This window comes from Streptococcus minor DSM 17118, assembly GCF_000377005.1.
In the GTDB taxonomy this organism is placed as follows: domain Bacteria; phylum Bacillota; class Bacilli; order Lactobacillales; family Streptococcaceae; genus Streptococcus; species Streptococcus minor.
Genome location: NZ_AQYB01000023.1, coordinates 1 through 45,255 on the forward strand (window position 1 = coordinate 1; position 45,255 = coordinate 45,255).

At 42.1% G+C, this 45,255-nt stretch carries 58 protein-coding genes, 5 tRNA genes and 1 pseudogene; 63 read left to right on the forward strand and 1 reads right to left on the reverse strand.

Features of this window, described 5'->3' with window-relative positions:
- The 21 genes from F602_RS0101335 (at position 1) to purH (ending at position 18,189) form a co-directional block, all read left to right on the forward strand.
- A tRNA-Ser gene (locus F602_RS0101335) sits at positions 1-90 on the forward strand.
- 14 nt (positions 91-104) lie between these two features.
- Positions 105-178 (forward strand) — tRNA-Met (locus F602_RS0101340).
- A 13-nt stretch (positions 179-191) separates the two neighbouring features.
- Positions 192-264: transfer RNA gene (locus F602_RS0101345), tRNA-Phe, on the forward strand.
- Positions 265-295: 31 nt separating this feature from the next.
- Positions 296-369, forward strand: a tRNA-Ile gene (locus F602_RS0101350).
- A gap of 14 nt (positions 370-383) precedes the next feature.
- A tRNA-Ser gene (locus F602_RS0101355) sits at positions 384-471 on the forward strand.
- A 62-nt stretch (positions 472-533) separates the two neighbouring features.
- On the forward strand, positions 534-1,364 hold the full coding sequence (gene mreC, locus F602_RS0101360) for a rod shape-determining protein MreC (protein WP_018166166.1): 831 nt from the start codon (positions 534-536) through the stop codon (positions 1,362-1,364).
- Positions 1,365-1,366: 2 nt separating this feature from the next.
- Positions 1,367-1,882 (forward strand): rod shape-determining protein MreD, encoded by a 516-nt coding sequence (gene mreD / locus F602_RS0101365; protein ID WP_018166167.1) that lies wholly within the window; start codon positions 1,367-1,369, stop codon positions 1,880-1,882.
- 83 nt (positions 1,883-1,965) lie between these two features.
- The gene (gene pcsB / locus F602_RS0101370; RefSeq protein WP_018166168.1) at positions 1,966-3,147 is read left to right on the forward strand and encodes a peptidoglycan hydrolase PcsB; all 1,182 of its coding nucleotides are present in this window, start codon (positions 1,966-1,968) and stop codon (positions 3,145-3,147) included.
- Positions 3,148-3,244: 97 nt separating this feature from the next.
- Positions 3,245-4,201 carry a ribose-phosphate diphosphokinase gene (locus tag F602_RS0101375; protein WP_018166169.1) on the forward strand — a complete coding sequence of 319 codons (957 nt, stop codon included), beginning with the start codon at positions 3,245-3,247 and terminating at the stop codon, positions 4,199-4,201.
- A 111-nt stretch (positions 4,202-4,312) separates the two neighbouring features.
- On the forward strand, positions 4,313-5,488 hold the full coding sequence (locus F602_RS0101380) for a pyridoxal phosphate-dependent aminotransferase (RefSeq protein WP_018166170.1): 1,176 nt from the start codon (positions 4,313-4,315) through the stop codon (positions 5,486-5,488).
- Positions 5,476-6,255 (forward strand): DNA repair protein RecO, encoded by a 780-nt coding sequence (gene recO / locus F602_RS0101385; RefSeq protein ID WP_018166171.1) that lies wholly within the window; start codon positions 5,476-5,478, stop codon positions 6,253-6,255. The genes F602_RS0101380 and recO overlap by 13 nt, the downstream gene beginning before the upstream one ends.
- Positions 6,256-6,330: 75 nt before the next feature.
- A complete protein-coding gene (plsX, locus tag F602_RS0101390; RefSeq protein WP_018166172.1) occupies positions 6,331-7,329 on the forward strand; it encodes a phosphate acyltransferase PlsX in 999 nt (332 codons plus the stop codon).
- A 1-nt stretch (position 7,330) separates the two neighbouring features.
- Positions 7,331-7,576, forward strand: coding sequence for a phosphopantetheine-binding protein (locus F602_RS0101395; protein ID WP_018166173.1), 246 nt, complete (start codon positions 7,331-7,333; stop codon positions 7,574-7,576).
- Positions 7,577-7,682: 106 nt separating this feature from the next.
- A complete protein-coding gene (purC, locus tag F602_RS0101400; protein WP_018166174.1) occupies positions 7,683-8,390 on the forward strand; it encodes a phosphoribosylaminoimidazolesuccinocarboxamide synthase in 708 nt (235 codons plus the stop codon).
- Positions 8,390-12,115: a phosphoribosylformylglycinamidine synthase gene (locus tag F602_RS0101405; RefSeq protein WP_018166175.1), complete on the forward strand. Its 3,726-nt coding sequence runs from the start codon at positions 8,390-8,392 to the stop codon at positions 12,113-12,115. The genes purC and F602_RS0101405 overlap by 1 nt, the downstream gene beginning before the upstream one ends.
- 73 nt (positions 12,116-12,188) lie before the next feature.
- The gene (gene purF, locus F602_RS0101410; protein ID WP_018166176.1) at positions 12,189-13,637 is read left to right on the forward strand and encodes an amidophosphoribosyltransferase; all 1,449 of its coding nucleotides are present in this window, start codon (positions 12,189-12,191) and stop codon (positions 13,635-13,637) included.
- Positions 13,638-13,650: 13 nt separating this feature from the next.
- Positions 13,651-14,670, forward strand: a complete 1,020-nt coding sequence (gene purM / locus F602_RS0101415; RefSeq protein WP_018166177.1) for a phosphoribosylformylglycinamidine cyclo-ligase — start codon at positions 13,651-13,653, stop codon at positions 14,668-14,670.
- The gene (gene purN / locus F602_RS0101420) at positions 14,670-15,242 is read left to right on the forward strand and encodes a phosphoribosylglycinamide formyltransferase (protein WP_018166178.1); all 573 of its coding nucleotides are present in this window, start codon (positions 14,670-14,672) and stop codon (positions 15,240-15,242) included. Before purM ends, purN begins: the two co-directional genes overlap by 1 nt.
- A gap of 4 nt (positions 15,243-15,246) precedes the next feature.
- Positions 15,247-16,002: a GNAT family N-acetyltransferase gene (locus tag F602_RS0101425; RefSeq protein WP_018166179.1), complete on the forward strand. Its 756-nt coding sequence runs from the start codon at positions 15,247-15,249 to the stop codon at positions 16,000-16,002.
- A gap of 106 nt (positions 16,003-16,108) precedes the next feature.
- Complete coding sequence (locus F602_RS0101430; protein ID WP_018166180.1) at positions 16,109-16,618, forward strand: VanZ family protein; 510 nt, start codon at positions 16,109-16,111, stop codon at positions 16,616-16,618.
- A gap of 20 nt (positions 16,619-16,638) precedes the next feature.
- Positions 16,639-18,189 (forward strand): bifunctional phosphoribosylaminoimidazolecarboxamide formyltransferase/IMP cyclohydrolase, encoded by a 1,551-nt coding sequence (gene purH, locus F602_RS0101435; protein WP_018166181.1) that lies wholly within the window; start codon positions 16,639-16,641, stop codon positions 18,187-18,189.
- A gap of 48 nt (positions 18,190-18,237) precedes the next feature.
- Here purH and F602_RS0101440 read toward each other — a convergent pair whose 3' ends face one another.
- Entirely contained in the window at positions 18,238-18,516 is a 279-nt protein-coding gene (locus tag F602_RS0101440; RefSeq protein ID WP_018166182.1) for a hypothetical protein, read from the reverse strand.
- A 266-nt stretch (positions 18,517-18,782) separates the two neighbouring features.
- On the opposite strand from F602_RS0101440, the gene F602_RS0101445 reads away from it, so the two are divergent.
- The 42 genes and pseudogenes from F602_RS0101445 to F602_RS0101655 form a co-directional block, all read left to right on the forward strand.
- Entirely contained in the window at positions 18,783-19,679 is an 897-nt protein-coding gene (locus F602_RS0101445; protein ID WP_018166183.1) for a LysM peptidoglycan-binding domain-containing protein, read from the forward strand.
- Between the two features lie 265 nt (positions 19,680-19,944).
- Positions 19,945-21,210 carry a phosphoribosylamine--glycine ligase gene (gene purD, locus F602_RS0101450; RefSeq protein WP_018166184.1) on the forward strand — a complete coding sequence of 422 codons (1,266 nt, stop codon included), beginning with the start codon at positions 19,945-19,947 and terminating at the stop codon, positions 21,208-21,210.
- A gap of 148 nt (positions 21,211-21,358) precedes the next feature.
- Positions 21,359-21,847 carry a 5-(carboxyamino)imidazole ribonucleotide mutase gene (purE, locus tag F602_RS0101455; RefSeq protein ID WP_018166185.1) on the forward strand — a complete coding sequence of 163 codons (489 nt, stop codon included), beginning with the start codon at positions 21,359-21,361 and terminating at the stop codon, positions 21,845-21,847.
- Positions 21,834-22,916 carry a 5-(carboxyamino)imidazole ribonucleotide synthase gene (gene purK / locus F602_RS0101460; RefSeq protein ID WP_018166186.1) on the forward strand — a complete coding sequence of 361 codons (1,083 nt, stop codon included), beginning with the start codon at positions 21,834-21,836 and terminating at the stop codon, positions 22,914-22,916. Before purE ends, purK begins: the two co-directional genes overlap by 14 nt.
- An 11-nt stretch (positions 22,917-22,927) precedes the next feature.
- On the forward strand, positions 22,928-23,077 hold the full coding sequence (locus tag F602_RS10850; RefSeq protein WP_018166187.1) for a hypothetical protein: 150 nt from the start codon (positions 22,928-22,930) through the stop codon (positions 23,075-23,077).
- Positions 23,078-23,089: 12 nt separating this feature from the next.
- Positions 23,090-23,782 carry an aspartate/glutamate racemase family protein gene (locus tag F602_RS0101470; protein WP_018166188.1) on the forward strand — a complete coding sequence of 231 codons (693 nt, stop codon included), beginning with the start codon at positions 23,090-23,092 and terminating at the stop codon, positions 23,780-23,782.
- Positions 23,745-24,590 carry a hypothetical protein gene (locus F602_RS0101475; RefSeq protein WP_245537558.1) on the forward strand — a complete coding sequence of 282 codons (846 nt, stop codon included), beginning with the start codon at positions 23,745-23,747 and terminating at the stop codon, positions 24,588-24,590. The genes F602_RS0101470 and F602_RS0101475 overlap by 38 nt, the downstream gene beginning before the upstream one ends.
- Before the next feature lie 10 nt (positions 24,591-24,600).
- Positions 24,601-25,899, forward strand: coding sequence for an adenylosuccinate lyase (gene purB / locus F602_RS0101480; protein WP_018166190.1), 1,299 nt, complete (start codon positions 24,601-24,603; stop codon positions 25,897-25,899).
- Between the two features lie 142 nt (positions 25,900-26,041).
- Positions 26,042-26,959 (forward strand): helix-turn-helix domain-containing protein, encoded by a 918-nt coding sequence (locus F602_RS0101485; protein ID WP_018166191.1) that lies wholly within the window; start codon positions 26,042-26,044, stop codon positions 26,957-26,959.
- 238 nt (positions 26,960-27,197) lie between these two features.
- On the forward strand, positions 27,198-28,196 hold the full coding sequence (gene ruvB / locus F602_RS0101495; protein ID WP_026183248.1) for a Holliday junction branch migration DNA helicase RuvB: 999 nt from the start codon (positions 27,198-27,200) through the stop codon (positions 28,194-28,196).
- A gap of 9 nt (positions 28,197-28,205) precedes the next feature.
- Positions 28,206-28,826 carry an HAD-IA family hydrolase gene (locus F602_RS0101500; protein ID WP_018166194.1) on the forward strand — a complete coding sequence of 207 codons (621 nt, stop codon included), beginning with the start codon at positions 28,206-28,208 and terminating at the stop codon, positions 28,824-28,826.
- Positions 28,827-28,930: 104 nt separating this feature from the next.
- The gene (locus tag F602_RS0101505) at positions 28,931-29,494 is read left to right on the forward strand and encodes a nucleotidyltransferase family protein (RefSeq protein ID WP_018166195.1); all 564 of its coding nucleotides are present in this window, start codon (positions 28,931-28,933) and stop codon (positions 29,492-29,494) included.
- Between the two features lie 228 nt (positions 29,495-29,722).
- Entirely contained in the window at positions 29,723-30,031 is a 309-nt protein-coding gene (gene rpsJ, locus F602_RS0101510; RefSeq protein ID WP_018166196.1) for a 30S ribosomal protein S10, read from the forward strand.
- Positions 30,032-30,268: 237 nt separating this feature from the next.
- On the forward strand, positions 30,269-30,895 hold the full coding sequence (gene rplC / locus F602_RS0101520; RefSeq protein ID WP_018166197.1) for a 50S ribosomal protein L3: 627 nt from the start codon (positions 30,269-30,271) through the stop codon (positions 30,893-30,895).
- Positions 30,896-30,919: 24 nt separating this feature from the next.
- Positions 30,920-31,543, forward strand: a complete 624-nt coding sequence (gene rplD / locus F602_RS0101525) for a 50S ribosomal protein L4 (protein ID WP_018166198.1) — start codon at positions 30,920-30,922, stop codon at positions 31,541-31,543.
- Positions 31,543-31,839 carry a 50S ribosomal protein L23 gene (locus tag F602_RS0101530; RefSeq protein WP_018166199.1) on the forward strand — a complete coding sequence of 99 codons (297 nt, stop codon included), beginning with the start codon at positions 31,543-31,545 and terminating at the stop codon, positions 31,837-31,839. The genes rplD and F602_RS0101530 overlap by 1 nt, the downstream gene beginning before the upstream one ends.
- Before the next feature lie 17 nt (positions 31,840-31,856).
- Positions 31,857-32,690, forward strand: coding sequence for a 50S ribosomal protein L2 (rplB, locus tag F602_RS0101535; protein ID WP_018166200.1), 834 nt, complete (start codon positions 31,857-31,859; stop codon positions 32,688-32,690).
- 90 nt (positions 32,691-32,780) lie between these two features.
- The gene (gene rpsS / locus F602_RS0101540; RefSeq protein ID WP_018166201.1) at positions 32,781-33,062 is read left to right on the forward strand and encodes a 30S ribosomal protein S19; all 282 of its coding nucleotides are present in this window, start codon (positions 32,781-32,783) and stop codon (positions 33,060-33,062) included.
- Between the two features lie 15 nt (positions 33,063-33,077).
- A complete protein-coding gene (gene rplV, locus F602_RS0101545) occupies positions 33,078-33,422 on the forward strand; it encodes a 50S ribosomal protein L22 (protein ID WP_018166202.1) in 345 nt (114 codons plus the stop codon).
- A 12-nt stretch (positions 33,423-33,434) separates the two neighbouring features.
- On the forward strand, positions 33,435-34,088 hold the full coding sequence (gene rpsC / locus F602_RS0101550; RefSeq protein WP_018166203.1) for a 30S ribosomal protein S3: 654 nt from the start codon (positions 33,435-33,437) through the stop codon (positions 34,086-34,088).
- Positions 34,089-34,091: 3 nt separating this feature from the next.
- Positions 34,092-34,505 (forward strand): 50S ribosomal protein L16, encoded by a 414-nt coding sequence (gene rplP / locus F602_RS0101555; RefSeq protein WP_018166204.1) that lies wholly within the window; start codon positions 34,092-34,094, stop codon positions 34,503-34,505.
- Between the two features lie 9 nt (positions 34,506-34,514).
- On the forward strand, positions 34,515-34,721 hold the full coding sequence (gene rpmC / locus F602_RS0101560) for a 50S ribosomal protein L29 (protein ID WP_018166205.1): 207 nt from the start codon (positions 34,515-34,517) through the stop codon (positions 34,719-34,721).
- Positions 34,722-34,744: 23 nt separating this feature from the next.
- Positions 34,745-35,005 (forward strand): 30S ribosomal protein S17, encoded by a 261-nt coding sequence (rpsQ, locus tag F602_RS0101565; protein WP_000440801.1) that lies wholly within the window; start codon positions 34,745-34,747, stop codon positions 35,003-35,005.
- Between the two features lie 24 nt (positions 35,006-35,029).
- Positions 35,030-35,398, forward strand: coding sequence for a 50S ribosomal protein L14 (rplN, locus tag F602_RS0101570; protein WP_018166206.1), 369 nt, complete (start codon positions 35,030-35,032; stop codon positions 35,396-35,398).
- 73 nt (positions 35,399-35,471) lie between these two features.
- Positions 35,472-35,777 carry a 50S ribosomal protein L24 gene (gene rplX / locus F602_RS0101575; protein WP_018166207.1) on the forward strand — a complete coding sequence of 102 codons (306 nt, stop codon included), beginning with the start codon at positions 35,472-35,474 and terminating at the stop codon, positions 35,775-35,777.
- A gap of 23 nt (positions 35,778-35,800) precedes the next feature.
- Complete coding sequence (rplE, locus tag F602_RS0101580) at positions 35,801-36,343, forward strand: 50S ribosomal protein L5 (RefSeq protein ID WP_018166208.1); 543 nt, start codon at positions 35,801-35,803, stop codon at positions 36,341-36,343.
- A gap of 13 nt (positions 36,344-36,356) precedes the next feature.
- Positions 36,357-36,542, forward strand: coding sequence for a type Z 30S ribosomal protein S14 (locus tag F602_RS0101585; RefSeq protein ID WP_002936651.1), 186 nt, complete (start codon positions 36,357-36,359; stop codon positions 36,540-36,542).
- Positions 36,543-36,820: 278 nt separating this feature from the next.
- Positions 36,821-37,219 carry a 30S ribosomal protein S8 gene (gene rpsH / locus F602_RS0101590; protein WP_018166209.1) on the forward strand — a complete coding sequence of 133 codons (399 nt, stop codon included), beginning with the start codon at positions 36,821-36,823 and terminating at the stop codon, positions 37,217-37,219.
- Positions 37,220-37,414: 195 nt separating this feature from the next.
- Positions 37,415-37,951, forward strand: coding sequence for a 50S ribosomal protein L6 (gene rplF, locus F602_RS0101595; protein WP_018166210.1), 537 nt, complete (start codon positions 37,415-37,417; stop codon positions 37,949-37,951).
- 89 nt (positions 37,952-38,040) lie between these two features.
- Positions 38,041-38,397, forward strand: a complete 357-nt coding sequence (rplR, locus tag F602_RS0101600) for a 50S ribosomal protein L18 (RefSeq protein WP_026183249.1) — start codon at positions 38,041-38,043, stop codon at positions 38,395-38,397.
- A gap of 17 nt (positions 38,398-38,414) precedes the next feature.
- Positions 38,415-38,909, forward strand: coding sequence for a 30S ribosomal protein S5 (gene rpsE / locus F602_RS0101605; RefSeq protein WP_018166212.1), 495 nt, complete (start codon positions 38,415-38,417; stop codon positions 38,907-38,909).
- Between the two features lie 13 nt (positions 38,910-38,922).
- Positions 38,923-39,105 (forward strand): 50S ribosomal protein L30, encoded by a 183-nt coding sequence (gene rpmD / locus F602_RS0101610; RefSeq protein WP_018166213.1) that lies wholly within the window; start codon positions 38,923-38,925, stop codon positions 39,103-39,105.
- A 376-nt stretch (positions 39,106-39,481) separates the two neighbouring features.
- The gene (gene rplO, locus F602_RS0101615) at positions 39,482-39,922 is read left to right on the forward strand and encodes a 50S ribosomal protein L15 (RefSeq protein WP_018166214.1); all 441 of its coding nucleotides are present in this window, start codon (positions 39,482-39,484) and stop codon (positions 39,920-39,922) included.
- A 13-nt stretch (positions 39,923-39,935) separates the two neighbouring features.
- A complete protein-coding gene (gene secY / locus F602_RS0101620) occupies positions 39,936-41,246 on the forward strand; it encodes a preprotein translocase subunit SecY (protein WP_018166215.1) in 1,311 nt (436 codons plus the stop codon).
- 164 nt (positions 41,247-41,410) lie between these two features.
- Positions 41,411-42,052: an adenylate kinase gene (locus F602_RS0101625; protein ID WP_018166216.1), complete on the forward strand. Its 642-nt coding sequence runs from the start codon at positions 41,411-41,413 to the stop codon at positions 42,050-42,052.
- Between the two features lie 121 nt (positions 42,053-42,173).
- Positions 42,174-42,392 carry a translation initiation factor IF-1 gene (infA, locus tag F602_RS0101630; RefSeq protein ID WP_002936627.1) on the forward strand — a complete coding sequence of 73 codons (219 nt, stop codon included), beginning with the start codon at positions 42,174-42,176 and terminating at the stop codon, positions 42,390-42,392.
- Between the two features lie 24 nt (positions 42,393-42,416).
- The gene (gene rpmJ, locus F602_RS10680; protein ID WP_001808836.1) at positions 42,417-42,533 is read left to right on the forward strand and encodes a 50S ribosomal protein L36; all 117 of its coding nucleotides are present in this window, start codon (positions 42,417-42,419) and stop codon (positions 42,531-42,533) included.
- A 17-nt stretch (positions 42,534-42,550) separates the two neighbouring features.
- Complete coding sequence (gene rpsM / locus F602_RS0101635; protein WP_018166217.1) at positions 42,551-42,916, forward strand: 30S ribosomal protein S13; 366 nt, start codon at positions 42,551-42,553, stop codon at positions 42,914-42,916.
- Positions 42,917-42,933: 17 nt separating this feature from the next.
- On the forward strand, positions 42,934-43,317 hold the full coding sequence (rpsK, locus tag F602_RS0101640) for a 30S ribosomal protein S11 (protein WP_018166218.1): 384 nt from the start codon (positions 42,934-42,936) through the stop codon (positions 43,315-43,317).
- Between the two features lie 44 nt (positions 43,318-43,361).
- The gene (locus F602_RS0101645; RefSeq protein WP_018166219.1) at positions 43,362-44,300 is read left to right on the forward strand and encodes a DNA-directed RNA polymerase subunit alpha; all 939 of its coding nucleotides are present in this window, start codon (positions 43,362-43,364) and stop codon (positions 44,298-44,300) included.
- 14 nt (positions 44,301-44,314) lie between these two features.
- On the forward strand, positions 44,315-44,701 hold the full coding sequence (rplQ, locus tag F602_RS0101650; RefSeq protein ID WP_018166220.1) for a 50S ribosomal protein L17: 387 nt from the start codon (positions 44,315-44,317) through the stop codon (positions 44,699-44,701).
- 251 nt (positions 44,702-44,952) lie between these two features.
- Positions 44,953-45,255, forward strand: a pseudogene (locus F602_RS0101655) (sigma-70 family RNA polymerase sigma factor); the annotation flags it as partial.

Here is a 45,255-nt window from a genome sequence, read left to right on the forward strand (position 1 = left end):
GGAGGATTACCCAAGTCCGGCTGAAGGGAACGGTCTTGAAAACCGTCAGGCGTGTAAAAGCGTGCGTGGGTTCGAATCCCACATCCTCCTTGAACTATTATTATCGCGGGATGGAGCAGCTAGGTAGCTCGTCGGGCTCATAACCCGAAGGTCGTAGGTTCAAATCCTGCTCCCGCAATAGAACATAATACGGCTCGGTAGCTCAGTTGGTAGAGCAATGGATTGAAGCTCCATGTGTCGGCGGTTCGATTCCGTCTCGCGCCATTGGTATCTGGTACTGTTCCAAGTTTTACTTGGGCGCGTAGCTCAGATGGTTAGAGCGCACGCCTGATAAGCGTGAGGTCGGTGGTTCGATTCCACTCGTGCCCATTATTTCAAGAGATGGAGAATTACTCAAGAGGCTGAAGAGGACGGTTTGCTAAATCGTTAGGTCGGGAAACTGGCGCAAGGGTTCGAATCCCTTATTCTCCGTAGTTAACGAGATTATCTTAGGATATTCTCGTTTTATTGTATCCGCATGTTGAGGTGTTTGCATGAATCGATATAAAATTTCTAAATTAGTTGTTGCAATTTCTGCTGTAGCCATTTTTTCTTTATCTCTCCTGTTTTTAACAGTCTATCAAGGTTTAGAAATTCCAATTTTGGCCAATGGGGTGAAGCAGACAGTTTCTTTTTTTGATGGAGTTTTGTCAAAACCAACTCAGTTTTTATCTCAGCAAAAGGACTATTTAAACGATTTGATTTTTGCTTATAAGGAGAATCAGGAATTAAAAAAGACTTTGGCAGACTTTGAGAATTCCATTTCAGAGATGGAATCTTTGAAAAATGAGAATAAAGGCTTGCGGCAAAACCTTGAAATGAAAGAACAGCATGCGGACAAGCGTATATTTTCAGCTTTGGTTTCTGTTCGTTCTCCACATTCTTGGAATCAAAAATTGATGATAAACCTTGGGCAGGATGATGGTTTGACAACAGAGATGCTGGTTGTTGCAGATGGGGCTTTAATTGGGACCATTGATTCTTTGGCTCCTCATGCGACAACAGTTAAACTCTTAACGAACTCAGATAAGTTTTCTAAAATTCCTGTAAAAATTGCGTTGGAATCAACAGATGTATATGGTATTCTTTCTGGATATGATACTGACAGCCATTCTTTTATTGTTAACCAATTAAATAGTGATATAGGAATTCCAGAAGGTAGCAGTGTGGTTACTAGTGACTTGGCTGGGGGAACTCCGTCTAATATCCCGATTGGAAAGGTTGTTTCTGTAAAAACAAGTTCAAGCAATCTTAATCGAGAGTTGTATATTACACCAACGGCAAACTTTTCTAATATTTATGCTGTAACCGTAGTGGGGCAATAGTCATGAAGAAACAATACCTTGCTTATTTGATACCATTGATAGCCTTTTTGGTTTTTCTTCTGGATAGCCAGTTATCTACGCTATTAATTAATTGGGCACCAGGATCTATGATGATATCAAGTCATATCTTGCTGATGGTAGCTATCTTTCTCTCTTTTCAGCTACCTCTAATTTATAATATTGTTCTATTTTCTATCATGGGTTTGGTATATGATTTATATTATTTTGGGATTTTAGGAATATTCATTACTCTCCTTCCTTTAGTTGTCTATTTGATTTATTATTTTTATCAAAATCTACCATTTAAGACAATTACCAACCATATTATTCTAGTTGTTATTTTATTTATTTTTAAATTTTTTGCATTTGCTTTAGCTCGGTTATTTTTATTGACCAATCTATCTATGTTCATATTTGTTTTCAACGATTTGATGCCAACATTGGTTTTTAATTCTATTCTTTTGCTTTTGTTGCAACCCTTACTAAAATCACTTTTTGGAATCACGAATAAGACATAAAATTGTAATAAACGCGTAACATACAGGCGCGTTTTTTTTGTTAAAATGATATAGTCATAAAGAATAGAGGAGTTTATCTAGTTATGAAGAAAAAAATCGTAGCAGCACTTTTATTAAGTACAATTACATTGGCAAGTGTCAATAGTGTTGTATTAGTGCAAGCGAATGATACGGATAGTCAGATTGCAGCACAAGATAGTAAAATTAATGAAATTGCTGCGAAGCAGGCAGCTGCTCAGGCAGAGGTTGATGCTATCCAAGCTCAGGTAAATACCATTCGTGCTGAACAAGAAAAATTGACTGCTGAAAATGAAAGATTGGAAGCAGAATCTCAAAAATTGATTGCAGAGATTGAGCAATTGTCTGCTGACATCATTTCTCGTGATGGTGCTTTGAAGGAACAAGCTCGTAGTGCTCAAACAGATGCCTCTGTTTCAAGTTATATCAATACTATCTTAGATTCTAAATCGATTGTTGATGCTGTTTCTCGTGTCAATGCAATGCGTGAGATTGTTTCAGCTAACAATCGTATGTTAGAGCAACAAAAAGCTGATAAGGAAGCTCTTGCCAAGAAGCAGGAAGAAAACCAAGAAGCTATTAATACTGTTTGGAATAACCAACAGAAGTTAGCAGATGACCAAAAAAACCTAGAGGTACAAGAGGCTGCACTTCAGGTTGCACAATTGAACTTGGCGGTTGAAAAAGCAACTGCAGAAGATACTAAGGCTAATTTGTTAGCTCAAAAAGCAGCGGCTGAAGCTGAAGCTAAAGCAGCAGCTGAGCGTCAGGCAGCATATGAAGCTGAGCAAAGACGAATTCAAGAGTCCCAACAACAAGCTGTTACTCCGGTTACTCCAGCAGTATCAACAACTCCAGCAGCTCCAGCAGCAGTCCCTACTCCTGAATCAACTCCTATTGTAACGCCGATTACTCATAATAGTGGTGGAGCAAACACTTATCCAGTAGGTCAATGTACATGGGGTGCGAAGCAAGCAGCTCCTTGGGTTGGTAACTATTGGGGTAATGCAAGTCAATGGCTTGGTAGTGCACGTGCAGCTGGTTTCCGTACAGGTTCAACTCCACAAGTTGGAGCTGTAGCAGTATGGACAAACAGCTACTATGGTCACGTTGCAGTTGTAACAGGTGTAAATGGTTCACAAATTCAAGTTGTTGAATCTAACTATGCTGGCAATATGTCAGTTGGCAACTACCGTGGCTGGTTTAACCCAGCAGCAGAGGGTATTGCTGGCTATATCTATCCATAAAGATAAGAGAAATGTGGACAACCACATTTCTTTTTTTTGATTGAAAAATGTTTTAAAAAGCGTTAAAATGATATAGAAGAAAAAATAGGAGGCTATCATGGCGTTTTCTGACTTAAAGCTGTTTGCACTTTCATCCAATCAAGAGTTGGCGGAAAAGGTTGCAAAACAAATCGGGTTTCCACTTGGAAAGTCTACAGTTCGTCAATTTTCAGATGGTGAGATTCAGGTCAATATTGAAGAGTCTATTCGAGGTATTCATGTTTATATTCTCCAGTCAACGAGTTCACCTGTCAACGATAACTTAATGGAAATTTTAATCATGGTAGATGCTTTGAAACGAGCATCTGCGGAGTCAGTGAATGTTGTTATTCCTTATTATGGTTATGCACGCCAAGATCGTAAGGCACGGGCTCGTGAGCCAATCACTTCCAAATTAGTAGCCAATATGTTGGAAACTGCAGGTGTAGATCGACTATTGACCATTGATTTGCATGCGTCACAGATTCAAGGTTTCTTTGATATTCCAGTTGATCATTTGATGGGTGCACCTCTGATTGCAGATTATTTTGAACGCAGAGGAATGATGGGTGATGGCTATGTGGTTGTATCTCCAGACCATGGTGGTGTAACTCGAGCTCGCAAACTTGCCCAATACTTAAAGACGCCGATTGCTATTATTGACAAGCGTCGTAGTGTTAATCAGATGAACACATCAGAGGTCATGAATATTATTGGGAATGTCGAGGGTAAGACTTGTATCCTGATTGATGATATGATTGATACAGCAGGCACTATCTGTCATGCAGCGGATGCTTTAGCAGAAGCTGGTGCGGTTGAAGTGTATGCATCTTGTACTCATCCTGTCTTATCTGGTCCTGCTATGGATAATATTAGTAAATCTGCTATCAAGAAATTGGTTGTATTGGATACGATTGCTATTCCAGAGGAGCGTTTAATTGATAAGATTGAATTGATTTCAACGGCTGATTTATTGGCAGAAGCTATTATCCGGATTCATGAGAAACGACCATTATCTCCATTGTTTAATAGCTAAGGAATATATGTGGATGAAAGGAGTTATTGCAAGGCAATGACTCCTTTTCTAGTGTCAATTTTCTGAAAATTATATTATAATAAAAAGACGAAAGAAATATGAGGTGTTAAAATGGATTTGAGTCAACGTTTTAATAAACAATTAGACCGAATAGAGGTTTCTATGATTCGGCAGTTTGATCAGTCAATTTCAGATATTCCTGGAATTTTAAAATTGACTTTAGGAGAGCCAGATTTTACAACACCAGATCATGTTAAGGAAGCAGCGAAGGCGGCGATTGATGCGAATGAAAGTCACTATACAGGGATGGCTGGCTTGCTCTCTCTGCGCGAAGCAGCTTCGGAGTTTTTAGCAGAAAAATACAATCTTTCTTATGCGGCGGATAATCAGATTTTAGTGACTATTGGTGCAACAGAAGCCTTGTCTGCTTCTTTGGTCGGTATTTTGGAGGCTGGAGACACTGTTCTTCTACCAGCACCGGCCTATCCTGGTTATGAGCCGATTGTTAATATGGTGGGAGCTGATATCGTTGAGATTGACACAACAGACAATAATTTTGTGCTAACACCTGAGATGTTGGAGGAGGCGATTTTGGAGCAAGGAGATAAGCTTAAAGCGGTTATCCTCAATTATCCAGCCAACCCAACGGGAGTTACTTATTCGCGCGAACAGATTCAGGCTTTGGCAGATGTGTTGAGGAAGTACCCTGTTTTTGTTCTGTCTGATGAGGTCTATGCAGAGTTGACATATACAGGGGAATCCCATGTTTCCATTGCAGAATATCTGCCTGAACAAACGATTTTGATTCAGGGATTGTCTAAATCTCATGCTATGACGGGATGGCGGATTGGTTTGATTTTATCATCGCCTATGATTATCAGCCAGCTTATCAAGAGCCACCAGTATCTGGTGACAGCTGCAGCTACTCCAATGCAGTTTGGGGCTATTGAGGCATTGAAGAACGGGAAAGATGACGCTCTACCAATGCGAGAGGAGTATCGGGTTAGAAGGGATTACATTATTAAAAAGATGACCGAATTGGGGTATAAGATCATCAAACCTGATGGAGCCTTCTATATTTTTGCAAAGATTCCAGAAGATTTTAATCAAGATTCTTTTCGTTTTTTGCAAGATTTTGCTCGTAAGAAGGCTGTGGCCTTTATTCCAGGAGCGGCCTTCGGTCAGTATGGGGAAGGCTATATTCGAATTTCTTATGCAGCGAGTATGGAGACTATCAGAGAAGCTATGAAACGGCTCAAGGAATATATGGAAGAATGCAAAGAATAGAAAGCAGAGGCTTAGTTCTCTATAATCGAAATTTTCGGGAAGATGACAAGTTGGTCAAGATTTTTACGGAAGTGGCTGGCAAACGCATGTTTTTTGTTAAACATGCGAATAGAAGCAAGTTGACTGCTGGAATCCAGGCTTTGACCGTAGCAGATTATAGTTTGAAACTAAATGAAGAGGGATTGAGCTACATTGATGATGTGCATCAAATCAAGACTTTTAAAAAAATCCATGAAGATATTTTTCAGTTGGCGTATGCTAGCTACATTGTGTCTTTGGCAGATGCTTGTATGCAGGATGGTATAGCGGATGCGGCCCTCTTCGCCTTTTTGGAAAAGACTCTAGATTTGATGGAGGCAGGTCTTGATATGGAAGTGTTGACTAATATTTTCGAAATTCAGCTATTGAACCGTTTTGGAGTATCTCTGAACTTCCATGAATGTGTCTTTTGTCATCGGGTAGGTCTACCTTTTGATTATTCCTATCAATACTCTGGAGTGCTCTGTCCACAGCATTATCATGAAGATCAAAGAAGACCTCATTTGGATCCTAATCTCTTGTATTTGCTGGGTCAGTTTCAGTCTATTTCTTTCACAGACTTGGAGACTATTTCTATCAAACCAGAGATGAAGCAGAAATTGCGCTTGTTTATTGATCAGCTGTATGAGGAATATGTCGGTATTCATCTGAAAAGTAAGAAATTTATCGATGATTTAAACAAGTGGGGCGGTATTATGAAAAACAGAGATAAGCAGAGTGATGACTAGCAAGAACTTGTCTCAGATGCTTGAAATAATAAAAATATGCTATAATAAAACCAGTAGGAATGAGGAGGAGTACGAATGAAGAGAATTGCAGTGGATGCCATGGGTGGAGACTATGCACCGAAAGCGATAGTGGAAGGAGTCAATCAGGCTCTGGCTACTTTCTCAGATATTGAAATTCAGCTCTATGGCGATGAGTCAAAAATAAGACAATACTTGACAAGGACAGATCGAGTCAGCATTGTGCATACTGATGAAAAAATCAACTCGGATGATGAGCCAGCTAAGGCTATTCGTCAAAAGAAGCAGTCTTCTATGGTTTTGGCTGCTCGAGCGGTTAAAGAAGGACGTGCAGATGCGATTTTGTCTGCTGGAAATACTGGAGCGCTTCTAGCAGCTGGTCTTTTTGTAGTGGGACGTATCAAGGGTATTGATCGGCCCGGCCTACTCTCAACCCTTCCGACAATTGATGGTAACGGCTTTGATATGCTCGATTTGGGGGCTAATGCAGAAAATTCCGCTAACCATCTCCATCAGTATGCTATCTTGGGTGCTTTTTACGCAGAGAATGTACGTGGCATCACCAAACCTCGTGTTGGGCTACTCAATAATGGGACCGAGGATAGCAAGGGCGACCCTCTTCGTAAGGAAACCTATGCACTATTGGCTGCAGATACAAACCTTAACTTTGTGGGGAATGTAGAAGCACGTGAACTTTTGAATGGTGTTGCAGATGTTATTGTTGCAGATGGATTTACAGGTAATGCAGTCTTAAAAACCATTGAAGGAACAGCTTTGTCTATCATGGGTCAGCTTAAATCTGCTATCGAAAATGGTGGATGGAAAGCAAAAATAGGTTATCTCTTTCTGAAAGATGCCCTTCGTTCCATGAAAAAGACGCTGGATTATTCAGATGCTGGCGGAGCGGTACTCTTTGGTCTCAATGCTCCGGTGGTTAAAGCGCATGGCTCTAGTGATGCTAAGTCGATTTTTAACACCATTCAGCAGATTCGAACCATGTTAGATAGCCAGGTTGTTCAAAAATCTGTCGAAAAATTTTCTATCAAGGAGGACTAGGATGACAACAGAAGAAATTTATGCAAGAATCCAAAAGGTTTTGTCAGAACAAAAGGGAGAAGACTTCCTTGTCAGCCCTGAAATGTCCTTAAATGATCAGATTGCTGAGGATTCTGTTGAGGTCATGGAATTTGTCATTGGCTTGGAAGATGAATTTGGGTTGGAAATCTCTGATCAGGATATCGAAAATTTTCACACCCTTTCAGAAATCGTTTTCTATATTTCAAAAAAACAAAACGTTCGATAATATCGGACGTTTTTTATAATTTTATCTTATATAATCTGCTTATTCTTTTGTTTTGAATAATGGTATGATATAATTTAAGATAAGGTTTATGAAAGGCGAACAATAAATGAAGAAAAAATTGCTTTATTCGGGTAAGGCCAAGGATATCTTTTCGACAGATGATGAAGACTTGATTGTTTCGGTTTATAAGGATCAGGCTACCATGCTCAATGGTGCTCGAAAGGAGATAATCAAGGGCAAGGGGAGCCTAGCTAATCAAATTTCTTCCCTTATTTTTGAGAAATTAAATCGGGCAGGGGTGGCGACTCACTTTGTCAAACATTTATCAGAAAAGGAACAACTGAATCGTAAGGTGACGGTTATTCCCTTGGAGGTGGTTTTACGCAATGTGGCAGCTGGCTCATTTGCTAAGCGTTTCGGCATTGAAGAGGGACAAAAGTTAGAACGGCCGATTATTGAATTTTATTATAAGAATGATGACTTAGATGATCCTCTCATCAATGAGGACCATATCGGTGTACTCCACCTAGCAACTGCAGAAGAGATTACCTATATCAAGGCTGAAACGCAGCGGATTAATCTTCTCTTGCAAGATTGGTTTAGTCAAATCGGACTCTGTCTGGTTGATTTTAAGTTGGAGTTTGGCAAGGATAAGAACGGCCAGATTATCTTGGTAGATGAATTTTCACCAGATAATTGCCGTCTCTGGGACAGTCAAGGAAATCATTTGGATAAGGATGTATTTCGCAGAGATTTGGGTTCTCTGACGGATGCCTACAGCCTTGTGTTGAAAAAATTAGAGGAGATACATTGATGAACAAGAGAATTTTCGTTGAGAAAAACCCTCATTTTGGGATTAAGTCTCAGGCACTGTTGAAAGAATTGACCCACAATTTGCAGCTGTCTAGTTTGACAGACCTTCGATTGGTTCAAGTTTATGATGTTTTTGGTCTTTCTGAAGAGCTTTTTGAGAAGGCACAGAAGCACATTTTCTCTGAGCAAGTAACAGATAATCTTCTGGAAGAAGCTGATATGGTGACTGATTTGGTCCACTACTCTTTCTTTGCAATTGAGAGTTTACCAGGTCAATTTGATCAACGAGCAGCTAGTGCTCAGGAGGCTCTCCTACTTCTTGGAGGGTCCAATGATGTGACGGTTCATACAGCTCAACTTTACTTGGTCAATAAGGACATCGATGAAGTTGAACTGGTAGCTATCCAGAATTATCTGCTCAATCCAGTGGATTCTCGATTCAAGGACATTACTACGGGAATCCATCCACAGGAATTTTCGAGTTCAGATAAGACTATTCCAAAGTTGGATTTCTTTGCGACTTATACAGCTGAAGATTTTTCGGCCTACAAGGCAGAGCAAGGTCTAGCTATGGAAGTGGATGATTTGGTTTTTATCCAGGACTATTTCAACTCGATCGGACGTGTGCCAACAGAGACGGAACTCAAGGTTTTAGATACCTACTGGTCTGATCATTGTCGCCATACAACCTTTGAAACTGAATTGAAGACGATTGACTTCTCTGCTTCCAAGTTTCAAAAGCAATTGCAAGCTACTTATGACAAATACTTAGCCATGCGGGATGAGTTGGGGCGTTCGGATAAGCCACAAACTCTGATGGATATGGCTACGATTTTTGGTCGCTATGAAAGGGCCAATGGCCGTCTGGATGATATGGAAGTGTCTGATGAAATCAATGCTTGCTCAGTAGAGATCGAAGTGGATGTTAATGGCGTCAAGGAGCCTTGGCTTCTGATGTTCAAGAATGAAACCCACAATCACCCGACAGAAATCGAACCTTTTGGTGGAGCTGCGACTTGTATTGGCGGAGCTATTCGGGATCCTTTGTCAGGGCGTTCCTATGTTTACCAGGCTATGCGTATTTCTGGTGCAGGTGATATTACGAAACCTTTGTCTGAAACGCGTCCTGGCAAGTTGCCACAGCAGATTATTTCCAAAACAGCAGCTCATGGTTACTCCTCTTATGGGAATCAAATTGGGCTGGCTACAACCTATGTCAAGGAATACTTCCACCCTGGATTTGTAGCCAAGCGGATGGAGCTAGGAGCAGTTGTTGGTGCAGCGCCTAAGCGTAATGTGGTCCGTGAAAAGCCAATAGCTGGAGATCTAGTTATCCTTTTGGGTGGTAAAACTGGTCGTGATGGTATTGGTGGTGCAACGGGCTCTTCCAAGATTCAAACGGTTGAATCGGTGGAAACAGCTGGTGCAGAAGTGCAAAAAGGAAATGCTATTGAAGAGCGTAAGATTCAACGGCTTTTCCGCGACGGCAACGTGACTCGCTTGATTAAGAAATCCAATGACTTTGGAGCAGGTGGTGTCTGTGTAGCTATCGGTGAACTGGCTGATGGTCTGGAAATCGATTTGGACAAGGTACCTCTCAAATATGCTGGTCTCAATGGCACTGAAATTGCCATCTCTGAGTCCCAAGAGCGGATGTCTGTAGTGGTTCGACCAGAGGATGCAGATACCTTTATTGCAGCTTGTGCTAAGGAAAATATTGATGCAGTAGTGGTTGCGACTATTACGGAAAAACCTAGTCTAGTGATGACATGGAATGGTCAAACCATCGTGGATATAGAGCGGAGTTTTCTAGATACCAATGGTGTGCGTGTTGTTGTCGATGCTAAGGTGGTGGACCGACAAGTAGCCTTACCGGAACAAAGAAGAACTTCAGCTGAAACACTAGAATCTGATACCCTCAAGGTTTTGTCTGATCTAAACCATGCTAGCCAAAAAGGTCTACAAACAATCTTTGATAGCTCAGTGGGTCGTTCAACGGTCAACCATCCACTTGGAGGTCGTTACCAAATGACACCAACTGAGAGTTCTGTTCAGAAGTTACCAGTTCAACATGGTACAACCAAGACTGCTTCGGTTATAGCACAGGGCTACAATCCTTATCTGGCAGAATGGTCCCCTTATCACGGTGCAGCTTATGCGGTGATTGAAGCAACTGCTCGGCTAGTTGCGACAGGGAGTCGCTGGTCTCAGGCTCGCTTCTCATATCAGGAATACTTTGAGCGGATGGATAAGCAAGCGGAAAGATTTGGTCAGCCCGTTTCAGCCTTGCTGGGCTCTATTGAAGCCCAAATTCAGTTGGGATTGCCGTCGATCGGGGGCAAGGATTCTATGTCAGGGACCTTTGAAGAATTGACAGTACCCCCGACGCTTGTTGCCTTTGGGGTGACGACGGCGGATGTGGATCACATTCTCTCGCCAGAGTTTAAGGTAGCAGGACAGTATATCTACTATCTACCAGGTCAAGCAATTTCAGAGGACATTGATTTTGACTTGATAAAATCTAATTTCTCAACATTTGAAGCTATCCAATCTACCTATACCATTACAGCAGCTTCGGCTATCAAGTACGGCGGTGTCGTAGAAAGTTTGGCCTTGATGAGTTTTGGGAATCGAATCGGAGCCCAAGTAGAATTAACTGACTTACCTACCAGTTTGACAGCTCAGCTAGGTGGCTTTATCTTTACCTCTACAGAAGAGATTGAGGAAGCTATTCAAATTGGTCAAACGGTGGCAAATTTTGATGTGATAGTCAATGGACAGGTCCTTGCGGGAGCAAGTCTTTTAGATGCCTATGTAGGCAAGCTGGAAGAAGTTTACCCAACTGAATTTGAACAGTCCAATGAATTGCAGGAAGTTCCAGCAATAGCATCGGGTGTGGTTCTTCAAAGTAAGGAGAGAGTAGAGCAGCCACTCGTTTATATACCAGTCTTCCCTGGAACCAACTCAGAATATGATTCGGCCAAGGCTTTTGAGGAGGCGGGAGCGAAGGTTCATTTAGTACCGTTCGTGACCTTAAACGAGGAAACGATTGCCCAGTCAGTTGATACGATGGTTGAACAGATCCAGCAATCTCATATTATCTTCTTTGCAGGTGGGTTCTCGGCAGCAGATGAACCAGATGGTTCAGCCAAGTTTATCGTCACTATCTTGCGCAATGAAAAAGTACGTACAGCTATTGATGACTTTATTGCTAAGGGTGGACTCATCATTGGTATCTGTAATGGTTTCCAAGCCCTAGTCAAATCAGGTCTCCTACCTTATGGTAATTTTGAAGATGTTTCATCTAGTAGCCCAACTCTTTTCTACAACGATGCCAATCAACACGTGGCCAAGATGGTGGAAACTCGTATCGCCAATGTCAATTCACCATGGTTGGCAGGTGTACAGGTCGGAGATATCCATGCCATCCCAGTGTCACATGGGGAAGGGAAGTTTGTAGTCACGGATGAGGAATTTGTGAAACTCCGAGACGGGGGGCAGATCTGGAGCCAGTATGTGGATTTTGATGGAAATCCAAGTATGGATTCTAAATACAATCCAAATGGTTCTAGTCATGCTATCGAGGGGATTTGTAGTCAAAACGGTCAAATTATTGGTAAGATGGGACACTCTGAACGATTTGAAGATGGTCTGTTTAAGAACATCCCTGGCAATAAGGATCAAAAACTCTTTGAATCAGCTGTGAAATATTTTACAGAAAAATAATGCTAAGTGAGTATTAGTGAACTCTGAAATAGTTACTTTTCGCTATAGTGAAAGTACAAAAAGGAAAATGTAAATGACATATGAAGTAAAATCGCTCAATGAAGAATGTGGTCTCTTTGGTATTTGGGGTCATCCAGATGCCTCTAAGGTTACTTATTTCGGCCTTCACAGTTTGCAGCACCGTGGCCAAGAAGGAGCAGGCATTGTCGCCAATGATAAGGGAAAGCTGCAAGGTCACCGTGATACTGGTCTGCTTTCAGAAGTTTTTAAAGCCCCAGAAGATTTAGAAAAACTGACTGGTTCGGCAGCCATTGGTCATGTTCGATATGCGACTGCTGGCGAAGCTTCTATCAGCAACGTCCAGCCTTTCCTCTATCGTTTTACCAATGAGCAGTTTGGTCTCTGCCACAATGGTAATTTGACCAATGCCCTGACTCTGAAAAAGAAGTTGGAGGATCAGGGAGCTATTTTCAATGCCTCATCGGATACGGAAATTCTTATGCACCTCATCCGCCGCAGTCATAACACCGAATTTTTAGGTAAGGTCAAAGAAGCTCTCAATGCGGTTAAGGGAGGTTTTGCCTATCTGTTGATGACAGAGGATAAGATGATTGCAGCTTTGGATCCCAATGGTTTTCGCCCCCTTTCTATTGGAAAAATGAAAAATGGGTCTTGGGTGGTGTCGTCTGAAACCTGTGCTTTTGAGGTGGTCGGTGCTGAGTGGGTGCGAGATATCAAACCAGGAGAAATAGTCATCATTGATGACTCTGGTATCCACTATGATAGTTATACAACTGATACACAGCTAGCTATTTGTTCGATGGAGTATGTGTACTTTGCACGACCTGATTCCACGATACACGGGGTCAATGTACACACAGCTCGTAAAAATATGGGGAAACGTTTGGCTCAGGAATTCAAGCATGAAGCGGATATCGTTGTCGGTGTTCCCAATTCGTCTTTATCTGCAGCCATGGGATTTGCTGAAGAATCAGGTTTACCAAATGAGATGGGACTCATTAAAAATCAGTATACCCAACGGACTTTTATCCAACCAACACAGGAATTGCGGGAGCAAGGTGTCCGCATGAAATTGTCTGCTGTCTCTAGTGTGGTCAAGGGCAAACGCGTGGTGATGGTTGATGATTCGATTGTTCGTGGAACGACTTCTCGGCGAATCGTTCAGCTTCTGAGAGAAGCTGGGGCTAAGGAAGTTCATGTGGCTATCGGAAGTCCTGAACTCAAGTACCCTTGTTTTTATGGTATTGACATTCAGACTAGGCGCGAATTGATTTCAGCCAACCACACAGTGGACGAAGTCTGCGATATTATCGGGGCGGATAGCTTGACTTATTTGTCTCTAGAGGGCATGATCGAGGCGATTGGGATTGATACAGATGCTCCTAATGGCGGTCTCTGTGTGGCATACTTTGATGGCAACTTCCCCACACCTTTGTACGATTACGAAGAACCCTATCTCAAGAGCTTGAAGGAAAAAACGAGCTTTTATCTAGAAAAGTAGAAAGAGGAATCCTATGTCTAAAAATGCTTATGCCCAATCGGGTGTGGATGTCGAAGCTGGTTATGAAGTCGTTGAGCGTATCAAAAAACATGTAGCTAGGACAGAACGTCTAGGGGTTATGGGTTCTCTTGGTGGATTTGGCGGCATGTTTGACCTGACTCAGTTGGATGTCAAGGAGCCTGTTCTCATTTCAGGAACGGATGGTGTTGGCACTAAGCTAATGTTAGCCATTCAGTATGATAAACACGATACTATTGGTCAAGACTGTGTAGCCATGTGTGTTAACGACATTATCGCAGCGGGTGCTGAACCTCTTTATTTTCTAGATTATATCGCTACTGGAAAAAATGAACCTGCCAAATTAGAGCAGGTGGTAGCTGGTGTCGCTGAAGGCTGTGTCCAAGCAGGGTGTGGTCTCATCGGTGGCGAAACCGCTGAAATGCCTGGGATGTATGGTCAAGACGACTATGATTTGGCAGGTTTTGCAGTTGGTGTCGCAGAGAAATCTCAGATTATAGATGGTAGCAAGGTAGCAGAAGGAGATGTTCTTCTGGGCTTGGCTTCCAGTGGGATTCATTCGAATGGGTATTCGCTAGTCCGTCGTATCTTTGCTGACTACACTGGAGAAGAAGTTTTGCCAGAGTTAGAAGGCAAAAAACTCAAAGAAGTCCTGCTTGAACCAACTCGTATCTATGTCCAGTCTGTCCTACCTTTGGTCAAAGAGGGATTAGTGAATGGTATTGCCCACATCACAGGTGGTGGTTTTATCGAAAATGTTCCTCGTATGTTTGCAGACCATTTGGCTGCAGAAATAGTAGAAAGTCACATTCCAGTCCTCCCTATCTTCAAAGCTCTTGAAAAATATGGTCAGATCAAACATGATGAAATGTTTGAAATCTTTAATATGGGCATCGGTCTGATGATGGCCGTCAAACCAGAACATGTAGCTCGTATCAAGGAGTTATTAGAGGAGCCAGTGTATGAAATTGGACGGATTGTGAAGAAAGATTCTGCAAGTGTGGTGATGAAATAATGAACAAAAAGATAGCTGTGTTTGCTTCAGGCTCTGGCTCAAACTTCCAGATTATTGCAGAGCAGTTTCCTGTGGAGTTTGTCTTTTCAGACCATCGTACTGCCTATGTTCTGCAACGAGCTCAAGATCTAGGTGTTCCCTCCTATGCCTTTGAACTCAAGGAATTTGAAGATAAGGCAGATTATGAGATAGCCTTGGTTGAGCTTTTAGACCAACACCAGATTGATCTCGTCTGCCTAGCGGGCTATAGGAAAATTGTAGGTCCGACCCTGCTATCTGCTTATGAAGGACGCATTATCAACATCCATCCAGCTTATTTACCTGAATTTCCAGGCGCTCATGGCATCCAAGATGCTTGGGAGGCAGGTGTAGCTGAGAGTGGCGTCACCATCCACTGGGTAGATTCCGGCGTGGACACCGGTCAAGTTATCAAGCAAGTGCGCGTGCCGCGCCTGCCAGATGATACCATCGACACTTTTGAAAGTCGCATCCATGAAGCAGAATACAGCTTGTACCCAGAAGTGCTCCGTGAATTGGGGGTAGCAGAAAAACAAGCAAATTTGCTACAATGAGATTATGAAAAAAATAAGACATCTATCTGAAGTCAGTTTCCTTTTTAAAAATTGGGAAGAAACGATTATTTGGTCTTGTTTGCAGGGAGTCATGGGAGAGATTTGGGTGGATAATCTCGAGCAACCCCAGTCAGCCCTTGCACTACTTGGTCGATTTGGAGCCTTTGGTTTTCTAGCTGGGCAACCAAATATAGAATTACTTGAGATGTGTTGTGGTAAGGATATTATTTTTGTCCCACAACATCAAGGTTGGTCGGATTTGATAGAAACAACATACAGATTAAAAGCCCACGCTTTTACTCGTTATGCAACTAAGAAGAACACAAGGTTTGAACGAAAAAAGTTGGAACAATTTGTAGCTAGTTTGCCAGCAGATGTTGAGATAAAATGTATTGATGAAGAACTCTACGAAACTTGTTTAACTGAAGAATGGTCACAAGATTTAGTTGCTAATTACGATGATTACCAGCACTATGCTCAATTGGGTATAGGAGTCGTTGCTCTCTATCAAGGACAAATTGTTGCTGGAGCCTCGTCTTATTCGACCTATAAAAAAGGGATTGAAATCGAGATAGATACTCACCTTGATTTTCGTCGAAAGGGCTTGGCAAAAGCTCTAGCAGCTAAGTTGATATTGACTTGCTTAGACAGAGGACTCTATCCTAGTTGGGACGCTCATAACAAAGGATCACTAGCCTTAGCCCAACAGTTAGGTTATACATTTTCTCATGAATACCAGGCTTATGAGATGCTATGGTGAAAAGAGTATTTTTATCAAAAGATTTCTTGGCTTGTGTTAGGAAGTCAGCATCCTTAAAGGAAGATAATGGTAGGAGCGGTTGACCATGTGAATAGGAGGGGTTGGGATGTTATCATCTAAAAAGACGACTCAATATTTATTTTATGCCTACCTGATATTATTGACCTGGGGAATTTTGTTTAAATTTGAGACGCGCATTGGGTACATCTATTTTTTCCAAAATACTCGATTTGTTAACTGGGTTCCATTCTCAGCACCACTCATTGCAAATGGCAACATAGTTTGGGAAGAAATGGCTCTTAACCTCTTTTTCTTCATACCAGTGGGTGTCTGTTTGCCCTTGTTGAAACCTCAGTGGTCTGTGTGGCAAATCATTTATTTTGGATTTTTGCTTAGTTTACTTTATGAGGGTTTACAATTTATTTTGGCAGTGGGTATGACGGATATCACCGATTTGATGTTGAATACTTTGGGTGCTGGCATCGGTTTATTGCTGTACCAACTGTTTTTAAAACTATTTAAATCACATACAAGAAAGTGGGTCAACGTAATTGGTTTAATAATAGTCACCATTCCACTTTCAGTTTTAGTATTATTCGTCATTATTGGATTTTAAATGATTTGTAAGGAGAAACCATGACAACTAAACGCGCACTAATCAGCGTATCAGATAAGGCGGGCATCGTCAAGTTTGCCCAAGAATTGAAAAAGCTTGGTTGGGATATCATCTCAACAGGTGGAACTAAGGTGGCACTGGACAATGCTGGAGTTTCGACTATCGCCATTGACGATGTGACGGGCTTTCCGGAAATGATGGACGGTCGTGTGAAGACCCTCCACCCTAAAATTCACGGTGGTCTTTTGGCTCGTCGTGATTTGGACAGCCATTTGCAGGCGGCAGTTGACAACCAGATTGAACTCATTGACTTGGTGGTCGTCAACCTCTATCCGTTTAAAGAGACAATTTTGCGTCCAGATGTGACTTATGATTTGGCAGTGGAAAATATTGATATCGGTGGTCCTTCCATGCTTCGTTCGGCTGCAAAAAACCACGCTAGTGTCACTGTCGTGGTGGATCCAGCTGACTATACTATGGTTTTGGAGCAGTTGGCTGAAAAGGGAGAAACTAGCTACGAAACTCGTCAACATCTTGCTGCAAAAGTGTTCCGTCACACAGCAGCTTATGATGCCCTTATTGCCGAGTACTTCACTGGCCAAGTTGGAGAAAATAAACCTGAAAAACTGACGATTACTTACGACCTTAAGCAATCTATGCGCTATGGAGAGAACCCGCAACAAAATGCGGACTTCTACCAAAATGCCCTGCCGACAGAGTATTCTATTGCAACTGCTAAGCAGCTCAACGGCAAAGAACTATCCTTTAACAACATTCGTGATGCGGATGCAGCTATTCGTATTATCCGTGATTTCAAAGATCGCCCAACCGTGGTGGCTCTCAAACACATGAATCCATGTGGTATTGGTCAGGCAGATGATATTGAGACAGCTTGGGACTATGCCTATGAAGCAGATCCAGTATCCATTTTCGGAGGCATTGTCGTACTTAACCGTGAGGTAGATGCTGCGACAGCGGAGAAAATGCACCCAATTTTCCTAGAAATCATCATTGCACCGAGTTATTCCGCAGAAGCGCTAGCTATTTTGACCAATAAAAAGAAAAACTTACGTATTTTGGAGTTGCCATTTGATGCCCAGGATGCCAGTGAAGTAGAAGCTGAGTACACTGGTGTGGTCGGCGGTCTCTTGGTTCAAAATCAGGATGTCATCAAGGAAAGCCCAGCTGACTGGCAGGTGGTGACCGAGCGTCAACCTTCCGACCAAGAAGCTGTTGCTCTAGAATTTGCTTGGAAAGCTATCAAGTATGTCAAGTCTAATGGTATCATCATCACCAATGACAAGATGACTCTTGGAGTCGGACCTGGCCAAACCAATCGTGTAGCCTCTGTCCGTATTGCCATTGAACAGGCTAAGGATCGCCTTGAAGGTGCTGTTTTGGCATCCGATGCTTTCTTCCCATTTGCAGACAATATCGAGGAAATCGCTCAAGCTGGTATTAAGGCTATCATACAACCAGGCGGTTCTGTCCGTGACCAAGACTCGATTGATGCTGCCAATAAGTATGGTATCGCTATGATCTTTACAGGTGTCAGACATTTTAGACACTAATTATGGTTGAAAAGTAAGACCCCAATCGGCTGGATTGGGGTCCTTTTTTTATAAATAGAGAAAATAAGCTAGAATCAAAATAAACGCAAAACTTCCAAGCCAGAGTAAGAAAGAATGCCACCATCTCCAATATCTAATCTGCTCTTTTATGATGTAGTAGACACCAGCTAATAACGGAAGTTGAAAACCAGAGATGATGAGCGCATACAAAGAAAAGAAAATGATCCAACCAGCTGCAGGCTCAACGGTGCTCAAAATGAGCATATAAATCCAGATGAGAGCCTGTACAATGAGGCCACCTAAAAACCATATTTTTAAAACTTTCATATCCACCCTCCGTTTCAGAACTGTAGATGATGTGCTATTTGCTTACTCTTATTTTAACACAATTTAGCATGTAAGGTTAGGTTTTACCATTTTTGGACATATTTTTGTAAATCAAGTGTATCAGTCATATTGGTATTGTGTAACAGAAAAGACAAGAGATAACAGAGATATTAAGCTTTTGTAAAATGGCACTAGATAGTGGTACTCCCTGGTTTGTTTGTGATAAGATGTTATACATCAAAAGTGAAAGGAAGTCATAGACTGACATGAAGAAAAAAATATTTTTAGCTTCAACCTTAGTAGTAACCCTTTTTACAGCAGCCAAAGCTCAGGCAAACGAGGCATCTCTCCCTTGGATAGCACGCTCAGTGGAGGAAATCCGCTCCGGCGTAACTGAAAATCAAGAAGGGAAAACCTACACCATCCAGTATGGAGACACTCTTAGCTCGATTGCGACAGCTATGGATATTGACATGTCTCTCTTAGCGCAAATTAATCAAATTAGTAGCTTGGACCTGATTTTCCCTGATACGACCTTGAAAACTAAGTACGATGAAAATCATGACTTGGTCAAAATCGAAATCGAACATCCAGCTTCATTGGATACGGAAGCAGGCAATACTGCCACAGTAGATGTTGAGAGCCAACAGGTTATCATGGAAGATGAGGTCGTATCACTTCCTGAAGTGTCGACCGAAGAAACTTCGACAGCATCTGTAGCCCCAACTCCTGACACTCCTGTCGCAGAAGCTCCAGTAGCAGAGGAAGTAACTGAAGTGCCAGTAACAAGCCAAACTCCAACGCCAGTGAATGTGAACACAACAGGACTACAACCACAGGCGGCAGCCTACATGACGGAGATTGCTGGACTTTACGGTATCACTAGCTTTTCAACCTATCGACCAGGCGACTCTGGCGACCATGGTAAAGGATTAGCAGTAGACTTTATGGTCCCAGAAAGTTCTGTATTAGGTGACCAGATTGCAGACTATACCGTTGCTAATATGGCTTCTCGAGGTGTTTCCTATATCATCTGGAAACAACGCTTTTACGCTCCGTTCAACAGCATCTACGGGCCAGCCTACACCTGGAACCTCATGCCAGACCGCGGCAGCATCACCGAAAACCACTATGACCACGTGCATGTCTCCTTTAATCCGTAGAAATATTTCAAAAAATGATAATGCATTCTTTGTCGCAGTGAAGAATGGACATCATAAAGATATATACAAGAAGTAAGCTAGAAGGCTTGCTTTTTTGGTATCGCAACAAAAAGGATTTCCCTCCCCCAGATCGTGTTCAAGTAGATTGAACCGAACTTTTTTGTTATAATAGTCTTGTATAATTCGCAAAATATTTAGAAATTGCGTGCACGTTTCCATTTTTGGAAGTTTTCAGTCGTTTTTCTGTTCATTGAGGTATTTTATTATGAAATTATTAGTTGTTGGTTCGGGTGGTCGCGAGCATGCGATTGCCAAGAAATTGTTGGAGTCTCCGCAGGTGGAGCAGGTCTTTGTAGCTCCTGGAAATGATGGCATGACTCTCGATGGACTGGATTTGGTGGATATTGCTATTTCCGAACATTCAAAGTTGATTGACTTTGCCAAAGAAAATGACATTGCCTGGACTTTTATCGGACCAGATGATGCCCTAGCAGCTGGTATTGTAGATGATTTCAATGCGGCAGGTCTCAAGGCCTTTGGTCCTACAAAAGGAGCAGCGGAGCTGGAATGGTCCAAGGATTTTGCCAAAGAAATCATGGTCAAATACGGGGTTCCTACTGCAGCTTATGCCACTTTTTCTGATTTTGAGCAAGCCAAGGCCTACATCGAGGAGCAAGGCGCACCGATCGTCGTCAAGGCGGATGGTTTGGCCCTAGGTAAGGGTGTGGTCGTGGCTGAAACTGTGGAGGAGGCAGTTGATGCTGCCCGTGAGATGCTGCTGGGCAACAAGTTTGGTGATTCAGGGGCCCGTGTCGTCATCGAGGAGTTTCTGGATGGCGAGGAGTTCTCCCTCTTTGCCTTTGTCAACGGGAATACTTTCTACATCATGCCGACTGCACAGGACCACAAGAGGGCCTATGACGGCGATAAGGGACCAAACACAGGAGGCATGGGGGCCTATGCACCTGTACCCCACCTCTCAGACGCCCTTATCAATCAGTCCATCGAGACCATCGTTAAGCCTGTCTTGGCGGGGATGATGTCAGAAGACCGTCCCTATCTTGGCATCCTCTACGCAGGTCTCATTGTGACCGCTGATGGTCCTAAGGTCATCGAGTTTAACGCCCGCTTCGGCGACCCTGAGACCCAGATTATCCTCCCTCGTCTGACCTCAGATTTGGCTCAAAATATCAGTGATATCCTAGATGAGATACCAACTGAAGTAACCTGGACAGACCATGGCGTAACCCTAGGCGTGGTAGTTGCCTCCAATGGCTACCCTCTTGATTACGAAAAGGGAGTGATTCTACCAGAGAAGACTGAGGGCGACATCATCACCTACTATGCTGGGGCTCAGTTTGAGAAAAAAAGCAGAGTACTGCTGTCTAATGGTGGCAGGGTTTATATGCTGGTTACCACAGCCGATTCCGTTAAGGAAGCTCAAGAAAAAATATATGCCCAGCTAAAGAACCAAAAAACAGAAGGACTCTTTTACAGAACCGATATTGGAAGCAAAGCCATAAAAGAGTAAGTTCTATATATGTAGGCATGGCATGGGCGACTAGAGGTCACAAGTCCAATTATCGGCCTACACTGTAGAAGACGGTGGTAGCCACTGAAGGTGTCTCATGCCTAAATCGCTAAAACTAAGCTGATTGTCAAAGAAAAGGAATATTTACATGAAACCAGTCATTTCCATCATCATGGGCTCCAAATCAGATTGGGGAACCATGAAAAAAACAGCTGATCTACTAGACCAATTTGGTGTACCCTATGAAAAGAAGGTGGTCTCTGCCCACCGCACACCAGACCTTATGTTTCAGCATGCGGAAGAAGCGCGCGCGCGTGGTATCAAGGTCATCATCGCAGGTGCAGGTGGCGCAGCCCATTTACCGGGTATGGTAGCAGCCAAAACGACTCTCCCAGTCATCGGTGTTCCCGTGCAATCACGGGCTTTGTCTGGCTTGGATTCTCTCTATTCCATTGTCCAGATGCCGGGTGGTGTGCCAGTGGCGACCATGGCTATTGGAGAAGCAGGAGCTACCAACGCAGCCCTGACCGCCCTTCGGGTTTTGTCCATCGAAGATGCTAGCATTGCCCAAGCCTTGGCTGATTTTCATATTGAGCAAGGCCGTATCGCGGAGGAGTCAACCAATGAGCTGGACTAAGACAATCGGAATTATCGGTGGAGGTCAACTAGGTCAGATGATGGCCATTTCAGCCATTTACATGGGGCATAAGGTTATTGCTTTGGACCCAGCTGCGGACTGCCCAGCTTCTCGGGTAGCAGAAATAATCGTGGCAGACTACGATGATGTTAGCGCCCTTCGCCAACTGGTGGAGCGTTGCGATATTCTGACTTATGAGTTTGAAAATGTCAATGCGGATGCCCTGGATGCGGTGGTCAAACCTGGCCAGCTTCCCCAAGGTACCGACTTGCTGCGGATTTCTCAAAACCGCATTTTTGAAAAAAACTTCCTAGCTGATCAGGCTCAAGTGACGGTTGCCCCTTACAAGGTCATCACGTCTAGCCTCTGCTTGGAACATCTAGATTTGGAGAAATCCTATGTCCTCAAGACTGCGACTGGTGGTTATGATGGACATGGTCAGGTGGTTATCCGATCAGCTGCTGACCTAGAAAAAGCTAGTCGTCTGGCCAACTCAGCCGAATGTGTCCTAGAAGAATTTGTCGATTTTGACCTGGAAATCTCAGTCATCGTATCTGGTAATGGAGCCGATGTCACCGTTTTTCCTGTTCAGGAAAACATTCACCGCAATAATATCCTCTCAAAAACCATCGTACCTGCTCGGATTTCCCCTGCATTAGCAGAAAAAGCTCAAACTATTGCCGTACAAATTGCTAAAAAGCTGAATCTTTCAGGGACTCTCTGTGTAGAAATGTTTGTGGCAGGTGATGATATTTTGGTCAATGAAATCGCACCACGGCCTCATAATTCAGGACATTATTCCATCGAAGCTTGTAATTTTTCCCAATTTGACACCCATATCTTGGGCGTACTGGGCCTGACTCTGCCGCCAATCAAACTTCATGCCCCAGCCGTCATGCTCAATGTCCTCGGCCAACACATGAAACAAGCCCAAGCCTATGTCGCCCAAAACCCAAGCGCCCACCTCCACCTTTATGGTAAAATAGAAGCGAAGCACAACCGCAAAATGGGACATGTGACCCTCTTTGCCGATGATGCGATAGAGTTTGGGGAAGGGATGGAGTTTTAAGGAGGTTGAAAATGACAGATGTGACAGGTATATTAGCTCTTTTTATCACCCTATTATTTTGGGGAATAGGCATCGCCCTCATCGTTTATTTCTTCAATCGATTGAATAAGATTATTTCGTTGCTGGAGGAAATAAAGGAGCAAGGTAAAAGTAGAGATTGAAAAGGATTTTGAATGAAAACAATTGGTCTGATTGGTGGTATGAGCTGGGAAAGTACTGCCTCTTATTATCAACTCATCAATGAAACCATCAAAGAAAAATTAGGAGGTCTCCATTCAGCAAAAATCTTACTGTACAGTGTTGATTTTGCTGAGATTGAGCGCTACCAAGCTAGTGGTGACTGGGATAAGAGTGCGGAAGTCCTTAGTCAGATTGCCCAGAATTTGGAACAAGCCGGAGCTGATTTTATTGTCATCTGTACCAACACCATGCATAAAGTGGCTCCGCAAATCCAGAAAACCATCTCAATTCCTATTCTGCATATCGCTCAGGCAACAGCTGATGCTCTGCTTGAAAATGGGATTAAAAAAGTCGGTCTCTTGGGTACCAAATACACCATGACTCAGGATTTTTATAAGGAAAAGTTATTTGAGGCTGGTCTGGATGTAGTCATTCCTGATCAAGCAGGTGTTGAAGAAGTTAATCGGATTATCTATGACGAACTTTGCCTTGGCCAAATCGAGGAAAGTTCGAAGCAAGCCTATCTTGCTATTATTGATGATTTGAAAAACGCTGGCGCTGAAGCGGTTATCTTGGGTTGTACCGAAATTGGACTTCTAGTTCAACAGGAAGACACAGATGTACCTCTTTTTGACACAACAGAAATTCATGCACAAAAAGCGGCAGAATTTGCTGTTGTTGGGTGAATTTTATGGTGAACTAGAGCATATCGGTGTTTGGCAAAGGAGAGGGTTAGTAGACATAATGAAAAGATATCTTAAAGAAAATGCAATCGTATTAATATTGTTGCTAGCTTTAATAATGCTATCGGCACCGTTTTTTTCAGTTATAATGAGCATGTTTTCTAAATATTTAAATTTAGGTCTAGGTGATTGGCTCAGCTTCTACGGTACTATAGCTGGAATTGTCATTTCGCTTATTGTTGTTCATTTTCAACTATCTCTTGAAGGAGAACGAGAAATACAGAAGTATCGCCCAGAGATAGTTTTAAGCAATGATTACCAGCTTATTAAACCAGATTGTAGAATTTATTTTGATGACAAACATTGGTTCCATCTAGTGAAGACAAAAAATCAAAATAAACATGTGGAGGCAAACAGTTTTGAAAAATCATATGCTGAGAAAAATAAAAGAGATAAAGTATTATCCCTTGAAATTGTAAATAACCAACCCATATTTAATATTCATATTGTATTCGGTGAAGATATGGCTAGTGAGCTCATCCCAAAAATAAGTGTGGACCAAAGATTGTATGTTGTTTCAAAAGCTCACCAGAAAGAAATTCATTCACACTTAATAGGAAACACAACACATTTCACACATGTTCCAAATATCATTGTCCTTTATTTCACTACTTTATCAGGAGAAATTTGTGAATATAGATATAAAGTAGATAGTAAGGGCTATTGTAACATTGAGAAAAAATATCATGGAATAAATTATCCAAAGACATTAATAAAAAACCATCTTTGTGATTATTTTATAAGCAAGTGAAGGAGAAACAATGCTAGATCGTTATTCCCGCCCTGAGATGGCGAACATTTGGAGTGAAGAAAACAAGTACCGGGCTTGGTTGGAGGTGGAAATCCTCGCTGACGAGGCCTGGGCTGAGCTGGGTGAGATTCCGAAGGCTGATGTGGCCAAGATCCGCGAGAAGGCGGACTTTGACATTGACCGGATTTTGGAGATTGAGCAGGAGACCCGCCATGATGTGGTGGCCTTTACCCGTGCGGTGTCTGAGACCCTGGGTGAGGAGCGCAAGTGGGTCCACTATGGTCTGACTTCGACCGACGTGGTGGATACGGCCTACGGCTACCTCTACAAGCAGGCCAATGACCTCATCCGTCGCGATCTGGCCAATTTCACCAAGATTGTCGGCGACAAGGCCAAAGAGCACAAGATGACCATCATGATGGGACGGACCCACGGGGTTCACGCCGAGCCAACGACCTTCGGTCTTAAACTGGCCACCTGGTACAGCGAAATGAAGCGCAATATCGAGCGTTTCGAGTTGGCCGCCAAAGGTGTGGAAGCAGGAAAGATTTCAGGCGCTGTCGGTAACTTTGCCAATATCCCTCCCTTTGTTGAACAGTATGTCTGTGATAAACTAGGTATCCGAGCTCAGGAAATTTCTACTCAGGTCCTGCCACGTGATTTGCATGCGGAATATTTTTCAACCCTAGCGATTATTGCCTCTTCCATCGAGCGCATGGCTACCGAGATTCGTGGTCTGCAAAAGTCAGAACAGCGCGAAGTGGAAGAGTTTTTTGCTAAAGGACAAAAGGGTAGCTCCGCTATGCCTCACAAACGAAACCCAATCGGCTCAGAAAACATGACCGGTTTGGCCCGCGTCGTTCGTGGACATGCTGTCACAGCCTATGAAAATATTGCTCTCTGGCATGAGCGTGACATTTCTCATTCTTCTGCAGAACGCATCATCGCAGCGGATACCACTATTCTTATCAACTACATGCTTAATCGCTTTGGAAACATTGTCAAAAACTTAACTGTCTTCCCAGAAAATATGATTCGCAATATGAATTCGACCTTTGGTCTCATTTATAGCCAGCGTGTCATGCTCAAGTTGATTGAAAAAGGGATGACCCGTGAAGAAGCCTATGATTTGGTTCAACCCAAAACAGCCTATTCATGGGACAATCAGGTAGACTTCAAACCTCTCCTTGAAGCAGATGAAAAAGTGACAACCCTTCTTACTCAAGATGAAATCGATGAGCTCTTCAACCCAACCTACTATACCCAACGTGTAGATGAAGTTTTTGAGAGAATCGGTCTAGGTGAATAAATGTGAAAACCCAACTGCTAATAAGTAGTTGGGTTTTTGAAAACACACGCCATTTTTTCAGAAAATTACAAAAAAATAAATTGACATAGACCTTTTAGTTAGGTATAATATGATTGTCAAACTAAATGACTCAGGAGAAATGATGGACAACAAAGAATTTGGGCAAAAGGTTCGGGCTTTGCGCGAAGAACAAAAAATCACACGTGAAGAATTGTGCGGTGATGAAACAGAACTATCTGTAAGGCAGCTAGCGAGGATTGAACTAGGGCAGAATGCACCGACTTTAAGTAAAGTCACTTATATTGCACAGGCGTTAGGGGTGTCTATTGGTCGATTGACAGGCGGGGAAGATCTGGAACTACCTCGTAGGTACAAGGAGTTGAAATATCAGATTTTACGAGCCCCTACATATTTAGATGAAGTGCGTCTGCAGGAGAGGGAAGCGCAATTTGATGAGATATTTACAGATTATTATGACCAGCTTCCAGAAGAAGAACGCCTCATGGTTGACTGTATTCAAGCAACTATGGATGTTGCACTTAGTCAAAATATTGACTTTGGAATTGGGATTATTCAAGATTATTTCGAGCAAGTTAAACGCAAAAAACATCTTTTGGAAAACGACTTAATTCTCTTAGAATTGTATTTTATTTGTTTAATTATCTCAAACTTTGATGCTAAAATTTATAACTCTCAAAATTTTGATAATTTAGTTGAGAATTTGTTAGAACAAGAAAAATATGGTGATATTGACAATCTTTTTCTTGTAAACAAAGCGCTAATAAAAGCATTTGGAGCTAGCGTTCGATTAAAGAAATACAAGAAATTGGAAGAAATCGCAGTCACATGTCGTAGAATTATGACAACAACGGGCGATTTCCAAAAGATGCCTATTTTGAATTTAATAGAATGGAAATATTATTTATATAGTTTAAACGATTTGCCTTCTGCAGAAGCTTGTTTTGAAAATGCTATAAAATTCTCTCAAATCATTTCTGACGACTACCTTGAGGAGAACCTAAATTCAGAGTGGAATAAGGATAAAAAGACACATAAATAAATAAGTGACATTCCTGTCATGTTAAGTCTCTTCAAAGTACACTATAATCCATAGTGTATTAAGAATACAAAAGGAGATTTAAAATGAAAAAATGGATGCCCTTATTGATGATGATTGCTACGTTAGCTGTCAGAGTTTTGGAAAAAACTGGTGGAGTAGACTGGTGGTTATTTGGCTAAATTTATTTACAAAAAGATAGGCTCTCCCTATCTTTTTCATTTTCTGCTATAATAAGAACATGAACAGAATTTTAGGTAACGAACCAATGGGCGATGAGGAATATGTTGAACGAACTCTGCGTCCGCAAAAATTTAATGAATACATTGGGCAGGATAAGGTCAAGGAGCAGTTGACAATCTTTATTGAGGCGGCCAAGTTGCGTGATGAAGCCTTGGATCACACCTTACTTTTTGGTCCCCCTGGATTGGGAAAAACAACCATGGCTTTTGTCATTGCCAATGAGCTTGGGGTCAATATCAAGCAGACTAGTGGTCCGGTTATTGAGAAAGCAGGAGATTTGGTGGCGATTCTCAACGACTTGGAGCCAGGAGATGTTCTTTTTATTGATGAAATCCATCGCATGCCTATGGCTGTTGAGGAAATTTTATACAGTGCCATGGAAGATTTCTACATTGATATCATGATTGGAGCAGGTGAGGCAAGTCGTTCTGTCCACCTTGATTTGCCTCCGTTTACATTGATTGGAGCAACAACTCGAGCAGGGATGTTATCCAATCCCCTGCGGGCCCGATTTGGTATTACTGGGCATATGGAATATTACGAGTTGGATGATTTGACGGAAATTGTTGAGCGGACTGCAGATATTTTTGAGATGGAGATTACCCATGAAGCAGCTATCGAGTTAGCCCGTCGTTCCCGTGGGACTCCTCGGATTGCCAACCGTCTTCTCAAACGTGTGCGGGATTTTGCTCAAATTATTGGTGATGGCCTCATTGATGATACTATTACTGATAAGGCGCTGACCATGTTGGATGTGGATCGTGAAGGACTAGACTACATCGACCAGAAGATTCTCCGAACCATGATTGAGATGTACGGTGGCGGTCCAGTGGGTCTCAACACCTTGTCTGTCAATATCGCGGAAGAACGTGAAACGGTCGAGGACATGTATGAGCCTTACCTCATTCAGCAAGGTTTTCTCATGCGGACACGGACAGGGCGGGTGGCGACTGCTAAGGCTTATGAGCATTTGGGCTATCCAGTGCAAGAGGAGTAGAGAATTCTTATGGAAACAAAGCGAGCCTTGATTTGGGATTTAGATGGTACCCTTCTGGACTCTTATGACGCCATCCTTGCAGGTCTGGAAGAAACCTATGACTATTTCGGTATTTATTTTGATCGTTCAGCTGTTAAAGAATACATTCTCCGTTTCTCTGTCAACGATTTAATCAGAGAGATTGCCGCAAAAGAAAATCTTGATGCTCAAGTATTATCCGATTTTCGAGCCAAATCCTTACGTGAGAAAAATGCTAGTATCAACCTCATGCCGGGAGCGCATGCTATCTTGGATTGGACTCAGGAAAAAGGTATTTCTAATTTTATCTATACCCACAAAGGAAACAATGCTTTTCAGATTCTAAGGGATTTACAGTTAGAAGATTATTTTACAGAAGTTTTGACGGCTGATTCAGGCTTCGCCCGCAAACCAAACCCTGAAGCTCTGCTTTATCTGATCAAAAAGTATCAACTGGAACGGACAAGTACTTACTATGTAGGTGATAGGTTGCTAGATGTTGAAACAGCCCAACAAGCTGGAGTTGGCTCTATCAATCTAGTTATCCAACATATAGATGGCAATCATAAAATCAATTCTTTGCTAGACATCAAAAAACTCAATCTTTTTTAAGAAAAGCTTAAGAAAGCTTCCTTTAATATAGACATTCTTTTTCATACATCTCCTAAAGGAAGTTCTTCCCCTCAGAAGAGCTTCCTTTGTGTTATAATGAGGGTATGGTAACGGAAAAAGAAATTCTCCAGAGGTTAGCTACTGACCCAGACCTTCAGCTCATCTTACATATTGTTCAAAATTTGCACTTAAAGGATGCTTGGCTCTGTGCGGGCACAATCCGCAATTTTATCTGGAATAGCCTATCCAATCAATCCGGTTTTGATCAAGAGACAGATGTGGATGTTATTTTTTATGATCAGAGCCTGACTTGGGAAGATAGTCTTCATATAGAAGCAAAGCTAAAGAAAGATTATCCAAACTACCGATGGGAACTAAGAAATCAAGCCCATATGCACACCTGCACACCTAATACCCAGCCTTATATTAGCTCACAAGATGCTATGTCTAAGTACCCTGAGACGTGTACAGCGATAGGCATACGCTTAGATGAAGCAGGTCAATTAGAGCTGTTTTGTGCCTATGGTCTAGAAAGTATTACCTCCTTTGAAATTCGCCCAACACCCCATTTCCTAGCAGATAACGAGCGAATGGCAAGTTATCGTCACCGGTTAGCAAAAAAAGACTGGCTCCGAAAGTGGCCGCAACTGACCATTCTTTCAGAATAATTTCAATAGTATCGACTTCTAGTAAGTTGATGCTATTTTTTTCAAAAAAAGACTCAAAACCCTTGCAATGGCTGAAGTCTTTTGTTATACTACTATGGTGCCGTAAAAAATACGGCTGTAGCTTTGATGCAAGAGGTTGCGACACGCTCGGTTGCATTGCCACGCAACTCGTGTTGGTTTTCTTGTGGAGCTAGCCTATTATCTTAAATAGACGAAAAGGAGAAAAAGATGGCAAACAAAAAAATTCGCATCCGCTTGAAAGCGTACGAACACCGTACACTTGATACAGCTGCTGCAAAAATCGTAGAAACTGCAACCCGTACAGGTGCAGAGGTTGCTGGACCTGTTCCTCTTCCAACTGAACGCAGTCTTTACACAATCATCCGTGCAACTCACAAGTATAAAGATTCTCGTGAGCAATTCGAGATGCGTACCCACAAACGCCTTGTTGACATCATCAACCCAACTCAAAAAACAGTTGATGCTTTGATGAAGTTGGACTTGCCAAGTGGAGTTAACGTAGAAATCAAATTGTAATAGGATGAAAGACAAGGGCATGTGCTGAATCGAAAAAAGCATATGTTAAACTTTTTTGCAAATAGTGGCTTTCTTGGGACATAGGTTCTCTGCTAAGTTCTTAAATTTTGTAAAGGGTTTAATGGTGTTGGTCTCTTGTCTTTGAGCACAAAAAACGCTCGTTAAAAACTTTTTTGAGCACAAAAAACGCTCATAAAAAACTTTTTAAAAATTATTCAGAAAAGGAAATATTTTCTCATGACAAAAGGAATCTTAGGGAAAAAAGTGGGAATGACTCAAATCTTCACTGAAACTGGTGAATTTATCCCTGTTACTGTCATCGAAGCAGCTCCAAACGTTGTGCTTCAAGTGAAAACTGTTAAAACAGATGGTTACAAAGCTGTTCAAGTTGGTTTTGATGACAAACGTGAAGTGTTGAGTAACAAACCTGCCAAAGGCCATGTAGCGAAAGCAAACACAGCTCCTAAGCGCTTCATTCGTGAATTCAAAAACATTGAAGGCTTGGAAGTTGGTGCAGAACTCACTGTTGAACAATTTGCAGCTGGAGATGTTGTGGATGTGACTGGTACATCTAAAGGTAAAGGTTTCCAAGGTGTTATCAAACGCCACGGACAATCACGTGGACCTATGGCCCACGGTTCACGTTACCACCGTCGTCCAGGTTCAATGGGACCTGTTGCTCCTAACCGTGTTTTCAAAAACAAACACTTGGCAGGACGTATGGGGGGCAATCGTGTAACGATTCAAAACCTTGAAGTGGTACAAGTTGTTCCAGAAAAGAACGTTATCCTTATCAAAGGTAACGTACCAGGTGCTAAGAAATCTCTTATCACTATCAAATCAGCAGTTAAAGCTGCTAAATAATAAGGAAAGGGGAAATCAGTCGAAATGGCAAACTTAACATTATTTGACCAAACTGGTAAAGAAGCTGGCCAAGTTGTCTTGAACGATGCAGTATTTGGCATTGAGCCAAACCAAGCTGTCGTGTTTGATGTTATCATCAGTCAACGCGCAAGTCTTCGCCAAGGGACTCACGCAGTTAAAAACCGTTCAGCAGTACGCGGCGGGGGACGTAAACCTTGGCGCCAAAAAGGAACTGGACGTGCTCGTCAAGGTTCTATTCGCTCTCCACAATGGCGTGGTGGTGGTGTAGTCTTTGGACCAACTCCACGTTCATACGCTTACAAGCTTCCACAAAAAGTTCGTCGCTTGGCACTTAAATCTGTTTATTCAGAAAAAGTTGCTGAAAACAAGTTTGTAGCTGTTAACTCACTTGAATTTGCAGCTCCAAAAACTGCTGAATTTGCGAAAGTTCTTGCAGCTTTGAGCATTGATTCAAAAGTCCTTGTTATTCTTGAAGAAGGCAATGAATTTGCGGCTCTTTCAGCTCGTAACCTTCCAAATGTGAAAGTTGCAACTGCTGAAACTGCAAGTGTACTTGACATCACAAGCGCAGACAAACTTCTTGTCACTCAAGCAGCTATCTCTAAGATCGAGGAGGTTCTTGCATAATGAATTTGTATGATGTTATCAAAAAACCTGTCATCACAGAAAGCTCAATGGGCCAACTGGAAGCAGGAAAGTATGTATTTGAAGTGGATACTCGTGCACACAAACTCCTCATCAAACAAGCTGTTGAAGCTGCGTTTGAAGGTGTGAAAGTCGCGAACGTAAACACTATCAACGTAAAACCTAAAACAAAACGTGTAGGACGTTATGTTGGTCGCACAAACAAAGTCAAAAAAGCTATCATCACTCTTACAGCTGATTCAAAAGCAATCGAGTTGTTCGCAGCTGAAGCTGAATAATCAAAGGAGGAATTAACGTGGGTATTAAAGTTTATAAACCAACGACAAATGGCCGTCGTAACATGACTTCTTTGGATTTCGCTGAAATCACAACAAGCACACCTGAGAAATCATTGCTTGTGTCTTTGAAGAAAACAGCAGGTCGTAACAACAACGGTCGCATCACAGTTCGTCACCATGGTGGTGGACACAAACGTCATTACCGTTTGATTGATTTCAAACGTAACAAAGACGGTATCGAAGCAGTTGTTAAGACTATTGAGTATGATCCAAACCGTACAGCTAACATCGCTCTTGTACACTACACTGACGGTGTGAAAGCTTACATTCTTGCTCCTAAAGGTCTTGAAGTTGGTCAACGCATCATCTCAGGTCCAGATGCCGACATCAAAGTTGGTAACGCACTTCCATTGGTGAACATTCCAGTTGGTACAGTTGTACATAACATCGAGTTGAAGCCGGGTCGTGGTGGTGAGTTGGTTCGTGCTGCAGGTGCATCTGCACAGGTTCTTGGTCAAGAAGGTAAGTACGTTCTTGTTCGCCTACAATCTGGTGAAGTTCGTATGATTTTGGGTACTTGCCGTGCAACTGTTGGTACTGTTGGTAATGAACAACACGGTTTGGTAAATCTTGGTAAAGCGGGTCGTAGCCGTTGGAAAGGCATCCGCCCAACAGTTCGTGGTTCTGTAATGAACCCTAATGATCACCCACACGGTGGTGGTGAAGGTAAAGCTCCTGTTGGTCGTAAAGCACCATCTACTCCATGGGGCAAACCAGCTCTTGGACTTAAAACTCGTAACAAGAAAGCTAAATCAGACAAACTTATCGTTCGTCGTCGCAACCAAAAATAATTTAGTTGGACGCATTATAATCCGCCAGCTCGGTAGCTCGCTTAGTGGGCAAGCCGCTGTGGTACATATTTTAAAGGAGAAAACTACAAAATGGGACGTAGTCTTAAAAAAGGACCTTTCGTCGATGAGCATTTGATGAAAAAAGTTGAAGCTCAAGCAAATGACGAAAAGAAAAAAGTAATCAAAACTTGGTCACGTCGTTCAACGATTTTCCCAAGTTTCATCGGCTATACAATCGCAGTTTATGATGGACGTAAACATGTTCCTGTTTATATCCAAGAAGATATGGTAGGTCATAAACTTGGTGAGTTTGCACCAACTCGTACCTACAAAGGTCACGCTGCAGACGACAAGAAAACACGTAGAAGATAATAGGAGGACAACACAATGGCAGAAATTACTTCAGCTAAAGCAGTTGCTCGCACAGTACGTGTTTCACCTCGTAAATCACGTCTTGTCTTGGACAACATCCGTGGCAAAAGTGTAGCAGATGCTATCGCAATCTTGAAATTCACTCCAAACAAAGCTGCTGGAATCATCGAAAAAGTATTGATGTCAGCTATTGCTAACGCTGAAAATAACTTTGGCTTGGAGAAAGCAAACTTGGTAGTCAGCGAAGCTTTCGCAAACGAAGGACCAACTCTTAAACGTTTCCGTCCGCGTGCAAAAGGTTCAGCTTCACCAATCAACAAACGCACAGCGCACATCACTGTGGTTGTGGCAGAAAAATAAGGAGGTAAAAACGTGGGACAAAAAGTACATCCAATTGGTATGCGTGTCGGCATCATCCGTGATTGGGATGCCAAATGGTATGCTGAAAAAGAATACGCGGATTACCTTCATGAAGATCTTGCAATCCGCAACTTTATCAAAAAAGAATTGGCTGACGCAGCGGTTTCAACTATCGAAATTGAACGCGCAGTAAATAAAGTGATCGTAAGTGTGCATACAGCTAAGCCAGGTATGGTTATCGGTAAAGCTGGATCAAACGTTGACGCACTACGTGCACAACTCAACAAATTGACTGGAAAACAAGTACACATCAACATCATCGAAATCAAATCACCTGATTTGGACGCACATCTTGTTGGTGAATCAATTGCTCGTCAACTAGAGCAACGTGTTGCTTTCCGTCGTGCTCAAAAACAAGCTATCCAACGTGCGATGCGCGCTGGTGCTAAAGGTATCAAAACGCAGGTTTCTGGCCGTTTGAACGGTGCGGACATCGCCCGTGCTGAAGGTTACTCAGAAGGAACTGTTCCTCTTCACACCCTTCGTGCTGATATCGACTACGCTTGGGAAGAAGCTTTGACAACTTATGGTAAACTAGGTGTTAAAGTTTGGATTTACCGTGGTGAAGTTCTTCCGGCTCGTAAAGACGCTAAAGGAGGCAAATAACAAATGTTAGTACCTAAACGTGTAAAACACCGTCGCGAATTCCGTGGAAAAATGCGCGGTGAAGCTAAAGGTGGTAAAGAAGTATCATTTGGTGAATACGGCCTTCAAGCTACTACTAGCTCATGGATTACAAACCGTCAAATCGAAGCAGCCCGTATCGCGATGACTCGTTATATGAAACGTGGTGGTAAAGTTTGGATTAAAATCTTCCCGCACAAATCATATACTGCAAAAGCTATCGGGGTTCGGATGGGTTCTGGTAAAGGTGCTCCAGAAGGTTGGGTTGCACCAGTTAAACGTGGCAAGGTAATGTTTGAGGTTGCAGGGGTTTCTGAAGAAATCGCTCGTGAAGCATTCCGACTTGCTGGTCACAAATTACCAGTTAAAGTAAAATTCGTAAAACGTGAAGCAGAATAAGGAGAAGACATGAAACTTCAAGAAATTAAAGATTTTGTAAAAGAACTTCGTGGCCTTTCTCAAGAAGAACTTGCTAAGAAAGAAAACGAATTGAAGAAAGAACTCTTCGAACTTCGTTTCCAAGCTGCTGCTGGTCAACTTGAGCAAACTGCTCGTTTGAACGAAGTGAAGAAGCAAATTGCGCGCATCAAAACCGTGCAATCTGAAAACAAATAATAGACTAGGGAAGGAGAATTTCAATGGAACGCAATAATCGTAAAGTTCTTGTTGGACGTGTAGTATCTGACAAAATGGACAAAACAATCACAGTTGTAGTTGAAACTAAACGTAACCACCCAGTCTATGGTAAACGTATTAACTACTCTAAAAAATACAAAGCTCATGATGAAAATAATGTTGCCAAAGAGGGCGATATTGTTCGTATCATGGAAACTCGTCCGCTTTCAGCTACAAAACGTTTCCGTCTTGTAGAAGTTGTGGAAGAAGCAGTTATCATTTAATCAAACTGAAAGGAGAAAACGAATATGATTCAAACAGAAACTCGTTTGAAAGTTGCTGACAACAGTGGCGCACGTGAAATCTTGACCATCAAAGTTCTTGGCGGATCAGGACGTAAATTTGCAAACATCGGTGATGTGATCGTTGCTTCAGTAAAACAAGCTACTCCTGGTGGTGCGGTTAAAAAAGGTGATGTTGTAAAAGCAGTTATCGTTCGTACTAAAACAGGTGCTCGTCGCGCAGATGGTTCATACATCAAGTTCGACGAAAATGCAGCAGTTATCATCCGTGAAGATAAGAACCCTCGCGGAACTCGTATCTTTGGCCCAGTGGCACGCGAATTGCGTGACGGCGGTTTCATGAAAATCGTTTCATTGGCACCAGAAGTACTTTAATTAAAAACAAACTTAGTCCCCTACATGTAACATGTAGGGTGCCCTTAGGGCGTAAGAAATATAGGAGAATCAAATGTTTGTAAAAAAAGGCGACAAAGTTCGCGTTATTGCTGGTAAAGACAAAGGTGCTGAAGCCGTAGTCGTAACAGCTCTTCCAAAAGTAAACAAAGTTATTGTTGAAGGTGTCAATCTTGTTAAGAAACACCAAAAACCAAACAACGAAAACCCTCAAGGTGCAATCGTTGAAAAAGAGGCACCAATCCATGTGTCAAACGTACAAGTTCTTGATAAGAATGGTGTTGCGGGTCGTGTTGGTTACAAATTTGTAGACGGCAAAAAAGTGCGCTACAACAAAAAGTCAGGCGAAGTGCTTGACTAATCACGAAGGAAAGGAGAAGTAACATGGCAAATCGTTTAAAAGAAAAATATCTTAATGAAGTAGTTCCTGCATTGACAGAACAATTCAACTACTCATCAGTTATGGCTGTACCAAAAGTTGATAAGATTGTTTTGAACATGGGTGTTGGTGATGCTGTTTCCAATGCTAAAAACCTTGAGAAAGCTGCTGAAGAATTGGCACTTATCTCAGGTCAAAAACCACTTATCACAAAAGCTAAGAAATCAATCGCCGGCTTCCGTCTTCGTGAAGGGGTAGCAATTGGTGCGAAAGTAACCTTGCGTGGCGAGCGTATGTACGAATTTTTGGATAAATTGGTATCAGTGTCACTTCCACGTGTACGTGATTTCCACGGTGTTCCAACAAAATCATTTGATGGACGTGGAAACTATACATTAGGTGTTAAAGAGCAGTTGATCTTCCCTGAAATCAGCTTCGATGACGTTGACAAGACTCGTGGTATGGACATCGTTATCGTTACAACTGCTAACACTGATGAAGAATCACGTGCTTTGCTTGCAGGCCTTGGAATGCCGTTTGCGAAATAAGAGGAGAGAATAAATGGCTAAAAAATCTATGATTGCTAAAAACAAACGCCCAGCTAAGTTCTCGACACAAGCTTATACACGTTGTGAGAAATGTGGACGTCCACATTCAGTGTACCGCAAATTCAAATTGTGCCGTGTATGCTTCCGCGACTTGGCTTACCTTGGACAAATTCCTGGCGTAACAAAAGCATCTTGGTAAGATAAAAGAGAGTGTTAAGTAACCAAAGCAAAGGTAGAGGGTTTGACAACGAAGCTGACTTCTAGGAAAACCTATCTTCTTTGTCAAGGTTGTAGCTTGAACTTAATTTTAAAAAAAACAAACCCGATACAAAGTTTGTTTGCTGATTTGAACATAAGCAAAAGCCAGTGTGAAAAAAGACAAGTTTTCTATCTTCACACTGGTTAGTAGCATCCTTTGTATCATGAATTAACTAGTAAGTGAACTATTCAAACTGCTAGTAAGAGGAGAAAAATAAAATGGTTATGACTGACCCAATTGCAGATTTTCTAACACGTATCCGTAACGCTAACCAAGCGAAACATGAAGTGCTTGAAGTACCTGCATCAAACATCAAAAAAGGGATTGCAACAATCCTTAAAAACGAAGGTTTTGTAAAAAACGTTGAATTCATCGAAGATGACAAACAAGGTCTTATCCGTGTATTCTTAAAATATGGAGCAAATGGTGAGCGTGTTATCACAAACTTGAAACGTGTTTCAAAACCTGGTCTTCGTGTTTACTCAAAACGTGAAGATATTCCTAAAGTTCTTAACGGACTTGGAATTGCAATCATTTCGACATCAGAAGGTCTTTTGACAGATAAAGAAGCTCGTCAAAAGAACGTTGGTGGAGAAGTATTGGCGTATGTGTGGTAATCTCGAAAGAGCTACCATCAAATCTGCTCGTTTGATCATGGGCTAAAACCTGTGCGAAAAAATAAACTTCTCTAGAAACCCTTGTTTCTATGGTATGTTTCCCATTTTCGTTTTGGTTTTGATATCCTTGTATCATGAGCCCCCGTGAAAACTGGTCGCTAGTCGGCCTGATAATCTAACAGGAGAAAAAATAAAATGTCACGTATTGGTAATAAGGTAATTACTTTGCCTGCTGGTGTTGAGATTTCTCAAAACAACGGCGTGGTTACTGTAAAAGGACCTAAGGGGGAACTCACTCGTGAATTCCCAACAGCTATTGAAATCCGTGTGGAAGGTACAGAAGTAACTCTTCACCGTCCAAACGATTCAAAAGAAATGAAGACTATCCATGGCACTAGTCGTGCAAACCTCAACAACATGGTTGTTGGCGTTTCTGAAGGCTTCAAAAAAGAACTTGAAATGCGTGGTGTCGGTTACCGTGCTCAATTGGCTGGTAACAAATTGACACTTGCAGTTGGTAAATCACATCCTGATGAAGTGATTGCGCCAGAAGGTGTAACATTTGAAGTTCCATCACCAACACTTATCCATGTGTCTGGTATCAACAAAGAAGTTGTTGGTCAAACAGCAGCTTACATTCGTAGCCTTCGCGCACCTGAGCCATATAAAGGTAAAGGTATCCGCTATGTCGGTGAATTTGTTCGCCGCAAAGAAGGTAAGACTGGTAAATAATAGTGAATGGTGGTTCTCAAACCGCTGGTTCCTATTTTTTCCAAACATTCGTCTCATTGAGACATACTAATCATTAAGAGGTGAAAATTGTGATTTCAAAACCAGATAAAAACAAAGTCCGCCAAAAACGCCACCGTCGCGTTCGCGGTAAAATCTCTGGAACAGCTGCTCGCCCACGTTTGAACATTTTCCGTTCTAATACAGGCATCTACGCTCAAGTGATTGATGACGTAGCGGGTGTAACGCTCGCAAGCGCTTCTACTCTTGATAAAGAAGTTTCGAAAGGAACTAAAACAGAACAAGCCGTTGTTGTAGGTAAACTCGTTGCTGAACGCGCAGTAGCTAAAGGTATTTCTGAAGTGGTCTTCGACCGCGGTGGATATCTCTATCACGGACGTGTGAAAGCTTTGGCTGACGCAGCTCGTGAAAACGGATTGAAATTCTAATAGGGGGACACTAAGAAATGGCATTTAAAGATAACGCAGTTGAATTTGAAGAACGCGTAGTAGCCATCAACCGTGTTACAAAAGTTGTTAAAGGTGGACGTCGTCTTCGCTTTGCAGCTCTTGTGGTTGTTGGTGACCGTAACGGACGTGTAGGTTTCGGTACTGGTAAAGCTCAAGAAGTACCAGAAGCTATTCGTAAAGCAGTTGAATCTGCTAAGAAAAACTTAATCGAAGTACCAATGGTTGGCACAACTATTCCGCACGAAGTTCGTTCAGAATTTGGTGGTGCGAAGGTATTGTTGAAGCCAGCTGCAGAAGGTTCAGGAGTTGCTGCTGGTGGTGCAGTTCGTGCCGTTGTCGAATTGGCAGGTGTTGCAGATATTACTTCTAAATCACTTGGCTCAAACACTCCAATCAACATCGTTCGTGCAACAGTTGAGGGCTTGAAACAATTGAAACGTGCTGAAGAGGTTGCTGCACTTCGTGGCATCTCACTTTCAGATTTGGCATAAGAAAGGGGAAGTCATGGCTCAAATTAAAATTACTTTGACGAAGTCTCCAATCGGCCGTATTCCATCACAACGTAAAACAGTTGTGGCGCTTGGTCTTGGCAAATTGAACTCTTCAGTCGTTAAAGAAGATACTCCAGCTATCTTGGGAATGGTGAACGCCATCTCTCACTTGGTAACTGTTGAAGAAGTTAAGTAAGTGGTGAGGTCGAAATCTTTGATTTCGAAAATACCCCCGCTTTGCAAGAACGACTGAGTGGTTCAAAGCAATTAATGAATACTACCAGTCGTATATTGTATACAAATAGACTGGAGTCGCATAGAGAAATCTTTGCGACTTCTAGTCAATTATTATCAATGCTCAATAAAATCGCCAAAGAAGAACAGTCGCTAATCGAACCCTGCCGTTCTTTAGATAGAAAGTGTCAATCTAAAAAATAGCAGAGATTTTAGGTTATCTTGAGGAGTTGACGATACATAGTTTGGTTTAGATTTTTGCAGAGCAAGGCGAGTTTGTGGATGTAGTTCCTTTGCTCTCCACAGGCGCTAGCATATGAAAGAGGAGAAAATATATAATGAAACTTCATGAATTACAACCTGCAGCAGGTTCACGTAAAGTTCGCAACCGTGTAGGTCGTGGTACATCATCAGGTAATGGTAAAACATCTGGTCGTGGTCAAAAAGGTCAAAAAGCTCGTAGCGGTGGCGGAGTACGCCTTGGTTTTGAGGGTGGACAAACTCCATTGTTCCGCCGTATTCCAAAACGTGGTTTCACAAACATCAACGCAAAAGAGTATGCTATTGTAAACCTTGATCAATTGAACGTCTTTGAAGATGGCGCTGAAGTAACTCCAGTTGTTCTAAAAGAAGCTGGAATCGTTCGTGCTGAAAAATCAGGAGTTAAAATCCTTGGTAACGGAGAATTGACGAAGAAATTGACAGTGAAAGCTGCTAAATTCTCTAAATCAGCTGAAGAAGCAATCACTTCAAAAGGTGGTTCAGTAGAAGTCATCTAAGGGGTGGCAGTCTATGTTTTTTAAACTATTAAGAGATGCCTTAAAGGTTAAAAATGTTCGGAGTAAAATCTTCTTTACCATTTTTATTCTTTTCGTCTTCCGCGTTGGAACGCATATTACCGTACCAGGAATCAACGCTAAAAGCTTGGAGGCTGTTTCAAAGCTTCCATTCTTGAACATGCTGAGCTTGGTATCAGGTAATGCCTTGAAAAATTTTTCAGTCTTTGCTCTTGGTGTCAGCCCCTACATTACGGCATCCATCATCGTGCAATTATTGCAGATGGATATCTTGCCAAAGTTTGTAGAATGGGGCAAGCAAGGTGAGGTCGGCCGTCGCAAGTTAAATCAGGCGACTCGCTACATCTCCCTTGTACTGGCTTTTGTTCAATCCATTGGTATTACTGCTGGGTTGAATGCCTTGTCAGGTGCCAAGTTGACCACTATGACCCTTAATTGGCAGACCTATGTCGTTATTGGTTCCATTCTCACCACAGGTTCAATGATTGTGACTTGGTTGGGGGAGCAAATTACAGATAAGGGTTATGGAAATGGTACATCTATGATTATCTTTGCAGGGATTATTTCCTCCCTACCAACAACGATTTCAGAGATTTACGAAGACCGTTTTGTCAATATTGACTCTAGTCGGATGACAGAATCGATTATCTTTGTCGCTATCCTTGCTGTAGCAGTGTTGGCCATTGTTTACTTCACAACCTATGTCCAGCAAGCAGAGTATAAGATTCCTATCCAGTACACTAAAAGAGCACAAGGCGCTCCGTCTAGCTCTTATTTACCGCTGAAATTGAATCCAGCAGGCGTCATTCCTGTCATCTTTGCTGGTTCGATTACAGCTATTCCAACTTCTATCGTACAATTCTTTGCAAGTCAAAATCAGAGTTACTCATGGTTGACAGCTCTTCAGGAATTCTTTGACTATACAACAGTAAAAGGTATGATTGTGTACGCTTTACTCATCATTCTCTTTACCTTCTTTTATACATTTGTTCAAGTTAATCCTGAAAAGACAGCTGAAAACCTTCAAAAGAGCGGTGCCTATATCCACGGTGTTCGACCTGGTAATGGTACAGAAGCTTACTTCTCAAAACTCTTGATGCGCTTGGCAACAGTTGGTGCACTTTTTCTCGGATTTGTTGCCCTTTTGCCAATCCTTGCTCAGAATCTATTAGGTCTTTCTTCTAATATTGCTTTTCTCGGCACTAGTCTGATTATCATTATCATGACAAGTGTTGAAGGTATTAAGCAATTGGAAGGGTTCCTTCTAAAGAGAAAGTACGTAGGGTTTATGGATATTACAGAATAGAATACAGGTTGACCTTGTCAACCTTCTATTTTGTTTTTAGATAAGTTTGTCAGCCGGGCAAACTTATGTGAAAGCAAAACCATCAATTTATAAAATTGACTGAAAACCATTCAGTTATTGTCCTAGGTGAATAACGATTTACCAATGTTGAAAAAGGAGTTATCATGAATCTTTTGATTATGGGTTTACCAGGTGCCGGTAAAGGTACTCAAGCAGCTAAAATTGTTGAAAAATTTGGTGTTGTACATATTTCCACTGGTGATATGTTCCGTGCGGCTATGGCTAATCAAACAGAGATGGGACTATTAGCCAAATCCTATATTGACAAGGGTGACCTTGTTCCGGATGAAGTGACTAATGGTATCGTTAAGGAGCGTTTATCCCAAGATGATATCAAAGAAAAAGGTTTCTTGCTAGATGGGTACCCACGGACTATTGAACAGGCTCACGCCTTGGATGCTGCATTGGCAGACCTTGATTTAGAACTGCAAGGTGTTGTCAATATTGAAATTGCTCCATCCAAACTTTTGGAACGCTTGAGTGGTCGTATCATTCACAAAGAAACTGGAGAAACCTTCCACAAGGTCTTTAATCCGCCAGCTGCTGGGTATGATGAAAATGATTATTACCAACGCGAAGATGACAAGCCAGAGTCAGTGAAGCGACGCTTAGAGGTCAATATCGCACAGGGAAATCCAATCATTGCCCATTATCGCGATAAAGGCTTAGTCCACGATATTAAAGGGGATCAGGACATCGAAGTTGTATTTTCAGACATTGATAAAGTTTTGTCAAAACTCAGATAAATCAATTGATATGACTTGCATTTTAAATTGGAAAATGATAAAATAGGCTAGTCTGACTTATAATTGTTACCTCTGTGTTCAGAGGGCATCAAATCGAAATTTAGAGGGGAGAAACTTTTGCATGGCAAAAGAAGATGTGATTGAAATTGAAGGCAAAGTAGTCGATACAATGCCAAATGCTATGTTTACTGTTGAGTTGGAAAATGGACACCAAGTCTTGGCAACAGTATCCGGTAAAATCCGCAAAAACTACATTCGTATTTTGGTCGGAGACCGCGTAACTGTCGAGCTTAGTCCTTACGATTTGACACGTGGCCGTATCACATACCGCTTTAAATAGTCGAAATACTTGGAGGGATAAAACATGAAAGTAAGACCATCGGTCAAACCAATTTGCGAATACTGTAAAGTTATTCGTCGTAATGGTCGTGTTATGGTAATTTGCCCAGCAAATCCAAAACACAAACAACGTCAAGGTTAAGATAGAAAGGAGAAAAAATGGCTCGTATTGCTGGAGTTGATATTCCAAATGACAAACGTGTGGTAATTTCATTGACTTACGTTTACGGTATTGGTCTCGCAACATCTAAGAAAATCCTTGCTGCAGCAGGTATTTCAGAAGATATCCGTGTAAAAGACCTAACATCTGATCAAGAAGATGCTATCCGTCGGGAAGTGGATGGAATCAAAGTTGAAGGCGACCTCCGTCGGGAAGTTAACTTAAACATCAAGCGTTTGATGGAAATCGGTTCATACCGTGGAATCCGTCACCGTCGTGGACTTCCTGTCCGTGGACAAAACACTAAAAACAATGCTCGCACTCGTAAAGGTAAAGCTGTTGCGATTGCTGGTAAGAAAAAATAAAATAGGAGGTAGAAAAATTGGCTAAACCAACACGTAAACGTCGTGTGAAGAAAAATATCGAATCTGGTATTGCACATATTCACGCTACATTTAATAACACTATTGTTATGATTACTGATGTGCATGGTAATGCTCTTGCTTGGTCTTCAGCTGGTGCTCTTGGTTTTAAAGGTTCACGTAAATCCACACCGTTCGCAGCCCAAATGGCTTCAGAAGCAGCTGCAAAATCTGCACAAGAACACGGTCTTAAAACAGTTGAAGTTACCGTAAAAGGCCCAGGTTCAGGTCGTGAGTCTGCTATCCGCGCTCTTGCTGCCGCTGGTCTTGAAGTAACAGCAATTCGTGATGTGACTCCTGTACCACACAATGGTGCTCGTCCTCCAAAACGTCGCCGTGTATAATCATAAAAACGATACACAGCTTTTCGTTTAAGAGGGAGTAAGAAATGATTGAGTTTGAAAAACCAACTATAACAAAAATTGATGAAAATAAAGATTACGGCAGATTTGTTGTTGAACCGCTAGAACGCGGCTATGGCACAACTCTGGGTAACTCACTTCGTCGTGTACTTCTCGCATCACTACCAGGTGCTGCAGTAACATCGATTAAGATTGATGGCGTACTCCACGAATTCGACACAGTTCCAGGTGTTCGCGAAGATGTCATGCAAATCATCTTGAACATCAAGGGAATCGCTGTAAAATCTTATGTCGAAGACGAAAAGAAAATTGAGCTTGATGTAGTAGGACCAGCAGAAATTACTGCCGGCGATATTTTGACAGATAGCGATATTGAAATTGTAAACCCTGACCACTATCTTTTTACTATTGGCGAAGGCGCGAGCTTTAAAGCGATTTTAACTGTAAATAGAGGTCGCGGCTACGTACCTGCTGAAGGGAATAAAAAAGATGAAGCTCCAGTGGGGACATTGGCAGTAGATTCTATCTACACACCAGTGGTAAAAGTCAACTACCAAGTTGAACCAGCTCGTGTTGGAAGCAACGATGGTTTTGACAAATTGACACTTGAAATCATGACTAACGGCACCACCAATCCCGAAGATGCTCTTGGGCTTTCGGCACGCATTTTAATGGAACATCTTGGTCTCTTTACTGATTTGACAGATGTTGCTAAATCTGCAGAAGTAATGAAGGAAGCTGAGCCAGCTTCAGATGATCGGATGTTGGATCGTACCATCGAAGAGTTGGATTTGTCTGTTCGTTCATACAATTGCTTGAAACGTGCAGGAATCAATACAGTCTTTGATTTGACCGAAAAAACTGAGCCAGAAATGATGAAAGTTCGAAATCTTGGACGCAAGAGCTTGGAAGAAGTAAAAATTAAACTAGCTGACCTTGGTCTAGGACTGAAAAAAGATAAATAATATAGGAGGAACTAATGGCATACCGTAAACTAGGACGCACTAGCTCACAACGTAAAGCAATGTTGCGTGATTTGACAACTGATTTGTTGATTAATGAGTCTATCGTTACAACTGAAGCTCGTGCTAAAGAAATCCGTAAAACAGTTGAAAAAATGATTACACTTGGTAAACGTGGCGACTTACATGCCCGCCGTCAAGCTGCTGCATTTGTTCGTAATGAAATTGCATCTGAAAGCTACGATGAAGCAACTGATAAATATACATCAACTACTGCTCTTCAAAAATTGTTTTCAGAAATCGCACCTCGTTATGCAGAACGCAATGGTGGATACACTCGTATTCTGAAGACTGAACCACGTCGTGGCGATGCTGCACCAATGGCGATTATTGAACTTGTATAAAATCATCAATTTTGTTGAGTGTTATGATGATGGAGTCTTTAAAGATTCTTAGTCTAGCTCTGGTCTACCGCCGATTTAGATCGGCGGTAACACTCATCATCATATATCATATAATGAAAAACGTAACGCTTGTTTACGAAACAGTCTCAATTATGGGATTTTTTCGTAAGCAGGCGTTTTTTCTGACAAAAATGTCCTGTCTCTCTTCTCCATATTTGCTTATACTAGATGCAACAGTGAAAGGAGAAGTCATGCGCTTTGAAGAAATTTACCAGCGAGTCCAAGGGATTGTGCACCGTACCCGCAAGGAATACTATATAAAGCTCTGGGAGAAGAGCGATTGGGATCAAGAAGGGATGCTCATTCTCTATGAACTTCTAGGCTCTCAACCTGGAATAGAGTCAGATTCTGAGCGGTTGTATACCTATTTTAAGGTCAAATTCCGTAACTACATCAAGGATAAGGTCCGTCGACAAGAAAGTCAAAAACGCCGGTTCGATCGGATGAACCACGAGGACATTACTGAGCTTAGCCATATGGTGGCCGAACAGGGT

Excerpts from the sequence above, each read along its gene's own strand:
- F602_RS0101505 (WP_018166195.1), top strand. The coding sequence starts at position 28,931 with ATGGTAACGGAAAAAGAAATTCTCCAGAGGTTAGCTACTGACCCAGAC.
- F602_RS0101585 (WP_002936651.1), top strand. The coding sequence starts at position 36,357 with ATGGCTAAAAAATCTATGATTGCTAAAAACAAACGCCCAGCTAAGTTC.
- plsX (WP_018166172.1), top strand. The coding sequence starts at position 6,331 with ATGAAGAGAATTGCAGTGGATGCCATGGGTGGAGACTATGCACCGAAA.
- purM (WP_018166177.1), top strand. The coding sequence starts at position 13,651 with ATGTCTAAAAATGCTTATGCCCAATCGGGTGTGGATGTCGAAGCTGGT.
- purH (WP_018166181.1), top strand. The coding sequence starts at position 16,639 with ATGACAACTAAACGCGCACTAATCAGCGTATCAGATAAGGCGGGCATC.
- rpmC (WP_018166205.1), top strand. The coding sequence starts at position 34,515 with ATGAAACTTCAAGAAATTAAAGATTTTGTAAAAGAACTTCGTGGCCTT.
- rplX (WP_018166207.1), top strand. The coding sequence starts at position 35,472 with ATGTTTGTAAAAAAAGGCGACAAAGTTCGCGTTATTGCTGGTAAAGAC.
- F602_RS0101475 (WP_245537558.1), top strand. The coding sequence starts at position 23,745 with ATGCACAAAAAGCGGCAGAATTTGCTGTTGTTGGGTGAATTTTATGGT.
- F602_RS0101425 (WP_018166179.1), top strand. The coding sequence starts at position 15,247 with ATGAAAAAAATAAGACATCTATCTGAAGTCAGTTTCCTTTTTAAAAAT.
- F602_RS0101445 (WP_018166183.1), top strand. The coding sequence starts at position 18,783 with ATGAAGAAAAAAATATTTTTAGCTTCAACCTTAGTAGTAACCCTTTTT.
- F602_RS10850 (WP_018166187.1), top strand. The coding sequence starts at position 22,928 with ATGACAGATGTGACAGGTATATTAGCTCTTTTTATCACCCTATTATTT.
- rplV (WP_018166202.1), top strand. The coding sequence starts at position 33,078 with ATGGCAGAAATTACTTCAGCTAAAGCAGTTGCTCGCACAGTACGTGTT.
- F602_RS0101645 (WP_018166219.1), top strand. The coding sequence starts at position 43,362 with ATGATTGAGTTTGAAAAACCAACTATAACAAAAATTGATGAAAATAAA.
- F602_RS0101430 (WP_018166180.1), top strand. The coding sequence starts at position 16,109 with ATGTTATCATCTAAAAAGACGACTCAATATTTATTTTATGCCTACCTG.
- rplF (WP_018166210.1), top strand. The coding sequence starts at position 37,415 with ATGTCACGTATTGGTAATAAGGTAATTACTTTGCCTGCTGGTGTTGAG.
- F602_RS0101485 (WP_018166191.1), top strand. The coding sequence starts at position 26,042 with ATGGACAACAAAGAATTTGGGCAAAAGGTTCGGGCTTTGCGCGAAGAA.
- F602_RS0101500 (WP_018166194.1), top strand. The coding sequence starts at position 28,206 with ATGGAAACAAAGCGAGCCTTGATTTGGGATTTAGATGGTACCCTTCTG.
- ruvB (WP_026183248.1), top strand. The coding sequence starts at position 27,198 with ATGAACAGAATTTTAGGTAACGAACCAATGGGCGATGAGGAATATGTT.
- mreC (WP_018166166.1), top strand. The coding sequence starts at position 534 with ATGAATCGATATAAAATTTCTAAATTAGTTGTTGCAATTTCTGCTGTA.
- mreD (WP_018166167.1), top strand. The coding sequence starts at position 1,367 with ATGAAGAAACAATACCTTGCTTATTTGATACCATTGATAGCCTTTTTG.
- rpmD (WP_018166213.1), top strand. The coding sequence starts at position 38,923 with ATGGCTCAAATTAAAATTACTTTGACGAAGTCTCCAATCGGCCGTATT.
- rpsQ (WP_000440801.1), top strand. The coding sequence starts at position 34,745 with ATGGAACGCAATAATCGTAAAGTTCTTGTTGGACGTGTAGTATCTGAC.
- rplQ (WP_018166220.1), top strand. The coding sequence starts at position 44,315 with ATGGCATACCGTAAACTAGGACGCACTAGCTCACAACGTAAAGCAATG.
- rpsJ (WP_018166196.1), top strand. The coding sequence starts at position 29,723 with ATGGCAAACAAAAAAATTCGCATCCGCTTGAAAGCGTACGAACACCGT.
- rplC (WP_018166197.1), top strand. The coding sequence starts at position 30,269 with ATGACAAAAGGAATCTTAGGGAAAAAAGTGGGAATGACTCAAATCTTC.
- purC (WP_018166174.1), top strand. The coding sequence starts at position 7,683 with ATGAAGAAAAAATTGCTTTATTCGGGTAAGGCCAAGGATATCTTTTCG.
- purN (WP_018166178.1), top strand. The coding sequence starts at position 14,670 with ATGAACAAAAAGATAGCTGTGTTTGCTTCAGGCTCTGGCTCAAACTTC.
- rplN (WP_018166206.1), top strand. The coding sequence starts at position 35,030 with ATGATTCAAACAGAAACTCGTTTGAAAGTTGCTGACAACAGTGGCGCA.
- purK (WP_018166186.1), top strand. The coding sequence starts at position 21,834 with ATGAGCTGGACTAAGACAATCGGAATTATCGGTGGAGGTCAACTAGGT.
- rplP (WP_018166204.1), top strand. The coding sequence starts at position 34,092 with ATGTTAGTACCTAAACGTGTAAAACACCGTCGCGAATTCCGTGGAAAA.
- F602_RS0101440 (WP_018166182.1), bottom strand. The coding sequence starts at position 18,516 with ATGAAAGTTTTAAAAATATGGTTTTTAGGTGGCCTCATTGTACAGGCT.
- purF (WP_018166176.1), top strand. The coding sequence starts at position 12,189 with ATGACATATGAAGTAAAATCGCTCAATGAAGAATGTGGTCTCTTTGGT.
- rplD (WP_018166198.1), top strand. The coding sequence starts at position 30,920 with ATGGCAAACTTAACATTATTTGACCAAACTGGTAAAGAAGCTGGCCAA.
- infA (WP_002936627.1), top strand. The coding sequence starts at position 42,174 with ATGGCAAAAGAAGATGTGATTGAAATTGAAGGCAAAGTAGTCGATACA.
- rpsS (WP_018166201.1), top strand. The coding sequence starts at position 32,781 with ATGGGACGTAGTCTTAAAAAAGGACCTTTCGTCGATGAGCATTTGATG.
- purB (WP_018166190.1), top strand. The coding sequence starts at position 24,601 with ATGCTAGATCGTTATTCCCGCCCTGAGATGGCGAACATTTGGAGTGAA.
- rpmJ (WP_001808836.1), top strand. The coding sequence starts at position 42,417 with ATGAAAGTAAGACCATCGGTCAAACCAATTTGCGAATACTGTAAAGTT.
- F602_RS0101405 (WP_018166175.1), top strand. The coding sequence starts at position 8,390 with ATGAACAAGAGAATTTTCGTTGAGAAAAACCCTCATTTTGGGATTAAG.
- purE (WP_018166185.1), top strand. The coding sequence starts at position 21,359 with ATGAAACCAGTCATTTCCATCATCATGGGCTCCAAATCAGATTGGGGA.
- recO (WP_018166171.1), top strand. The coding sequence starts at position 5,476 with ATGCAAAGAATAGAAAGCAGAGGCTTAGTTCTCTATAATCGAAATTTT.
- rpsE (WP_018166212.1), top strand. The coding sequence starts at position 38,415 with ATGGCATTTAAAGATAACGCAGTTGAATTTGAAGAACGCGTAGTAGCC.
- rplO (WP_018166214.1), top strand. The coding sequence starts at position 39,482 with ATGAAACTTCATGAATTACAACCTGCAGCAGGTTCACGTAAAGTTCGC.
- pcsB (WP_018166168.1), top strand. The coding sequence starts at position 1,966 with ATGAAGAAAAAAATCGTAGCAGCACTTTTATTAAGTACAATTACATTG.
- F602_RS0101530 (WP_018166199.1), top strand. The coding sequence starts at position 31,543 with ATGAATTTGTATGATGTTATCAAAAAACCTGTCATCACAGAAAGCTCA.
- rpsH (WP_018166209.1), top strand. The coding sequence starts at position 36,821 with ATGGTTATGACTGACCCAATTGCAGATTTTCTAACACGTATCCGTAAC.
- rpsM (WP_018166217.1), top strand. The coding sequence starts at position 42,551 with ATGGCTCGTATTGCTGGAGTTGATATTCCAAATGACAAACGTGTGGTA.
- purD (WP_018166184.1), top strand. The coding sequence starts at position 19,945 with ATGAAATTATTAGTTGTTGGTTCGGGTGGTCGCGAGCATGCGATTGCC.
- F602_RS0101470 (WP_018166188.1), top strand. The coding sequence starts at position 23,090 with ATGAAAACAATTGGTCTGATTGGTGGTATGAGCTGGGAAAGTACTGCC.
- secY (WP_018166215.1), top strand. The coding sequence starts at position 39,936 with ATGTTTTTTAAACTATTAAGAGATGCCTTAAAGGTTAAAAATGTTCGG.
- rplE (WP_018166208.1), top strand. The coding sequence starts at position 35,801 with ATGGCAAATCGTTTAAAAGAAAAATATCTTAATGAAGTAGTTCCTGCA.
- F602_RS0101395 (WP_018166173.1), top strand. The coding sequence starts at position 7,331 with ATGACAACAGAAGAAATTTATGCAAGAATCCAAAAGGTTTTGTCAGAA.
- F602_RS0101380 (WP_018166170.1), top strand. The coding sequence starts at position 4,313 with ATGGATTTGAGTCAACGTTTTAATAAACAATTAGACCGAATAGAGGTT.
- F602_RS0101375 (WP_018166169.1), top strand. The coding sequence starts at position 3,245 with ATGGCGTTTTCTGACTTAAAGCTGTTTGCACTTTCATCCAATCAAGAG.
- F602_RS0101625 (WP_018166216.1), top strand. The coding sequence starts at position 41,411 with ATGAATCTTTTGATTATGGGTTTACCAGGTGCCGGTAAAGGTACTCAA.